Source organism: Streptomyces sp. NPDC002156 (assembly GCF_053593675.1).
On sequence record NZ_JBSFDA010000030.1, the window covers coordinates 1 to 56765 of the forward strand.

The following is a 56765-nucleotide window of genomic DNA, read 5'->3' on the forward strand; positions in this document are numbered from 1 at the left end:
GCCACGGTGTTGGCCAATCTGGGGTTCGCGGCGACGATCGTCCCGGCCGGGTGGGCAGACCCCTGTGCGAGTTCGTCCGGCGGACGTCCGGGGTCAGCGGCTCTCGGCCACGACCGGATTGCGCAGAACGCCGATGCCCTCGATCTCCACCTCGACCTCGTCCCCGGGACGGATCGGTCCGACGCCGGCGGGCGTGCCGGTCATGATCGCGTCGCCGGGCAGCAGCGTCAGATACCGGCTGAGATAGCTGACGATGTCGGGAACGGCGAGCAGCAGGTCGGCGGTGCTCGCCGACTGCATGACGGTGCCGTTCACACGGGTCGTCAACGACAGTCCCGAGGGGTCGAGTCCGGTCACGACGACCGGCCCGAGGGGAGCGAAGGTGTCCTGCCCCTTTCCGATGAGAAGCGTTCCGAACGCGCTCTCCTTGCGCTGGACGATGCGGTCGCTCACGTCATTGCCGCACGTATAGCCGAGGATGTACTCATGGGCCTCGGAGGGTTTCACATGACGGGCTTCCTTTCCGATGACGACGACCAACTCGCCCTCGAAATGGATCAGTTCGCCGTCTGCCGGATAGACGATGGCGTCACCCGGTCCAATCACCGCGGTACTCGGCTTCATGAAACACACGGGAACTTCCGGAACCTCACGGTCGGTCTCGTCGATGTGTGAGGCGTAGTTGTAGGCGAAACCGAATACGCGGGGCCTATCCAGCGGCGCGAGAACGACAACGTCGCCGATTTCGTCGACATGCCCCGTGGGGGACAGTCCAGTGAAGGGGTCACCCTCGAATCTCGCGATCCTGGTCCCACCGGCTTCGAGTTCTCCGTAGTGACGTACCCCGCCGACGGCATACCTGACGATCCGCACGGACACCTCCGCAACTAGGCAGCCACGGGCGGCTGCACGGCCCATCCAGCAGTGCTAACGTTAGCATAAAGGTGATGATCGACCCGTCGCCCCGCTTCGCCGACCACTGAGCGCAACGAGAGCGCTATCGTTGGCACACAGAAAGTGACCGCAGCGGGATCAGTCAGCTCAAGGGGGCCTTACGTGATCACGACCAGGGACATCGCCGAACGCCTCGGAATCTCCGTCTCGACGGTCGGCCGGGCACTCTCCGACGATGCCCGCATCAGCGAGGAGACCAAGTTCCGGGTCCGCCAGGCCGCTTCCGAGATGGGCTACGTCGGCAACCGCGCCGCCCGGATGATGCGCGGCGCGTCCAGCAACGTGGTCGCGCTGGTCATCCCGGACATCCGCAACAGCTTCTACTCGACGATCGCGCACGAGCTCTCCAAGAACATGGAGGCCGAGGGCTTCCAGCTGATGCTCTCGGAGACCGACGACGACCGACTGGTGGAGCTGAGCCACCTGCGCGAACTGTCCGCCAACCGCGTCGCCGGCGTCATCATCGTGCCGACCGCTCGCCCGCACAGCGAGTCGGTCAAACTGCTCAAGGCCGTACCGCACCTTCAGTTGCTGCGCCGCCACCCGTCGCTCGGTGCCCAGTGGTTCGGCGTGGACGACCACGAGGCGCTGCGCCGGGCCACGGCCCATCTGGTGGCGCTGGGCCACACCCGGATCGCATACCTGGGCGGGCCCGAGGAACTGCCCACGGGCGCGGAGCGTCTGCGCGGTTTCCGCAGCGCCCTGAGCGAAGGCGGTCTGCCGGACGACGCCGGGCGTGCGGAGCTGGGGCCGCCGTCGTCCGTGGACCACGGGCGCGAGGTGGTGCGCCGACTGCTGAGAGGTCCGGACACGCCGACCGGTCTGGTGCTGGGATCGATCCAGCTCACTCTGGGAGTGCTGGAGGAGTTGTCCGCGCAGGGTGTGAAGGTGCCCGGGGAACTGTCCGTGGTCGGCTTCGGGGACGAGCCGGGGTTCTCCTGGTGGGGTCCCGGACTCACCACGACCGGTCTGCCGATCCAGGAGATGGCCACCGGCTGCGCGCTGTGGCTGATGCGCCGGCTCAAGACCAAGCCGGGCGACGACGGCCCGTACACATCGGTCTCCCCCGGATCACTGGTCCTGCGCGGCAGCACGGCACCGCCTGGCGGAAAGGCCCCGTCCAGGTCCGTCTGAACCAGGAGCGGCCTCACCCACACACACCGAGGGCGCCCGGAGCACATCACTCCGGGCGCCCTCGAACACCTGCACCGCCGGGTCAGTACGTCCCGCCGCGCAGTCGTTGCATGACGCGGGCGGTGCGTGCGAGTTCGTCGAGGACCTGCTCGGCGGCGGCCTCGTGCACCTTGCCGGGCCTGAAGTCGCCGTCCTCGACGAGTTGACCGACGAACGGGATGCTCACGGTCGGACCGATCGGCAGCATCCTGAGGTTCGCCACGACCTGCTTGCCCATCTGCACGGCCCGGGTTCCCGCCGAGACGCCTCCGTAGCTGACGAACCCGGCCGGCTTGTGGTGCCACTCCACGGCGAGGTAGTCCCACGCGTTCTTCAACGGGGCGGGGAAGCCACCGTTGTACTCCGGAGTGACGAAGACGAACGCGTCCGACGCCTCGACGATCCGGCTCCATTCGCGGGTGTGGCTCTTCGTGTACTGCCGCAGGGCGGGTGGATGCGGCTCGTCGAAGAAGGGGAGAGCGAGTTCGTGCAGGTCGACGATGTGCGACTCGAACTGGTCGCACTCCGCGGCCCGGCCGGTGAACCAGTCCGCGACGGATCTGCCCACCCGTCCGGGGCGAGTACTGGCCACAACGGTGGTGAGGGTCATGGGCACCGGGGAGGGCTGGGCGGTCATGGCGGGTCGCTTTCCTGTCGGCCGGGATCAGGCCCGGCGAACCCACGCCTCCTGTGCTGTCCGTCCGTCCAGGAGAGCGTGGGTCCGCCGGAGTCTCTGCCGGAGCAGTCCGGATTGTGCGAACGATAGCACTCGTACCCCGACGGGCCAAGAGACGTCAGCGATCACGCGGGGCCAGCAGATCGGAGGGCCGCACACCTCTTGACAGAGACGCCACCGCTTTGCACGATTGCGCTATCGATAGCACTCCGGAGCCGCAGCGGACGAGCCGAACGAGCAACCCTCGTCACCTCCCTTTCGCTTTCTCCCTCTCGTTCGCGCCCGTACGCCTCCGGCTGCGGGGGCACCCGTCCGAACTCCGAAAGGTCGCACCGCAATGACAGACGCGCGGATCGCCAAGCTTCACGGCCGCAGGGTGTGGGACTCACGCGGTCGTCCGACCGTCGAGGTCGAGGTACGCCTCGCGGACGGCGCGATCGGGCGGTCCATCGCCCCGGCGGGAGCCTCGACGGGCCAGGGCGAGGCACTCGACCTGCGCGACGGCGGCAGCCGCTTCGGCGGCCTCGACGTCCGGCGGGCGGTGGGCTCGGTGAACCACGAGATCGCGCCCGCCCTCCTGGAGCGCGACGCGGCCGACCAGGAGGCCGTCGACCGGCTCCTGGTGGACCTCGACGGAACCCCCGACCGCAGCCGGCTCGGCGGCAACGCGCTCGTGGCCACGTCGATGGCGGTCCTGCACGCCGGCGCCGCGTCGGCGGGCGTACCCCTGTGGCAGCACCTGGCGGGCGGACGCCCGGTCCGCATCCCCCTCCCCGAGATCCAGATCTTCGGCGGCGGCGCCCACGCGGACCGCCGCGTCGACGTCCAGGACTTCATGGTGGTCTGCCCCGCAGCGCGGAGCTTCTCCGAAGCCCTGGACTGGACGGCCGAGATCTACCGGGCCGCCGGCGGTCTGATGCGGCAGGCAGGCAAAGCACAGGGGGTCGCCGACGAAGGCGGCTTCTGGCCGGCGTTCGACTCCAACGAGGAGGCCCTGGAGACGCTGACCCGGGCGATCGACAGCGCGGGCTTCGCTCCCTCGACGCAGGTCGGCATCTCGCTGGACGTCGCGGCCTCGCAGTTCGGCAGCGGCGGGCGGTACACGCTGGCCCTGGACGACCGCACACTGGACACCACCGCGCTGATCGACATGCTCGGCAGTTGGATCGAGCAGTATCCGATCCTGTCCGTCGAGGATCCGGTGGGCGAGGACGACCACGAGGGCATGCTGGAGTTCACCCGGCGCTACGGCCACCGCTGTCAGGTCATCGGCGACGACTACCTGGTCACGAACGCCAAGCGGGTCGAAGCCGCGGCCACCAACGGGGCGACGAACGCCGTGCTCGTCAAGCCGAACCAGGCCGGCACGGTCACCGAGGCGTTCCAGGCGCTGCGGGCCGGGAAGGAAGCCGGCTTCGGCACGATCGTCTCGGCGCGTTCCGGGGAGACCGAGGACGTCACGATCGCCCACCTCAGCGTCGGCTGGGACGCGGGCCAGCTCAAGGTGGGCTCGTTCACCCGCTCCGAGCGCATGGCCAAGTGGAACGAGGTTCTGCGGATCGAGGAATCCCTCGGTGAATCCGCGGAATTCAGCGGCTGGTCCGCCTTCACATTCGCCGGATCCGGGGCCTCCACGACCAATCCGTAGAACGGCCGCACGGCATTACAGTCATCGAAGTCGCAGTCATCGAATTCCAGAGCCGATCCGAGCACGGAGACCAGCATGCTGCCACCCGTCAATCTGCGCCCGAGTTTCAATATCACCCGCTCCAGTCACGTGCGTCTCACGGTCGCCGATCTGGCCGAGAGCCGGAACTTCTACGTGAACGTGCTGGGGCTGGTCGTCAGCGACGAGGACGAGCGCACCTGCTATCTGCGCGGCCTGGCCGAAGCCTGCCACCACAGCCTCGTCCTGGAGCTGGACGAGGAGGGTGCGGGCCGGTGCGGGAGGATCGGCTTCCGGGTGTTCTTCGACGAGGACCTCGACCTCGCGTACGCCTGGTTCCGCGAGCGGGGACTGCCCGCCGAGTGGGTCGACGTCCCGTACCAGGGCCGTACCCTGCACGTCAGCGACCCCATCGGCACGCCGCTCGAACTGTGCGCGCACATGGAGACCCGGCCGCGGCTGCACATCGACTTCGAGCGGTACAAGGGTGCCCACGCGCAGCGGTTGGACCACTTCCAGACCTTCGCGCCCGACACCTACGAGCTGTGCGCGTTCTACGGCGAACTCGGCTTCCGCAACTCGGAGTACCTGGAACACGGCGACAAGCTGCTGGGCGCGTTCATGTACCGCAAGGGCACCTGTCTGGACCTCGCGATCGTCGAGAACACCGGGCCCGCCCTGCACCACTTCGCCTACACCGTCTCCGAGAGCCACGACATCTTCGCCGCCTGCGACTGGGCGGGCATCCAGGGCTACGGCGACGGCGTGGAGCGGGGCCCCGGGCGGCACGGTCCGGGCGGGATGCTCTTCGCCTACCTCCGCGACCCCGACGGACACCGGGTGGAGGTCTTCAACAGCCACTACCAGACGATCGACACCGAGATCGAGCCGGTGCGCTGGGACGCGGCATCGCTGAGCACCAACGCCCGCTGGGGCCTCCCGGCCCTGGAGAAGTGGTACTTCGAGGCGTCACCCTTCGTCGGCGTGCCCCAGATCCCGCCGGCCGAGCCGCCGAAGCCCATGTCGCTCGAACGGTTCCTGCTCGAACAGTCCGCGCACTGACCTTCCGTACTCCCAGGAGTGACCATGGCACGAGTTCCCTATCTGCAGCGCGAGGACGCGGATCCCTCGCAGAAGCCCCTGTACGACCGGCTGGAAGCCGAGCGCAAGGTGCCGACGGCGAACATCTTCCTCGCCCTGACCAACGCGCCGACCCAGCTGGACGCCTTTCTGACCTACGCCAACTCGCTGCGGGCCGCCGACCTCAGCCCCAGGCTGCGCGAACTGGCGATCCTGACCGTGGGGTACGCGACCCGGTCGGCGTACGAGGTGGCGCACCACCAGTCGCACGGGCTGAAGGCCGGGCTCACCGGGCAACAGCTCGCGGCGGTGGCCGACTTCGAGTCGTCCGAGCTGTTCGACGCCACGGAGAAGGCGGTGATGCGGCTCGCGAAGGAGTCCACGCTCCACGTCGACGTCTCGGAGGAGACATGGCGTGCCGCCGCCGACCGGCTGACGGACAAGCAGATGGTCGAACTGTCGTTGTCCATTGCCTGGTACAACTCCGGCGTCCGCATCATGGGGCTGCTGGACATCGACCTCGAAGACAATTACCCGCATCCTTTCCCGAATTCGTAGGGAATTTTTGACATCTCCGCCCGGGCCGCTGGGACGGAGCGGTTTCAAGGAGTATTTCAATGGCGAAAATGCTCGCTGCACGACTGCACGCACTCGGTGAGCCGATGTCCGTGGACACGATCGACAGACCCAGCCCACGACCGACCGATGTGCTGGTGCGGGTCAAGGCGTGCGGGATCGTGCCGAACATGGCCAACGTGATCAACAACTGGCCGACCTGGTTCCCGCACCAGCCGTTGCCGAAGTTCCCCGCCGTCTTCGGTCTGGACGCCGCGGGCGTGGTCGAGCAGGTCGGCGAGGCGGTGCTGAACACCAAGCCGGGCGACCGGGTGTACGTCAACCCCCTGCGTGGGTGCGGGAGTTGCCAGGTGTGCCGGGGCGGTGAACTGAGCCGGTGCCGCTACTTCACCCTGAACGGCTACTTCAGCACTTCCCGTGACGGCCAGCGGATCTTCGACCTGTACCCCTACGGCGGCTTCGCGGAGTACATGACCGCCCCGCAGTACTCGATCGTCAACATCCCGGACAACATGACGTTCGAGCAGGCCGGCAAACTGGGCTACATCGGCACCTCCTACGGCGCCCTCAAGAACGCCGCGGCAAGCCCCGGCCAGGTCGCCCTCATCGACGGGATCACGGGAACCCTCGGTGTCGCCTCCACCGTGCTCGCGCTGGCCTCCGGTGCCTCCCGGATCCTCGGGACCGGCCGCAACGAGGAACTCCTCAAGCGCGTCAAGGAACTCGCCCCGGATCGCATCGAGGTCTTCCGGCTGGGCGACGGCTCCACCGGTGGGTGGGCGAAGTCCCGCACCGGCGGCGAAGGCGCGGACTACGTGATCAGCGCCCTGGGCGCCAAGGCGCCCGTGGAGACAATGCTCGACTCCATGCAGGGCGTCCGGCGGGGCGGCAGGGTGGTCAACGTCGGCGGTGTGGCCGACCGGCTGCCCGTGGACGTCAAGTGGCTCATGGACGAGCAGGTCCAGCTGATCGGCTCCAACTGGTTCAGCACCGCGCAGGGGCAGGAACTCGCCGACATGGTGGCCACGGGCGCCCTGGACCTGTCCTATCTGCAGGCCAAGCCGTTCCCTCTGTCCAGGGTCAACGAAGCGATCTCCGGACTCACGGACCGCGACGGCGGATTCAGCAACTACGTCGTCATCCCCTGAGGACATTCCCTCAAGACCCGTACTCACCCCGCGGCGGACCTGTCCTGCCCCGACACCGCCGCGGGGTGTCCATCCCACCGGCCGTGCACGCGGCCGGTGCACCCGGCAGGACGGAGGAGCCGGTGGAACTGCGCTGGCTGGAAACGTACGTCACCGTCGCGGAGGAACTGCACTTCGCCCGCGCGGCGGACCGGCTGCACCTGGCTCCCTCGGCGCTCAGCGCCCAGGTCAGGGCACTGGAGTCGCACCTGGGGGTCCGTCTGATCGACCGCGGACGACGCACCCGCCCGGCTCTCACCGGCGCCGGTCAGCTGTTCCTCGAAGAGGCACGGCTGACCCTCGCGCAGGCCGCCCGGGCGGAGGCGGTGGGCCGGCGTGCCGGTCGCGGGGAACTGGGGCACGCCGAGATCGCCTACGTGGCCTCCGCCGCCTTCTCCGGTGTGCTGACCGACGTCCTCACCCGGTGCGCGGCCCTCGACACCCATCTCACCGTGCAGGTGCGCGAGTTGGAGACACCGGCCCAGTTGGAGGCCCTGTCCTGCGGGGACGTCGACGTCGGCTTCCTGCGCTGGCGGCCGGAGTACCCGGCCGGGATCACGGCCACCTGTCTGCTCACCGAGGATGTCGTCCTGGCGCTGCCGGACGGCGCACCGCTGGCGGCGTACGAGACGGTGCCGGCGGCGGAGCTGCGCCACGAGCGGTTCGTGGCGCCGCACTTCGACGAGGAGTACGGCTGCCGCGACCAGATCCTGGAGGTGGCGGAGCGGGGCGGCTTCAGCCCTCAGTACGCGCCTCCGGTACGGGACTTCATCGCCGCGCTCACTCTGGTGGGTGGCGGTCTCGCCGTGGCGCTGGTGCCGGACTCGCTGCGCCGCGTACGGATACCGGGCGTCGCCTACCGCCCGCTGGCCGACGTACCGCTGACCACCCGGCTGGTGGGCGCGTACCGCAGGGGCGAGACCTCGCCTGCGGTACGCGGTGTGATCCGGCGTCTGCGGGCGACGTCCACGACCGCCGTCGCCTGACACAGCCGTGCCCCAGCAACGACGAACAGACGCATGGTGGAGGAACACATGACATCGATCAAGCACGTGGGAGTCGTCGGCGCCGGGCAGATGGGCCGGGGCATCACGGAGGTCTGCGCCCGGGCCGGGCTGCACGTCACGTTGTGCGACGTGACCGAGGACCGGGCCCGTGCGGGACTGGCGGGCGTGGCGGACTCCCTGCTCAAGGCGGAGAAGCGCGAAACCATCACCTCGCAGGACCGCGCCCATGCCCTGGCCGGGGTGTCGGTCACCGCCGACCTCTCCCGCCTGTCCGGGGCGGACCTGGTCATCGAGGCGGCCGTGGAGGACGAGCGGGCCAAGACCGCGCTGTTCCGGCAGCTGGACGACGTGGTCGCCGACCCGGCAGCCGTACTGGCCAGCAACACCTCCTCGATCCCCATCGCCCGGCTCGCGGCCGCGACCCGGAGGCCGGAAGCGGTGGTCGGGCTGCACTTCTTCAACCCGGTCCCCGTCATGCCGCTGGTCGAGGTGATCCCGTCGCTGCGGACCTCGAAGGCCACGGAGCTGCGCGTGCGTGACTTCGTGGGCGAGGTCCTGGGCAAGAAGACGGTCCTGGCGCAGGACCGCGCCGGCTTCGTCGTCAACTCCCTCCTGGTTCCCTACCTGTTGGCAGCGGTGCGGATGGTGGGCTCCGGCACGGCGACGGCGGAGGACATCGACACGGGGATGACGGCGGGCTGCGCCCACCCGATGGGCCCGCTGCGCCTCGCCGATCTGATCGGCCTGGACACCGTGGCCGCGATAGGCGAGGCGTTGTACGAGGAGTACAAGGAACCGCTGTACGCCCCTCCCCCGCTGCTGCGCCGCATGGTCGAGTCGGGGCTGCTGGGCCGCAAGTCGGGACAGGGGTTCTTCAGTTACCGGGCGGCCTGAGAACCCCAAGGCCGTCGTGGAACGACGAGCGACCTCCAGTTAGGCTCAGAAGATCGTTGTTCACAGACCGCTATGAGGGGGCCATGGCCGTCACCTACTTGATGCTCGCGCGGCTACCTGAAGGGGGCTTGGGTGCCTTCGACGCTTATGAAAGCGCTGTTCTGCCGCTCCTTGCCGAGTACGGCGGGCGTCTTGAGCGCCGACTTCGCACTCTGGACGATCGGGTCGAGGCCCACCTCATAACTTTTCCCGGCAGCGAGGATCTCGCTGCCTACCGGGCGGATCCCCGGCGCTCTGCCGCTGCACCGCTGCTGGAGTCGTCCGGGGCAGCGGTCGAACTGCTCGCGGTGCGCGACGTTTAGACGGCCTCTTCCGCGGCGCGCTCGTCGGTCTCGTCCGCCTGGGTGGTCAGCGGAACGCCGGGTGTCCGGTGATCGCCTGACCGACGACGAGCGTGTGCATCTCGCTGGTGCCTTCGTAGGTCATGACGGACTCCAGGTTGTTGGCGTGGCGCAGCGGTGAGTACTCCAGGGAGATGCCGCCCGCGCCGAGGACGGTGCGGCACTCCCGTGCGATGGCGATCGCTTCGCGGACGTTGTTCAGCTTGCCGACGCTGATCTGCTCGGGCCGGATGCGGTGCTGGTCCTTGAGCCGGCCCAGGTGGACGGCGAGCAGTGCGGAGTTGCCCAGGGCCACGGTCATGTCGGTGAGCTTCTTCTGGGTGAGCTGGAAGGCGCTGATCGGTTTGTCGAACTGGACGCGGGAGTCGGCGTACTCGATGGCCGCCTGGAGCGAGTCGCGGGCGGCGCCGACCGCGCCGAACAGGATGCCGAAGCGGGCCTCGTTCAGACAGGACAGCGGTCCGCGCAGGCCCTCCGCGTGCGGGAGCCGTGCCGAGTCGGGCAGCCGTACGTTGTCGAAGTACAGCTCCGAGGTGACGGACGCGCGCAGCGACATCTTCTGCTTGATGTCCTGCGTGGTGAAGCCGGGCGTGCCGCGTGGGACGAGGAAGCCGCGGATGCCGTCCTCGGTCTGTGCCCAGACGGTGGCCACGTCGGCGATACCGCCGTTGGTGATCCACATCTTGGAGCCGCTCAGGATCCAGTCGTCGCCGTCGCGGACGGCCCTGGTGCGCATCCCCGAGGGGTTGCTGCCGAAGTCGGGCTCGGTCAGGCCGAAGCAGCCGATCGCCTCACCGGCGGCGAGCCGGGGCAGCCACTCCTGCTTCTGCTCCTCCGAGCCCCACTTCCAGATGGAGAACATCGACAGCGAGCCCTGCACCGAGACGAAGCTGCGGAAGCCCGAGTCCGCCGCCTCCAGCTCCATGCACGCGAGGCCATAGCTGACCGCGTTCGTCCCGGCACAGCCGTAGCCCTCCAGGTGCATGCCCAGCACGCCCAACTTGCCGAGTTCAGGGGCGAGTTCGCGGGCGAAGTGCGCGTTCTCGAACCACTCGCCGATGTGCGGGCGCACCCGGTCGGCGAGGAACTTGGCCACGGTGGCCTGGATCTCGCGTTCCTCGTCGGTGAGGGTGGAGGAGAAGTCGAGCAGGTCGAGGGGGTCCTTCATCGGCTTGGCGCCGCTCATCGTGAGCTCCTGGGGGTTGTGGTGATCGGTTCGGTTGTGGCAGCTGCACGGGGAACGGCCGGGTGACCGTTCTTCCCGGCGCTCAGGTGTGGTCGGAAACGCGGTGGAGGATCTCCGTGGTGTGCTGGCCCAGGCGCGGCGGCGGCAGACGGTACTGCGCCGGCGTGCCGCTCAGTGCGATGGGGTTCGCGATCTGGCGGGCGTGCTTGCCGACACCTCCGTCGACGGCTGCGGCGGGGATGTCGACGATGCCGGGGAGACCGAGCTTGTGGGCGAAGGCGAATGCCTCGTCGAGGGTGTTGACCGGTCCGGCGGGCACCCCCGCGGCCAGCAGGACGGCCGACCAGTGGTCGGCTCCGGCCGCTCCCAGCCGTTCGCTGAGGATGTCCCGGAGGGCGGCGCGGTGGACGACCCGGTCGGCGTTGGTGCGGAAGCGGTCGTCGGCCGCGAGACCGGGGTCCCCGACGGCCTCGGCGAGCGCCACGAACTGCCGGTCGTTGCCCACCGCGAGCGCGATCGGACGATCGGCGGCCGGGAAGGTCTCGTACGGGGCGATGCTCGGGTGCGCGTTGCCCATACGGCCCGGAACCACACCGGCGACGGCGAACGCCGACGCCTGGTTGACCATGGCCGACAGCAGCGAACCGAGCAGGTTCACCTCCACGTGCTGTCCCTCGCCGGTGGCGTCCCGGTGCCGGAGGGCCGCGAGGACGCCGAGCGAGGCGTGCAGGCCGGTGATCACGTCGACCAGGGCCACGCCCGCCTTCACCGGCTCCCCGCCCGTGTCCCCGGTGACGCTCATCAGCCCGCCGACGGCCTGGACGAGCAGGTCGTATCCGGGGATCGCCGCGCCCGCGCCGCTGCCGAAGCCGCTGATCGAGCAGTAGACCAATCCCGGTTGCCGGGCCCGGAGTTCGCGAGGGCCGAGCCCGAGCCGTTCCATCGTGCCGGGACGGAAGTTCTCGACCAGCACGTCGCACTCGGCGACCAGGGCGCGGGCCTGTTCGAGGCCGGCGTCGGTCGTGAGGTCCAGGACGACGGACTTCTTGTTCCGGTTGACGCTCAGGAAGTACGTCGACGTGCCGTCGTCGTCGGTCGGCGGGTACCAGGCCCGGGTGTCGTCCCCGATGCCCGGCCGTTCCACCTTCACCACATCGGCGCCGAGATCGGCGAGGAGCATGGTGGCGTAGGGCCCCGCGAGAACCCGGGAGAAGTCGGCGATACGCAGCCCCTCCAGCGCGCCATGCCCGGCTCCGTCGGGAACGGCGGTCCATCCGTCCGACGCGTCGTGCTGGGTGTCCACGCCCCGTCCTCTCTGATCGTCCTGCGTGCGCGAGGTGGCTGCGTCTCGGCCGGTTCCCGTCACCACCGGCGCCCCAGAGGCCGTGTCGGGCGGGCGAGCTCAACAAGGGGCAGGCCCTGGCCGGTGGGGGCGACGGACCGTACGACACTCACCCTCGCCCCCACCGCGACCACGACCGGCGCCGTCCCGGTGACCTGGCAGAGCAGGTTGAAGCCCTCGTCCATCGCGACGAACCAGGTGTTGTGCGGGGCATGGCCGTTGCGGCGCACGACGACACCGGAGCCCTCGCTTCGCTCCCGTTTGAAGGCCATGGAGCCGCAGGAACGGCAGTACGGGCGGCGATAGGCCGGAGTGCCGCACCACAGGCAGCGCTGGAAGAGGAGTTCCCGGCCGGCCGCGGGTGTGTCGGGCGCGGCTGCGGCAGCCGTGTCGCGGTCTTCTCCCGCCTCGGTGTGTTCGCGGGTGTCCGTCTGAAGCATCACGGCCTCCTGTACGCAGTCCGGTGACCGGAAACGAGTGGTCGGGATCCGATGTGGCTCCATCACCCTGGCCCTGTTGCGGAGCGCCGGTCAACGACGTGCTGACGCATCTTTGTGCGCGGAAAACGCTCTGTTCGCTGAGGTCGGAGCGGGTTTCCCGGCGCTACTCTCCCTGTGCGGCGCCGAGACGAGGCCGTGCTCGCAGGCGTAACCCTGCAGCAGTGAGCGCAGTCGGCCGCGTCCCCGGTGCAGTCGGGACAGCACCGTGCCGAGGGGGGTCCGCATGATGTCGGCGATCTCCCGAACGGTGAAGCCCTCGACGTCGAAGAGGTATACGACGATGCGGAAGTTCTCGGGGATGGCCCGCAGCGCCGCTTCGACGTCCGCGTCGGGCAGGTGGTCGAGCACCTCGGATTCGGCCGAACGCAGCCCCGTGGACGTGTGCGACTCGGCGCGGGCCAGCTGTCGGTCCGTCGGCTCCACCGTGTCGTCGTACTGCGGCCGACGCCGTTGGCTGCGGCGGGAGTTGAGGAAGGTGGTCGTGAGGATGCGGTACAGCCATGCCTTGAGATTCGTCCCCTCGCGGAACTGGTGGAACGAGGTGTAGGCCTTGGCGTACGTCTCCTGGACGAGGTCCTCGGCGTCGGCCGGACGGCCGGTCATGCGCAGGGCGGCCGAATAGAGTCCGTCGAGGAACGCGAGGGCCGGTTCGAAGCGGGCCTGGTGCTCCGCATCGGACCGCGTCGGGACCTGTGCCTCTCGGACAGTGTTCTGGGCGGCTCCGGAGAGGGCTCGGGTTGTGGTCATGACGCCTCCTGGGAGGTGTGGTCGAGCGACAGCCGGGTCAGGTGTCCGGCCGGCTCAAGGCAGGCCGGTACGTCGTGCAGGGCGAGGACGACGGTGGTGTCGGGCAGGTTCGTGAGGATCCCGAGTACATGGCGGGCGGTCCGGTCGTCCAGGCCCGTGGTGGGTTCGTCGACGATCAGTACGTGCGGGTGGCGGGCCAGGGCCCGGCCCAGGTAGACCCGGCGCAGCTCCCCGCCGGAGAGCTGTCTCCCGCCGGGGCCGACAGGGGTTGTGGCGGTCAGTCCGCTGTCGTTCAGGCGTAGTTGGGCTAGGCGTTCGTCGACCTCGTCGTCGGTCAGGGCGGCGTCGGAGAGGCGCCAGTTGGATCCGAGGGTGCCGGTGAAGAGGTGGTCGTCGGCGGCGACGGACACGACGGCGGGCCGGCCGTCGCGGTCTTCGGCCGCTTGCCTCAGCGACGAGGCGAGGGCTCGGAGCAGAGTGCTCTTGCCGCTGCCGGAGCGGCCGGTGACGACGAGCATCGCGCCCCGGGTGACGGTGGCCCCGAGGACACGCCCGGGCCGGAGAGCCATCGGCGGAAGGGGGTGGTCGGCGAAGCCGATGCCCTGCTCGGTGGACCATGACCGTAGCCCCGGAACGGCGGTGTCGCCCACGGTGATCGGCGCGCCGGCCGTGAGCCTGTGGTGTGCGGCCTTCGCAGCGGCTCGGGCTTCAGCGGCGGCCGCCAGTTGCTCGGCCTGGGCCAGTACGCCGAGGGACAGCAGAGCGACCAGCACGAACGTGGGGGCGTCCGGTGCGCTGTCGACGGCGGCCGTGACGGTCAGCGTGACCGTGCCGATCAGGCCGGTGGCCAGCGTGGTCCGGTGCCTTCGCCGGCCGGAGGATTCCCGCACGACGTCGAGTCGGGTGAACCTCGCCGTCGTACGCGCCGCCAGCTGCTCGGCGGCGCCGAGCGATGCCAGCTCCGTCCAGGCGTCGACGGCGGTGACGACTTCGGCGCGCAGCGCCTTCCGAGTGTGCTGCTCGGTTTCGCGCGCGGTGCCGGGCGTACGGTGGGCGATCGCCGCCATGACGACGACACCGGCCGCGAGTACGGCGGCCGGTACGAGGGACGTGGACACCGCGACGGCGAGGACGGTGCCGACGGTCAACGCGGCGGTGACGGTGACGGGGGTTGTGAACTCGATCAGTGCCATCCCGGCGCTGTCGGCGTCGGCCATGCTGCGGTCGAGCAGTTCTCCCGACCACAGGCCGTCCGCCTGTGCCCGGTCGGCGCCTGCGGCACGGTCGAACAGGCCGGCCCGAGCGGTGGCGACCCGGCGCAGAGCGGCGGCGTGCAGGACCAGGCGCTTGCTGTAGTTGCCGGCGACGCGGGCCAGGGCGAACGCGCGCACACCGCCGCTGGGAGCGATGTAGGAGAAGGAGCTGACGGTGGCCGCCCCGGCGACGGCACAGGCGCTGATGAACCAGCCCGAGAGCCCGAGCAGTCCGACGGTGGACAGTTCGGCGACGACCGCGAGCACCAACCCGCCCGCCGCGAGGGAACGCGCCCTCCCACCACGGTTGTCCGGGCTACGGCTGCTGCTCATCGCGCGTTCACCGGCCTCGCGTCGTGCAGGAGGCCGTCGTCGATCGCGAGCACGGTGTCGGCGGCCGCGGCCAGCGGGAAGGAGTGGGTGGCGATGACGACGGTGCAGCCGTCGGTGGCCCGTCGCAGGGCGTCGACGACCTCGAGTTCGCTGTCCGCGTCGAGGTGGGCGGTCGGCTCGTCGAGCAGCCAGAGCCGGGCTCCGCGCAGAAAGGCACGGGCGATGGCGATCCGGCGGGCCTCACCGGTCGACACACCCCAACCGCCCTCACCGAGACGGGTGTTGAGTCCCTCGGGGAGGCCCTCGATCACGGCGCTCAGCCCGGCGGCATCGACGGCCCTGCGGATCTGTTGCTCGGTGGCCTCCGGGCGGCCGAGGCGGATGTTGTCGCGGACGGTCGCGTCGAGCAGCACGGTCTGCTGTCCGACCCAGGCGCATCCGCCGAGCGCCGGCACCTGCCGTACGGACGAGGTCTGCCACCGGACCGAGCCGGCCGACGGCCGACGCAGGCCGGCCATCAACGACAGCAGCGTGCTCTTTCCGGAGCCGGAGGCACCGGTGATCACGGTCCAGGTGCCCGGTGCGAACTCGGCGTCGGCACTGACGGTGTCGTGGTCGGCGTCGCCATAGCGGAACCGGACGTCTGTCAGCGACACGCCGACCGGCTCGGTCAGCGGCGGACAGGCCGCCGGAATCACCTCGGCGGGGGTGTCCTCGACGATGCCGCGAATGACGCCGGCCGCGACCGTCGCGCGTTCCCGCTGGTGGAAGGCGGCGGCCCTGGCACGCATCGGGGCGAAGTACATCGGGCACACCAGCAGCACCAGCAGACCGGTGAACAGGTCGAGGTGTGGCGCGTACGGCACCTGCACATAGCCGAGCAGCGACAGGCCGATGTAGGTGGCGTTCACCGCGATGGAGAACGTGATGACGATGTCCATGATCATTCCGGACAGGAAGGCGCGGCGCAGCACGCTCATCGTCGCCTTGTTCAGCTGCTCGGCGGCCGTGGTCAGGGTTCGGCCGCGTCGGCCGACCGCGCCCAGTTCGCGCAGCGTCCGCATGCCGCGGAAGCTGTCGAGGACGACGGCGTTCAGGTGCCGGGTCGCGGCCGCCTGCCGGTCCGCGCCGTGCTGCGCGAACAGGCCCGCCAGGCGCATGTTGAGGGGCAGCAGCGCGGTGGTCAGGACCAGCACGATCGCGGCCGGCCAGTGCACCGCGGCCGTGACCGCCAGTGCGGCGAGCATGGACAGCGGTGCCGACCGACGCACGGGTGTGGTCTGCGCGTGGAAGTCCGCGACGTCGTCGGCGAGATCGACCATCGCCCACGCGGCCTCCGCCGGACCGGTTTCGCTGGTCCGCCCGGCGGTCGGCAGCAGAGCACCCGTCAACTGCCGCCGCAGTCCGGCCGCGACGGCACGTGCGCCCCGCGCCGCGAGCGTGTCGGCCGTCCAGCCCGCGGCCACCGCCGGCACGCTCGTGACGGCGAAGGCCACGAGGCCCCATGTCTCGTGCGCCGCGGCCCGGTCCATCACTGCCTGGGCCGTCCATGCCAGGGCGCCCCAGCGGGTGATCGTGAACAGCGTCTCCAGTGTCCGGAGAGTGCCCGACAGGCGGAACCAATGCCGTCCCGGCGCGGCGCACACGGCGAGCCAGGCGCTGTCGTTCTTCTCGTTCATCTCATTCGTCGTCATGGGGGCGCCGCTCGTCGACGATCCACACGATGCCACCGGTCAGAGCGATGGCGATCATGCCCAGGGTGGTCAGCAGCTGCGAGTGGATCTGCGCGTAGCCACCGAACATCCCCTGGCAGACGAAGTAGGCGAGCAGGCCCAGCACGGTCCAGACGACCGCGGCGAGCAGTCGCAGCACGGCACGAACCGGCGTGGGAAGCGAGCTTCGGGTGGTCATGAGTGCGCTCCCGCGGTGTCGGGCTTTCCGGCGAAGGCCCGGTGGGCGAACACGTTGTAGGCCAGCACCAGCGGCATGTTCAGGCCGATGCCCACAAGGATGAAGACCATCGTGGAGTGCGGGCCGGCCGCGCTGTCGACCGTGAGGCCCGGTGGTAGGAGCACCGGGTAGCGGGCGACGCCCAGGGCGAGGAACACGGACACCGTCGCGATCACGAGCCCGCCGAGCGGCAGGGTGTCCGCCGCCCCGGACTGCCGCTTCCACGGAAACGTGACGAGTGAGGCGGCCGCTCCCCCGGCGGCGAACAACAACAGGACGGCGAACGCGAAGGCGCGCCCCGGGCTGTCGAGGTTCAGCGGCGCCCCGGTGGTGTCGACAGTGACGAGGACGAGAACCAGCAGCACTCCCCCGGCCACCGTGGCGACCGCACCCCGTCGTCCCGCCGACTCCCGCAGCGGCCCCGACGACTTGTGCTTGGTGTAGGCGTAGCCGAGAGCGGTGTACGCGGCCGTGACCGCGAGCCCCGACAGCACACAGAACCAGCTGAAGGCCCCGAAGGCCGACCCGGTGTACACGTCACCCCGCAGATGTACCGCCGAGGTCAGGGTCCCCAGGACGAAGCCCTGCGCGAACGCGGCCAGCAACGACGCCACGCCGAAGGCGGTCGTCCAGCGGGGCGCCGGTGGCGCCTGGGACGCCATCTCGACACTGACACCGCGCACGATCAGGGAGAACAGCATCACGGTCATCGGCAGGTAGGCGTGCGGCAGGAGTGTGCCGAAGGCCAGGGGGAAGCCCGCCCAGAGCGCGACGCCGAGCAGGATGAGCCAGGTCTCGTTGCCGTCCCAGCCCACCGCGACGGACTCCAGCATGTGCCGCCGGTGTGCGGGGTCGCGTTCGAAGAGGGTGGCGACGCCGACTCCGAGGTCGTAACCGTCCAGCACGACGTACATCAGGAGACAGGCGAGGACGGTCGCCGCCCAGAGGGTGGTGGTCATCGCGCCGCCACCTCCCGGGAGCCGATCTGTACGGGAAGCTCAAGCGGTACGCCGTCCTTGGCGAGGCCGGTGTCCGGCAGGTTCTCCGGTGGAGTCTCCCGCCCGGGGTCGTCGCGTTCCGGGCCGATGCGCATGGTGCGGACGATGTAGACGACGTAGGCCACCAGCATGATCAGGTAGAGCGCGGAGAAGCCGATCACCGAGAACAGGACTTCGCCGGGCGCCAGCCGGGACACCGCGGCCGAGGTGCGGAGCTGCCCGAACACGATCCACGGCTGACGTCCCGCTTCCGCGGTGACCCAGCCCCCGAGGATGGCGAGGATCCCCACCGGAGTCGTCCAGAGGACGAACCGGTGGAAGCGACGCGCGGTCCACAGGCGGTTGCGCATACGCAGGACCGTGGCGGCGAACGCCGTGCCGAACATCAGCACCGCCGCCAGGAACATGACGCGGAAGCCCCAGAAGGTCGCGGCCATGTCGGGCCGGTCGACGGCCGGGGTGAGCTTCAGGCCGGGCATGGCCGTCTTGCAGCTGAGGTCTTTGGCTATGTAGCTGCCGAGGCACGGAATGTCGAGCTCGGCGATGTTCCGCGCGGCCTGCTGGTCCGGGACGGAGAACAGGACGAAGCCGGTGTTCCCGTTGCCCCAGTTCCCCTCGATCGCCTCCAACTTCGAGAGCTGATACGGCAGTTCATGCCCGGCCACACCGTCACCCAGGTACAGCTGAACGGGCATCAGCAGCGCGGCGATCCCGAGCGCGATGGACATCGAGCGGCGGGCGAAGCCCTTCGCGCGGCCCTTGACGAGGTACCAGGCCGAGATCCCGGCGACGAAGAAGCTCGCCGAGATCAGCACGGCGGCCAGCATGTGCGGCCAGCGCCAGATGAACGACGGGTTGAAGATGACACGCATCCAGTCCGTGGGCTCGAACTGGCCGTGGACGACCTTGAATCCTGCGGGTGTCTGCATCCACGAGTTCGCCGCGATGATCCAGGTGGACGACAGGACGGTGCCGACCGACACCATCACGGTGGACAGGAACATGGTGCCCTTGCGGACGCGGCCGTCGCCGTAGAGCAGGACGCCGATGAAGCCGGCCTCGACGAAGAAGGCCGTCACGACCTCCATGCCGATGATCGGCCCGATGATCGGGCCCGTCCTCGCGCCGTACACGCCCCAGTTGAGACCCATCTGGAAGGTGATGACGGCGCCGGCGACCACGCCGATCGCGAAGCCGACGGCGAAGATGCGCCGCCAGAACCGGAACATCTGCAGATAGACCGCCCTGCCGGTACGCCAGTACAGGCCGTAGACGACCGCCAGGAAGATCGACAGGCCGACGGTGATCGCCGGGAAGGTCATGTGGAACATGACGGTGATGGCGAACTGCCATCGCGACAAGTCGAGAAGACTCATCACTGCTCCCTTACGAGAGGTTCGAGAGGGGCGGGTTCAGGCGTCGACGACTGGAGTGGCGACCGACGTGGACTTGCCGAAGCGCGGCAGGGCGGCGGCGCCGACCGCGAGGAGGGCGACGATGCCCATCTGCACGTACTCGACTCCGGCGAAGGCGTGGGCGACGTTGTGCGGTGCCAGGGCCAGATAGAGGGTGCCGAGGGTGGCCACCCCGAGGGCGAGTCCGCTCTGCTGCAGGGTGATCAGTACGCCGCTGCCGATACCGGCCAGGTGCGTGGGGACGTCGGCGAGCACGCTGCGGAAGAGGCCGGCGAACAGCATCGACTGTCCGGCACCGACCAGGGCCAGCGGCACGGCCATCGCCCACAGGCTGACGTGCGGCCAGTTCCCCAGCAGGACCGCCACCAGTGAGACCAGTCCGGTGAGTTGCACGACGGCGCCGGCGGACAGCGCCGCCCGGCCGAAACGTGTGATCAGGCGGGGTGCGACCAGTGAACCGGCGAAGAAGAGCAGGGCCATCGGCAGGATCGCCAGCCCGCTGTGCAGGGCATCGGCGTGCAGGCCGTTCTGGACCGTGAGGGCGAAAACGAACATGAAGGCGCCGAAGCCGATACTGAAGGCGAACACCATGGTCAGTCCGCGGGACATCGACGGCAGGCGCAGCAGGGACGGCGGCAGCAGGGGGACCTCGCCGCGCCGCTCGGTGCGCTTCTCCACGAGGTAGGTGGCGGCGCCCAGGACGATCGCGGCGGCGAACATCACCCAGGTCCACCACGGCCAGCCCAGGGAGTGCCCCTCGGTGAGCGGCACCAGCAGGGCGGTCAGCGTGGCGGCGAACAGGACGGTGCCGGGCAGGTCGATGCCGACCGGGTGGTGCGAGCGGGTGTCGGGCACGATCCGGGCCGCCACGAACAGCACCACCACGCCGATGGGCACGTTGACCAGGAAGATCGGCCGCCAGGAGGTACCGGCGATGTCCGCACTGACCAGCAGACCGCCGACGAGTTGTCCGACCACGGCGGCGATACCGGAGGTGGCCCCGTACAGGGCCACGGCACGGGATTTGCGCTCCCCTTCGAGGACATGGTGGAAGGTCGCCAGCACCTGCGGGATGAGCAGGGCGGCGGTGGCGCCCTGGACGATGCGGGCCGCGATCAGCGCACCCACGCTCGGAGCGACGCCGCAGGCCAAGGAGGCCAGCACGAAGCCCACGAGCGCCCCGAGGAAGATGCGCCGACGGCCGAAGCGGTCACCAAGGCGGCCCCCTAGGACCAGCAGAGTCGCGTACGCGACGCCGTACCCGGCGATCACCAGTTCCAGCGACGACGCGGAGGCGTGCAGTGAGGCGTCGATGCTGGGCAGGGCCACGTTGGTGATGAAGAAGTCCATGATCGGCAGGAACGCCCCGGCCAGCAGGATGAACACCCCGACCGGGTGCAGGCCGCCGGCACGGGCCACGGCATGGGGCGAGAGCGTCGTCGCTCCGGCGTGCCGGGAGGAGGAAGTGGTTGTCGTCATGACAGCCCCCAGGGAAAGGAAGTCACACAGGGAAGTTATGTACTCATAACTATGAGCACATAACGAGTATGCCCCCATAACTACATGGCGGCAACCCCGTACCCTGGAGCCGTGATGGAGGACCAAGCGCAACAGACGGGCCCGACAGCAGGGCCGGACCACGAGCAGCGGTGGGCGGAACTGGCCGACCTCGTACTGATCATCAGCCGGGAGATCCAGTTCCGTCGCTACACGGACGAGCGGGCTGTCCACCTGTCACAGTCCGAGGGCATGGTGATGCGCTACCTGAAGAGCGACCCCGCCGCCACACCCAGCCGCATCGCCACCGCGACCGGGCTCCAGCGCACCAACCTCTCCACCGTCCTGCGCGGACTGGAGGAGAAGGGCTTCATCGAGCGGCGCGCCCACTCGGACGACGGTCGTGGGGTGACGGTCCACTCCACCGAGCGCGGCCGCGGCAACACCGTCCTCGTCCGCCAGGAATGGGCCACGACCGTCTCCGAGGCCGCGGGCCACGACACCGAACACCTCGACGCCGCCCTCGCCCTGCTCAGCGCCGTGGAGACCGGACTGGCCAGGACACGGCCACGGAACCGCGCCACACCCCCGACAACGGAGACCTGACCTTCCGAGGCCCGCGCCGGTGGGCCGCCGCCTGCAGGCCAGGGCCCTCCAGCGGGAGCGGAGCGACCCTCGGGTCCGAGTCGTCGACGGCCGCACACTGCCGATCGCCCTCTACCGCAACGGCCGACCAAGCCGGATGGCGAACCACCGCCGGAGCACTAGTCGACCGGGTCGTACCACCGATACATTCCGGCCCGGCTGGCGTCGGGGTCGAGCCTGTCCAGGATGGCCTGGCTGATATCGGTGAGCTGGGTGATCTGCTCGGGCGTGAGTGCGTCGATGACAGCGTCCCGGACGAAGGACACATGGCCCGGAGCGGCCTCCCGCACCTTTTGCCAACCGGCCTCCGTGAGGCGGGCATTGGTGGCACGCCGGTCCGTCGGGCAGGGGAAGCGCTCCAGCAGGCCGCGGGCCTCCAGGCGCTGCACCACGTGGGAGAGCCGGGCGAGGGTGGCGATGGTTCCCGCAGCGAGCTTCGTCATCCGCATGGTCCGGTCGGGCGCCTCGGAGAGCATGGCGAGCACTTGGTAGTCGAAGTGGGTCAGCTGGGCGTCGCGCCGCAACTGGCTGTCCAGGGCTGTCGGCAGCAGCTCCAGTACGGCGGCCATCCGCAGCCATGCCGACAGTTGCTCCCGGGTGAGCCATCGCGTTTCCACGTCCGCATTATGTCAGCACCGAAATAGTTGTTGCTACAACCTGGCTCGCCATGCCATGGTTGTAGCTACAACCAATGGAGGTCGTCATGGCGCACATCAGCATCATCGGCAGCGGGAACATGGGGCAGGCCATCGCCGGCCTCGTCGGCAAGAGCGGCGACACCGTGGAAGTCCTCGGCAGCTCCGACGCGGAGCGGGAGATCACGGGCGACATCGTGGTGCTTGCCGTGCCGTATCCGGCCGTCGGGCAGGTCATCGCCCAGCGGGGTGCGCAGTTGACCGGCAAGGTCGTCGTCGACATCACGAACCCGCTGGACTTCCAGACCTTCGACTCGCTGGTCGTCCCGGCCGACGGCTCCGCCACCGCCGAGATCGCCGCCGCACTGCCCGAGTCGCGTGTCATCAAGGCGTTCAACACCAACTTCGCCGCCACGCTGGCCACCGGCACGCTGAACGGGCGACCGGCCACCGTGCTGCTCGCCGGTGACGACGCGAACGCCAAGACGGCGCTCGCCCTCGTGATCAGCGCCGCCGGACTGCGAGCCGTGGACGCGGGCGGTCTCAGGCGGGCCCGGGAGCTGGAGGCGGTCGGCTTCCTGCAGCTCACCCTCGCCGTCGGCGAGAAGACCTCCTGGACCGGCGGATTCGCCCTCGCCGACTGACACCACCGTTTCCGAACCAGCGGTCACAACAAAGGAGAACTCCGATGGGAATCGGTCCGGTGCGGCTGAACCACGCCGTCCTGTTCGTCGCCGATCTGGCACGCTCCGAGCGGTTCTACACCGAGGTCTTCAGCATGGACGTCGTCCTGCGCGAACCCCGAGCCAACGTGGCGTTTCTGCGGTTGCCGCGTTCCGTCCACGATCACGATCTCGGCCTCATGGGCGTCGGCCGGTCCGCACCGCCCAGGCGCCACGGCGGGATCGGGCTCTATCACCTGGCCTGGCAGGTCGACACCATCGACGAACTCCAGCACCTCCGCAAGGTATTGGCGAAGGCCGGCGCGTACACCGGGGAGTCCAGCCACAGCGGCACGACCAAGAGCATCTACGGCTCCGACCCCGACGGCAACGAGTTCGAGGTCATGTGGATGCTCCCTCGCGACCAGTGGAGCGCGTACGCGACCACCGTGCCCGTCGAACGCCTGGACCTGGCGGCCGAGGTCAGCCGCTGGAGCGGCATACGCACCGCCGGCGAGATCCGCTGAACCGGACTCGCTCGCCGGCACCTACGCAAAACCCAGAGCCGCTACACCATCGTGAATTCGAAAGGTATGTGATGGAACGCAACGTGCAGAAGCCGAACCAGAAGTCACGACGCACGCTGCTGCGTGGTGCCGTGCTCGGCGGGACCGGTATTGCCGCGGCCTCCCTGCTTTCCCCCGGAAGTGCGGCGGCCGCCGACTCCGGCGACGGGCTCGTGTTCCCCGGGGTCGATGTCGTCACCGACGCCTCGCACGCCAGCAGAGAGGTGGCCGTGCTGCTCCAGCGCTATTTCGCCCGCAAGAGCGCGCACGACCTCGACGGGTGGATGTCCTTCTTCTCGCGCGATCCGATCACCTACATCGATGCGGTCGTGAGCGCGGGCTACTTCACCTGGGACGCCCTGCGCGACGGGCTGGCCCAATTCGTTCCCACCTGGCCCAGCGACGGCAAGTCGTACCCCACGCGGATTCTGGGCGACGCGACCAGCGCCCTCGTGTTCTTCACCGACACCGCCGGTCTGTTCGGGCCTTCCGAGATCCGCGCGGCCGGCGTCGTCAACTTCCGCCGCCATAAAATCACCCGGCAGATCGACTACTGGGACGGTCGGCATTTCGGCATGGCCAACACGGCGGCCCTCGCGGCATACGGGTCCGGGTCCCTGCCGGACTACGGAGAATCCACCGTCGGCGAAACCGCCGCGCCCGCCATGAAACACCTCGTGAGCAGGCTCGCACAGGCCCTGCGTCATGGCGACGGCGCCGCCGCCGCTGAACTCTTCGCACCCGCCGCCGTCTTCGAGGACATGACGGCCCACCTGCACATCGTCGGTCCCCGAAGCATCGGCACCTATCTGACCGACGCCGCCGCCCTGCTGCCCTACGCCGGTGGCGGTACGGCGGTTCGCCACATCGTCGGCAGCGCGGTGGGCGGGGGGTACGAGTGGACGGCGTCCGACAGTGCGGTCACCCGTGGCATCGTCGGCCTTGAGGTGGACCGCTGGGGCAGGATCACCCGCTTCACCGCACTGTGGGACGGCTCACTCGTGGACGACACCACCTTGGTCTCACTGGGCCGCACGGCGATCGAAAGGTAGAAAAGCCACCTCTCCGGAGTGGGAAGACCGGCGATTCGTCCCCTGCGGAGAACGCACCGCCCGTATCGCCCGTACCCTTCGTGGTGTCTACGGCGTCAGATAGAGGGCGCCAAACCACTGGAGGCAACACCCCGTGCTGATTGCTCAGCGTCCGTCCCTTACCGAAGAAGTTGTCGACGAGTTCCGCTCCCGGTTCGTCATCGAGCCGCTGGAGCCGGGCTTCGGCTACACCCTCGGCAACTCTCTGCGTCGTACGCTCCTCTCCTCGATCCCGGGTGCGGCGGTCACGTCCATCCGCGTCGACGGTGTCCTGCACGAGTTCACCACCGTGCCGGGTGTCAAGGAGGACGTCACCGACCTCATCCTCAACATCAAGCAGCTCGTCGTCAGCAGCGAGCAGGACGAGCCCGTCGTGATGTACCTGCGCAAGCAGGGCCCGGGTCTCGTCACCGCCGCCGACATCGCGCCCCCGGCCGGTGTCGAGGTGCACAACCCCGACCTCCTCCTCGCCACGCTCAACGGCAAGGGCAAGCTGGAGATGGAGCTGACCGTCGAGCGCGGTCGCGGCTATGTCTCCGCCGTGCAGAACAAGCAGGTCGGGCAGGAGATCGGCCGTATCCCGGTCGACTCCATCTACTCGCCGGTTCTCAAGGTCACGTACAAGGTCGAGGCGACGCGTGTCGAGCAACGCACCGACTTCGACAAGCTGATCGTCGACATCGAGACCAAGCAGGCCATGCGTCCGCGTGACGCCATGGCTTCGGCCGGCAAGACGCTCGTCGAGCTGTTCGGGCTCGCCCGCGAGCTCAACATCGACGCCGAGGGCATCGACATGGGCCCGTCCCCCACGGACGCCGCCCTCGCCGCCGACCTGGTGCTGCCGATCGAGGATCTCGACCTCACCGTCCGGTCGTACAACTGCCTCAAGCGTGAGGGCGTCCACTCCGTGGGCGAACTCGTCGCCCGCTCCGAGGCCGACCTGCTCGACATCCGCAACTTCGGTGCGAAGTCGATCGACGAGGTCAAGGCGAAGCTGGCCGACATGGGCCTGGCCCTGAAGGACAGCCCGCCCGGATTCAACCCGACCGCCGCCGCGGACACCTTCGGCGCGGACAACGACGCGGACGGGAGCTTCGTGGAGACCGAGCAGTACTGACCACTGCGGCAACCGGCCGGGGTGCGGTGACACTTCGCGTACGGGGCAGGAGAACCTCGACACGGTTCCCTGCCCTCGGCCCCCCGGCCGGGGCCACGCCGCGCGCGAACACTGGCCGCGCGGCGGTCGGCGACAGAGCGGCGCTCCGGTGCCTGACGTACGACCCGCTGGCCCGCTCAGCCGGCGGCGTCAGGCGCTCAGCGCCGCCAGTACGACGGACCTGGCCTCCTCCTGGACCTGGCTCAGATGGTCCGGGCCGAGGAACGACTCCCCGTAGATCTTGTAGACGTCCTCGGTGCCCGAGGGGCGGGCCGCGAACCAGGCGTTGGCGGTGGCGACCTTGATGCCGCCGAGGGCGGCGCCGTTGCCGGGAGCCTCGGTGAGGACCGTGGTGACCGGCTCGCCCGCGAGGGTGTCGGCGGTGACCTGGCGCGGGGACAACTTGGCGAGCAGGGCCTTCTCCTCGCGGGAAGCGGGAGCGTCGACGCGCGCGTAGGCGGGGGCGCCGAAGCGGTCGGTGAGCTGCGCGTAGTGCTGTGACGGGGTCTTTCCGGTGACGGCCGTGATCTCGGAGGCGAGCAGCGCCAGGGTGATGCCGTCCTTGTCGGTGGTCCACACCGAGCCGTCGCGCCGCAGGAAGGACGCGCCGGCCGACTCCTCGCCGCCGAAGCCGAGGGTGCCGTCGGACAGGCCGTCCACGAACCACTTGAAGCCGACGGGAACCTCGACGAGCGGCCGCCCGACGTCCGCCGCGACCCGGTCGATCATGCTGGACGACACCAGCGTCTTGCCGATCCCGGCGCCCGCGGGCCACTGCTCCCGGTGCGAGAACAGGTACGAGATCGCCACCGCCAGATAGTGGTTGGGGTTCATCAGGCCCCCGTCCGGCGTGACGATGCCGTGCCGGTCGGCGTCGGCGTCGTTGCCGGTGGCGATGTCGAACCGGTCCCGCTGCGCGATGAGCGAGGCCATGGCGTACGGCGAGGAGCAGTCCATGCGGATCTTGCCGTCCCAGTCCAGCGTCATGAAACGCCAGGTGGGATCGGTGAGCGGGTTCACCACCGTGAGGTCGAGTCGGTGCTGTTCGGCGATCCGGCCCCAGTACGCGACCGAGGCGCCACCCAGCGGATCGGCGCCGATGCGCACACCGGCGGACCGGATCGCCTCCAGGTCCAGCACGTTCGGCAGGTCGGCCACATAGGCGCCGAGGAAGTCGTGGCGGCCGGTGCCGGGTGCGGCCAGGGCGCGGGTGTATGGGATGCGGCGTACGTCCTTCAGGCCGCCGGTGATGATCTCGTTGGCGCGGTCCTGGATCCAGGAGGTCGCCTCGGAACCGGCGGGGCCGCCGTTCGGCGGGTTGTACTTGAAGCCGCCGTCGGCGGGCGGGTTGTGCGACGGGGTGACCACCACGCCGTCGGCGAGGCCCGACGCGATGTTCCGGTTGTGGGCGAGGATGGCGTGCGAGACCGCCGGGGTGGGCGTGTAGCCGTCCGTCTGGTCGATCAGGACGGTCACGTCGTTGGCGGCGAACACCTCCAGTGCCGTGATCCTCGCGGGCTCCGACAGGGCGTGGGTGTCGGCGCCGAGGAAGAGGGGGCCGTCGGTGCCCTGGGCGGCGCGGTACTCGCAGATGGCCTGGCTGGTGGCCGCGATGTGGTCCTCGTTGAAGGCCGTCGCCAGGGACGAGCCGCGGTGCCCCGAGGTGCCGAACGCCACCCGCTGCCCCGGTTCCGCCGGGTCGGGGTGCAACGCGTAGTACGCCGTGACCAGGCGGGCCACATCGATGAGGTCCTCGGGCCCGGCGACCTGCCCTGCTCGCGCGTCCTGCATTTCCGGCTCCTCCGCAAGGGTCGACCGTCGAGTACGGCCCCCATTCTTCCCTGCCCGGCCCACCGGGACGCACACCGGGCGGATGTTGTGCCTCGCGTCAGGACAGGGCGAGGACGCAGAACTCGTGGCCCTCCGGGTCGGCCAGGCACGTCCACGGGACGTCGCCCTGACCGATGTCGAGGTCGGTGGCGCCGAGGGCGCGCAGCCGGGCCACCTCCGCCGCCTTGTCGTCACCGGGGTACGGCAGCAGGTCGAGATGGACGCGGTCCGGCACGGTCTTCCCACCGGGTTTGCGGAGGAACTCCAGATACGGGCCGCCGCCCTCGGCGGAGCGCAGCACCGCCTGATCGGCGGTCACCTCGCGCACGGTCCAGTCCGTCGCCTCGCCCCAGAACCGGGCCATGGCCCGGGGATCCTCGCAGTCGACCACCACCGCCGCGATCGGTCCGGTGTCCCGGTAGACCTGCCTGGGTTCCAGCACGCAGAACTCGTTGCCCTCCGGGTCGGCGAGGACCGTCCACGGCACGTCGTCGCCCTGACCCACATCGGCGGGCGTCGCACCGAGGGACCGGAGGCGCGCGACCAACTCCGCCTGATGGGCCGGGGAGTTGGTGGCGAGATCGAGGTGCAGACGGTTCTTCGTCGCCGTCTTGGGTCCCGGGACGGGAACGACGTCGATGCCGACGACGACCGGGTCCGGCCAGACGGGGCCGCCCGCGGGTCCGACGTAGGTGGTCACACCGGGGCTGTAGGCGCTCCAGCCGAGTGCCTCCGCCCAGAACCGGCCGACCGCCGAGTGGTCAAGAGCCTTGATGTTCACCTGAACAGGTCGCAGCGCCATGCGGGCGATCCTAGGCGCCGCCCGCTCCGCGCCCCTTACGGAACCTCCTCTGCCACAGCCGTGTAACAGAGACCACACAGGTACAACTCCCGCCCCACCTCGCAGGTCGAACCTGCTGTGTCGCACATCTGTGCCGCGGCGGAACCGGTGCCGCCCGGCGCAACACCTCCAGTCCCGACCAAACTTGGAGTTGACCGTGCCCAGTAAGTCCCTGCCGACGCGCCTCGCTGCCACAGTCGCGTTCCTGCTCGCCGCGGGTGCCCTGTCCGTGCCCGCCGCCTCGGCGAAGCCCTTGGCCGACGAACCCGTCCGCGACTACGTGCTGACCGTGAGCACCAACCCGACCAGCACCGACTACGACAACCGCCGTGTCGACGTCACCGGCACCGTCACCAAGGCCGACGGGACCCCGGCGGCCGACATCCCCGTCACCGTCCAGGAAGTCGTCCGCTTCACCACCTGGAACCCGTGGGGCGACCCGATCGACCCCACGTACTACGACCCGCGCGACCTGGGCACGCCGGTCACCGACTCCACCGGGAAGTTCAGCATCCCGGACGTCAACATCGACAGCATGTCCGGCAACAGCCTGCTCAACGTCCAGCGCGACGTGCAGATCACGGCCTCCTACGACGTGGACGGCGACCTCAACACCCCGCAGGACGGCTACTTCACGGACACGACCGTGGCCACCAAGGCCAAGTCCAGTTCCATCAGCTACAAGGTCAACAAGAAGAGGGTGAAGGCGGGCGACATCCTCACCGTCCAGGGCAAGGTCACCCTCCCCAAGGGCGTCGAGGAGACGGGCACCGAGGTCTTCCTGCAGACCTACTGGGAGAGCGAGTACGACGTGAAGACGAGGGCCGAGGAGGACGGCTTCTTCGTGATGTCCGTGCGCGTCTCGGGCTACGACGACACGTTCGCGCTGCGCACGGCCCCGACGGACCTCTACGTGGCGGGCACGCACGTGACGCTCCCGATCACCAACACCTCACTCCCCCGCACGTAACCCTCCAGACGGCCGGGCTTCGGCCTTGGGGGGTCGCAGCCCCGGCAGGGGGCCCGGCGGGCCCCGCGGCACCAGGGTCACCCTCGCGTGAGCGGGGGTGACCCTGGTGCCTTCTCACGTGTGGCCAACCCCGCTCAGACGTCCTTCGCCATGGCGAAGGGTGCGGTCGAGACGATGAGCATGACCTTGGCCAAGAAGCACCTGCCCGGCCGTCACATCCACAGCACGCCGTCGTCCTCGTGTTCGCGCACGCGGAACGCGATCATCCGGCGCAGCAGGTCGACCGCCACGGGCCGACCGTACGGGAGCTTGACCGAGCCCTTGCCCGTGGTGAAGTCGGCGAGGTCGGTGTCGAACGCCTCGCGGGTGCTGGGGGTGAACACGACGTTCGCGTGCTTCGCGTGGCCGCTGGCCATGAACAGGATCGTCCCGGACGGGTGAACCCAAGCGGGATGGCCCCACTTGATCGCCTCGCTCGCCTCGGGGACCGCGTCGAGGGCCAGCGCCCGTACCTGCTCCAGCACCTCGCGGCTCTCCCCCGCGAAGCCCTCGATGTACTCGTCGATCGTCTGCGGCTTTCCCATGACGTCAGTGTGGCACCGCCTACCGCGGCCTCTAGGGCTTCCAGCCGGGATCGCGGCCGCTCAGGCCGACCGCGCGGTCGAGCAGGGGCGCGTCCTCGGGGAGCGGGACCACGGGGCCGAAGATCTCGTCGCGGGACGGATCCTCGGCCGAGGCTTCGAGGAAGTCGTACGACATCTGCAGCGCGGCCCGGTCCGGTTCGTACTCTTGGCCGGTGGCCCGCGCCAGGTCCCAGGCGTGGATGACCAGCTCGTCCACCGCCACCAGGCCGGCGATCGCACCCGGCAGCGTGATGCCGCCCGCCCGGGTCTCGCCGGTCCAGGCCGCCGGGTCGCGCCAGGCCTCGGCGAGTTCGTCGAGCACCTTCGGCAGGGTCTCGCGCCAGTCGGGCCCGATGTCTGGCACCGCGGTGTCCGGAGCCGTGTCGGTCGTGGCGCCGAGATCCTTGCGTCCCGCGTCGCGGAAGGCGGCGGCCAGCCCGAACAGATGTCCGAGCATGTGGTGTACCGCGTACTCCGGACAGGGGGTCGCGCCGTCGAGCTGCTCGTCCTTCACCCCGGCCGCGAGGCTGGCCACGATCAGGGCCTGCGGCCCGAGGTCGAGAGTCGTCTCAGGCATCGGCTTCTCCTCAGCTTCTCGGAAACTCACACCTGGGTGGACCGGGAACGCACCCGAAACTCATCGCTTCCGCAGGAGATATCAGCGGGCACCGTCGCCCACGGCGCGCGACCCGTCCGGACGTCCCGCTCCGCCGTATGCAGCAGCGGCACAGGCAGCCGGGCGTCGTGCGGCCGATGCTGGGCGTGCCCCGGCCTCCCAGCCCGTCCAAGGAGATCCCATGCCGTTGCCCCGTCCCTCCCGTCGCCTGCGTCTACCGGTCGGTGCCGTGCTGGCCGGCGCCTGTCTGGCCGCCCTGGTGTCCGCACCGGCCGAAGCCGACCCGCCCGGCTCCGCCACGGACCGCGCACTGCGGAGTCAGCTCGAACAGCTGGTCCGCGCCCCGGGCGGCCCGCCCGGCATCATCGCCGTGCTCCAGCGAGGGGACTCGCGCCGGATCCTGCGGGCCGGAACCGCCGACCTCGCCACCGGCAGGCCGGTCGAACCGACCGACCACATGCGGATCGCGAGTACGGCGAAGGCGTTCAGCGGAGCCGTGGCACTGCGGCTCGTGGACCGGGGCGTACTCGGGCTCGACGACACCATCGGCCGACGACTGCCCGCGCTCCCCCGGGCCTGGCACGCGGTGACCCTGCGCCAGCTCCTGACCCACACCAGCGGCCTCCCGGACTACAGCCGGAGTCCGGAGTTCCTCGCGCTCCTCCAGGCCGATCCGCATCATCGGTTCGACTCCCGGCGGCTGCTCGACTTCGTGGCCGGCCAGCGGCTGCTGTTCCGCCCGGGCTCGCGCTACCAGTACTCCAACTCGGACAACATCGCCGTGGCCCTGATGACCGAGGCGGTGACCGGGGTGCGCTACGAGGAGCTGCTGCGGCGGCTGGTCTACCGTCCGCTCGGCCTGCACGACACGAGCCTGCCGCAGGGCTTCGAGATGCCGGAACCGTACATGCGCGGCTACGACGTCCCGGTCCAGCCGCCGGCCGCGCCGGAGGACATCAGTGAGCTGATCGGGGCCTCGGGGGTGTGGGCGTCGGGCGGAATCATCTCCACTCCGCGGGACATGACCAGGTTCATCCGCGGTTACGCGGGGGGCGCGCTGATCTCCCGGGCGACCCTGCGCGAGCAGCGCCGCTGGGTCGACGGAGCCTCGGAACCGGCCGGCCCGGGCGCGAACAAGGCCGGGGCGGCGATCTTCCGCTACACCACCCGATGTGGGGTCGTCCTCGGCCACACCGGAAACACCCCCGGCTACACCCAGCTGATCGCCGCGACCCCGGACGGCGAGCGGTCGCTGACGTTCTCACTCACCACGCAGGTGAACGAGGCGACGAAGCCGCAGCTGTTGAAGCAACTGCGCGAGGTCGAGGAGAACTTCGTGTGCGCGCTGCTCCGCGACTGACCGGTGCCGCTCCACGACTCGGAGTCCGTCCGCCGTCACACGCGGGCCAGCGCGCCCCGGAGCTTGTTGCGTGACTTCACATCGAGCTTCGTGAACACCTTGTGCAGATGCCATTCGACCGTGCGAGGGCTGATGAACAACTCGGCGCCGATCTCCGAATTCGTCTTGCCATCAGCTGCCAGCCAGGCGATCTGAGACTCCTGCGCGGTGAGGGACTCGTGGGTGTCGACCGTCTGCTGCCGAATCGATTCGCCGGTGGCCAGGAGTTCGCGGCGGGCGCGCTCGGCGAAGGCGCCCGCCCCGAAGCCGTGCAGCATCTCGTAGGCGGTGCGCAGTTGCTCGCGCGCGTCGACGCGCCGGTTCTCGCGGCGCAGCCACTCGCCGTACACCAGGTGGGTGCGCGCGAGGTGGACGGCGACCCGGCTCCGCTCAAGGTGCTCGATGGCCTCGCGGTACAGCAGATCGGCGGCCGGGCCGTCGCAGAGCAGCGCTCTCGACCGGGCCAGAACGCCGAGGGCCCAGTCCGTGCCGGCGGCGCCGGCCTGTTCCTCGAGCCGGCGCAGGGCCGCCTCTGCCGCCTCGGGGGCGCCAGTGCGAGCGCCCGCCTCGACGAGCTCGACGAGGGAGAACCCGGCGCCGGCGAAATCCTCGTACTCCCCGGCCTGTTCGGCGTTGGCCAGAGCGTCCTGGTACCGGCCGAGGCCGTTGTACAGGACCGCGAACAGGTATGAGGCCAGACCGATCGCCCGCCCCTCGCCCCAGGCGGTCGCGTCGCGGGTGCCGGCCTGGATCGCCTCCACCACCCGGGGATCGCCGCGCCAGACCATGAGCAGAGCCGGGGCGTACCCGAGGGGCGAGTTGCCGGTCACCTCCGTGATGGTGCTGGACTCGTCGATCAGCGCCGAGGCGAGGTCGAACTCCCCGGCGTGCACATGCACGGCGGCGCGGTAGGAGAGGGCCAGGGGAAGGAAGTTGAGCGCGCCGGTCTCGCGAGCCGCCCGGACCGCGTGTGTGGTCAGTTCGTGCCAGGTCTCGTCGTCCCACAAGTCGCCGGCGGCCAGCCACGTCAGCCAGAGCCAGCGCATGACGTCGTCCTTGTCGCGTCCGGCGGCTCGCCGGAGCGCCCGCAGCGTGGGCTTCAACAGGGACGCGCCTTCGACGTAGCCTTCGGCGAACCGCGTCGCCAGGCCGTCGAGCAGTTCGTCGGCCAGCCGGGGAGGTCGCGGACCGCGCGGTGCGGCGCGGGCGGCCTCGGCCACCGCCCGCACTCCGCCATGTCCACACAGGCGGCCCGCGACGACCGCTGTGCCGAGTGCTTCGAGGTACGCCTCCCGCGCCTGTCCGTCGTCGACCCCCTCCAGCCGGCCGGCCGCGTCGAGGAGCAGCGGGAGAGCCTCACCGCCGCGTCTGCGCGCGAAGACGATCTGGGCGCGCAGGCGGGCCAGCCGCGCGCGCTGGGCCTCGTCCAACGGGCCCATCTCCGCGGCGGCGACGAGTTCGAGCGCGGTGTCGGCGGCTCCGGACTCGAAGGCGGCCTGCGCCGCGCCCACCGCCCTTGTTCCGCGTCTGCCCGGGTCGGGCGTCAGTTCGGTCGCGCGTCTCAGGAACGCGGCTGCCGCCGCGATACCACCGCGGGCCTGGGCCCGGCCTGCCGAGCGCTCCAGCTCGCCCGCCAGGGCCTCGTCGGGTTCGACCGCCGCGTGGGCGCGGTGCCAGGCCCGGCGATCCGAGTCGAACTCGGGGTCGGTCGCCTCGGCCAGTGCCCGATGCACGTCACGACGTTCCCCGGGGTCGGCCGCGCGATAGGCCGCCGAGCGCACCAGCGGATGCCGGAACCGCACCCGTGCGCCGAACTCGATCAGTCCCGCCGCCTCGGCCGCGCCCGCGGCGTCCGCCCCGATGTCGAGCCGCTCGGCCACCCGCCTCAACAGCGGTACGTCCCCCACGGGTTCGGCGGCCGCGGCCAGCAGCAGTCGTTGTGCCGCGTCCGGGAGCGACCCGATGCGCCGCAGGAAGCTCTGCTCGATCTGGCTCGCCAGCGGTCGTGCGTCCGGGCGCCCGAAGCCGCCGGCCAGCTCCGCCGCGGTCAGTCCGCGCGTCAGTTCCAGCAGAGCGAGCGGGTTGCCGCGGGTCTCGGCGACGATCCGGTCCCGGACGCGCTCGTCCAGGCGGCCGGGGACGACCGAGTCGAGCAGCGCACGAGCGTCGTCGTCGCGCAGCCCCCGGACCGTGAGTTCCCGTAGCGCCAGCAACGGGTCGTCGCCCGAGGCCACCGCCGACGTACGCACCGCGAACACCAGCGCCACCTGCTCCGCGAGGAGTCGGCGGGCGACGAAGGCCAGCGTCTGCGCGGAGACCCGGTCGAGCCACTGGGCGTCGTCCACGACGCACACGACCGGTTGCTCCTCCGCCGCCTCGGCCAGCAGGCTGAGTACCGCGAGACCGACCATGAAGCGGTCCGGCGCGCTCCCCGCACGCAGACCGAACGCGATGGCCAGGGCGTCACGTTGTGGGACGGGGAGGCGGTCGAGCCGCGCCATCATCGGCATGCACAGCTGGTGCAGACCGGCGAACGCCAGCTCCATCTCGGACTCGACGCCGGTGGCCCGCAGGATCCGACAGCCGGTGGCGCTGCCGACCAGGTACTCGACCAACGCGGACTTGCCGACTCCGGGCTCGCCGCGCAGCACCAGAACCTGGCTCTGTCCCGCCCTGGCGTCGGTCACCAGCTGATCCAGCACCCCGCACTCGCCACGTCGGCCACGCAGCCCGCGCCGAGGAGCGCTGCTCGACATCCACCACCACCGTGCAGGTCAAGGGAGCAAGACCCTGATCTTCAACTCGGGTCGTCCCCATCATGCACCACGGGCGCGCCGGCCCGGACCGTCAGCAGGACGGTCACCCTCGGAGCGAGGCCGAGGCCTCGTCAACCGCCGGTAGCGGCACGGTCACCGAGAGGGATCATCGTGGTCGCGAGGTGTTGCGAAGGCCCTGGAACAGGTCGATGAGGCGTGCCATGTCCCCGGCTCGCGCCGCGTCGCGGAAGGCTTCGAGCAGTGCGTCGCGCTCTGCCGTGTCCACCCGGTTGTGCCGTTGCCCGGTGAGGTGCCGACGGGCCCGGAGCGCCTGTTGCCGCGCGTTGGCCTCGCTGATCCCCAGCATTTCGGCGATCTCACGGAACGGGTATTCGAACGCCTCGCGTAGTACGTACACGGCTCGTTCGACGGGCAACAGGCGTTCCAACAGGAGCCGGACCGCGCATTCGAGCGCCTCCCCGCGTTCGGCCTCCCCCGCCGGATCGACGGATGCGACTTCGCGTTCCGGAATCCACGCGCCGACGCTGATCTCGCGACGGGCGCGGGCCGAGGTCGCCGCGTTGAGGGCGACCCGGGTCGTGACGGCCGCGAGGAACGCGACCCTGTCCCGCACCTGGGCCCGGTCCGTGCCCTGCCAGCGGACCCACACGTCCTGGACGACGTCCTCGGCGTCGGCGGCGCGGCCCAGCGTCTGGTAGGCGATCCCGAACAGCAGGGAGCGGACCCGCTCGAAGTCCGCCGCCGCCTCGGACCCGGAGCGAACGACGGTCGTCATGGTGTTCCCGGGCGTACCCACCCTCGACGAAACCGGCTCCGCCACGACATCGATGCTGGACAAGCTCATGACGGTCTTCCCCGATCCCAGTGCTCTGATCCACCGGGACCGGCTCGTCGTGCGCCAGGCTCCGGCTCAGTGACCCAGCCACCCTCGTCCGAAGCGGGCACCGGGCGCGCCCGTGGAAACCCGGGTGTACCCCCGGGGGATCCGTGGCCCCCTTGTCCCCACCCCGGTGCTAAAGCGGTGTCTCCGGCCGTACCCGGACGGGTATGTTTCGCCGACTCGGCAATGAGGAACCAGGGAGGACGCTGTGGAGCCGTCGGAACTTCGCCGCGCGGTCGAGGCAGGACGGGCCACCGCTTCGGAGCTGGGCCTTCGGGTCGACGAGGTGGTCGTCGTCCACAACTCGGACCGCGTCGCGCTGCGCCTTCTCCCCTGCGATGTGCTGGCTCGGGTCGCGCCTCCGGGGCAGCTGGCCGGTTCCGAGTTCGAGGTGGAGGTTGCTCGCCGTCTCACCGAGGTCGACGCTCCGGTGGCCGAGCTCGACCCCCGGGTCGAACCCCGGGTCTACGTGCGTGATGCCTTCGCCGTCTCGCTCTGGACGTACTGCGAACCGGTGGGATCAGAGATCGCGCCGGCCGACTACGCGGACGCGTTCCTGCGGCACCATGCCGCTCTGCGCCGGATCGATCTGGACGCACCGCATTTCACCGACCGAGTCGCCGCCGCGCTCAGAGAGGTGAACGACCGGGAGCGGTCCCCCGAGTTGCCCGACTCCGACCGGGCCCTTCTCAGCGACACACTCGGTGGACTGAGCACTGTCGCGAAAACCGGCGAACAGCTGTTGCACGGCGAACCCCATCCGGGCAACCTCCTCAACACGCGGAGAGGACCGCTCTTCGTGGACCTCGCCACGTGCTGCCGCGGACCGATCGAGTTCGACCTCGCGCATGCGCCCGAAGAGGTGGGGAAGCACTACCCAGGGGCCGACCACGCCCTGATCCACCGGTGCCGCGCCCTGAACTGGGCGATGTTCTCGGCCTGGCGCTGGCGCCGGGAGGACCAGATGCCCGACCGGGACCACTGGAGGGCGGCGGGGCTGGATCACGTTCGTGCCGCCCTCGATCGCTGCGGGCCGGGCTGAACCCGAGAGACACCGCCCACCACCGTCAGGCGACTCCCCCGTCGTCGACCAGCATCCGGGCGATGCCCCGCTCGCTGAAGACGTCCCGCAGGGCGAGGGCGACGCCGCCGTGGATCGCGGAGTTCTCGCCGGGCTGAGTCGTGGTGATGGTCAACTTGCGGGTGGCCAGGGGCAAGGCGCGCTGGTAGACCACGGCGCGGACCCCGGAGAGCATGTCGTCGCGCAGTTCGCTCAACGGGCCGCCGAGGACCAGCGTGCGCGGGTTGAACATGTAGACCAGCATCGCCGCCAACTCGCCGATCTCGGTGGCCGCCTGGCGCAGGGCACGGACGGCGGACGGGTCGTTGTTCGCGACGCGCTCGGCCAGGGTGTGGGTGCCGTACAGCGGGTCGTCCTCGGTCGACTCGGGGATGCCCAGGCCGCGCAGGACGGCCCGGTGGGAGGCGAGCGCGCCCACACAGCCGACGTTGCCGCAGGCGCACAGGACGTCCCCGCCGCCGACGGACCTGATGTGGCCGACATCGCCCTCGGCTCCGTCCGCCCCCCGGAACACCTCGCCGTCGACGGTGACGATCCCGGCCCCGATGCCGGTGCCGATCTTGATGCCGAGCAGCGGGGTGTCGACCTCGTCCCGGGCGGCCTCGCCGAGTGCCATGAGGTTGGCATCGTTGTCCACCAGGGCGGGGGCGCGGAAAGCGGTGCGCAGTCGCTCGGCCACCGGATAGCCGTCCCAGCCGGGCATCCCTGTCGGCCGTACGGCCCAGCCGCGTTGGGAGTCGACCGGTCCGGGCAGGCCCATCACCACCTTGCGGACCCGGTCCGGCTCGCGCCCGCACCGCTCCAGCAGATCGAACAGCCGCTCGGTCACCGCCTTCAGCACGACTTCCGGCCCCGCGCCGACCGGGACACCCACGGTCTCCTGCGCGAGCACCCGTCCCCCGAGGTCGGCGACCGCGACCTGCGTCGCGAGGGTGTCGACGTCCGCCACGACGACGGTTCCCGCCCGCGGGCTGAGCGTCAGTACGCGCGGCGGCCGGCCGCGTACCGACTCGCCGGCCTCGTTCTCCTGGAGGATGCCGTGCCCGACGAGGTGGTCGATCTGCTGGCCGACCGTCGACCGGGCCAGACCGCTGCGCCGCGCGATCTCGGCACGGCTGGTCGCCTCGCCGGACACCACGAGGCCCAGCACCTTGGGCAGTCCTACGGGCACGGCGGGGAGCAACGCCATGTCGATCGGGTGTCCATCGTCTTTGCGCACTTTCAGGACCCTAATTTCGTCGCGGCACGACCGTCAACGGGCGCCACCCTCAGAGCAGTCGGCCGCTTTCAGCCGAATTTAGTCCGAGCAGAAAATTAAAAGCGGCATCTTGCTCTGACAGCGCGAACTAAACGAAAGTGATGCGACACATGGCGTTCAGGTGGACATCGCACACCGCGACAGTCGGCCGCCCTCCAAAAAGCGCGGGATTATCTCAATGACGTAGCGCTGAAGTCAATGACTTGTGATCTTCTCCCGAGGCGGGTCCGCGCCGCACAGGCCACTTCAGCGCGCCTGAGACCCCCTCCACACGGAGACTCCCACACGCCTTCAGGTCGCCCTCACCCAGCACGCCAAGGCCGTCGACCAGCTCCCAGAGGAGTCTCGAATGGGGCTCTGACGTGCCCTTTTCGCCATACCCACCCCAAGGACCGCACGCCTGGCACAGCGCCCGCCCGGTCGGCCGACGGGGCGACGCGCAGCCGACCCGATGCCCCACCGCACCCGTTCATCACGATTCGATAACCAGGCTGCGAATGTTCTGCTCAGCGGACCGAGCGCCTCGTCCGGGACCTCCGCGCCGCCCTTGAATACGCGGCACCGCACATCGCCCACAGCGGCGTCACCCCCCCCTGTCATCAGGTTGGAGATGGACCATCACCATGGCCAAACAGACGCATCGGATCGGCATCCTCGGCAGCGGCAACATCTTTGGCCGGTACGTCGCCGGTCTGGCCGCCCACTTCCCGGAGCTGGAGATCGTCCGTGTCGGCGACATCGACACGGCCCGGGCCAAGCAGGCCGCCGCCGATCACGCCATCCCGGCCTGGGGTGACGCCGCGGAGCTGTACGCCGACGAGTCGGTGGACATCGTCGTGAACCTCACGCCGCCGGTGCACCACGCCCGTACCGTCATCGAGGCTCTGGCAGCCGGCAAGCACGTGTACGTCGAAAAGCCCCTGGCCACGACGGTCGAGGAAGGCCGGTCCGTGCTCGCGGCGGCCGACCGGAGCGGGCGTCTGCTCGGTTCGGCACCGGACACCTTCCTGGGCAGCGCGAGCCAGACGGCCCGGAAGGCACTCGACGCCGGCCGGATCGGCGCGCCGGTCGGTGCCTCGGCATTCATCGGCCACAGCAAGGCCGAGACGTGGCACCCGGATCCGCGCTTCCTGTTCCAGCCGGGCGGCGGTCCGGTCATGGACATGGGCCCGTACTACTTCGCGATCCTCGTGAACCTGCTGGGCCCGGTCCGGTCCGTCGCCGCGTCGAGCAGGATCGGCGCGCCGACCAGGACGGTGACCGCGCCGGAGCGTGCCGTCGACTCGATCGAGGTCACGGTCCCCACCCATGCCGGCGCGGTGCTGACCTTCGGCTCGGGGGTCATCGGCACGACGCAGATGAGCTTCGACGTGTGGGACACGGACCTGCCCTTCATGGAGGTCTACGGCACCGAGGGCACGCTGTCCCTGGGGAACCCGAACCACTTCGACGGCGACGTACGCATCCGGCGGCACGGCGAGACCGAGTGGACGGTGCTGGAGCCGGCCGTCGGCCTGTTCGGCGCCGTCGGCACCCGCGAGCAGGCCCGGCGCGGACTCGGCGTACGTGACCTCGCGGACGCGGTCGAGGGCGGCCCGCACCGCGCGAACGCCTCTTTCGCCTTCCACGTACTCGAAGCGCTGTGCGCCGTCGACAAGGCCTCCGAGGAGGGCCGTGCCGTGGAGCTGGAGAGCACCTGCGACCGCCCTCAACCCCGCTTCTCCGTCTGACACATGACACCTGACGCCTGCAAGACCCACCTGACGCTTCCGAGCCCCAAGGGAAGGACGCCCATGACCATCAGCCCCGAGAAGATCGCCATCAACCCCCTGCAGTGGATAGCCACCGAGGACGGCTGGATCGACCCCGCACTGGCGCCCTCCCTCACCCAGCGGCTCAAGGTCATCCAGGAGGCTGGCATCCGCTCGGTGCACGCCGAGGTGCCCGCCGACATGACGGCCGCCGAGTACGGCCAACTTCTCGCGGACCACGGCCTGTCCCCCGCTCCGGGCTATATCTCGGGCCCGCTGCCCGAGGACGAGGAGAGTCTGCGGGCGCACCTCGACAAGACGGCGCGGATGAGCGCGCAGATGGCCGAACTGGGCCTGCCCACGGTCTTCGTGGCCACAGGGATGTCCAAGGAGGCACCCCGGGTGCACCGCCCGGCGGTGGGGGCGGAATCCACCCCCGAACGGCTGGAGCGGGTGCGTGACGTGTTCGCGCGGATGGGCGAGACCACCAAGGCCAACGGGGTCACCGCGGCCTTCCACCCGCACATCGGGACCTGGGCGGAGACCGAGGAGGAGACCCGTTTCATCCTCGACACCGTCCCGGCGGACGTCCTCTCCTTCGGACCGGACATCGGCCATCTCGGCTGGGCCGGAGCCGATGTCATCGGTCTGATCCGCGACTACGGCGACCGGGTGGCGAGCATGCACGTCAAGGACTTCCACACCGAGGTGGCCGAGCGGGGCAGGGCCGAGGGCTGGAGCTACCAGAAGACGGTCCTCGCCGGTCTGTGGGCCGAGCCGGGCCATGCGTCGGTGGACATCCCCGCGACCCTGGCGGCGCTGCCCGACAGTTTCAGCGGCTGGCTGGTCATCGAGGTCGACCGGGGCGCGCAGGCGACCCCCGAGGAAAGCATTCGGCTCTGCGGGCAGTGGGCCCAGCAGTCGCACTGAGTCAGGGAGGCTCGCCATGCCCGAAGCGTACGGATTCACCGGATACGGCGGTCCTGAGATGCAGCGGTTCCTCGATCTGCCCAAGCCTGTGCCCGGGCGGGGTGAGCTTCTTGTCGAGGTGTGTGCGGCGGGCGTCAATCCGGTGGACTGGGGTGTCCGGGCAGGTCTGCACCGGGCTTTCCTCCACCTCGACCTGCCGGCCGTGCTCGGGCGTGAGGTCTCGGGCGTGGTCGAGCGACTCGGCGCCGGGGTCGAGGGGTTCGCCGTGGGCGACCCGGTGTTCGGCACCAGCGCTCGGGGCTGCGGCGGCTATGCACGGTTCGCGCTGCTGACCGCGAGCCAGACGGCGGTGAAGCCTGTCGCGGTCTCGTTCACCGACGCCGCCGTCCTGCCGGTGGCGGCCGTGACCGCGTACGACGGGGTGGACCGGCTCGGTCCGGCGGCCGGCGAAACCCTGCTGATCCTGGGGATCGGCGGCGGCGTGGGCGTCATGGCGGCGCAGCTCGCACGCGCTGCCGGAGCCCGGGTCGTCGGCACCGCTTCCGCGGCCAAACGGAGGTTCGTCGAATCGCTGGGAGCCGTGGCCGTCGACTACGAGTGCGACGACCTCGGCAAACAGCTGGATGCAGTCCTGCCGAACGGAGTCGACGCGGTCCTCGACCTCGTGGGTGGGGACGCGCTGGACAGCGTCTCGGCGGTGATCTCCCCCGCCTGCCGGATCCTCTCGGTCGCCGCCTCAGGGACAGCTGCCCGGTTCGGTGCCAGGCCCCTGTCCCGCAACAGCTCGACCACCACACTCACCGAACTGGCCCGGCGCGTGGCGGACGGCCGGCTCGATCCCCAGGTCCGCGGTGTCTTCCGCTTCGAGGACGCCGAAGCCGCCCTGCGCGAAGTCGAATCCGGTCACCCGTGGGGCAAGGTGGTGCTCGACATGCGCGACGCCTGACCTTCCCGTACGCAGAAGGCCGAACCGCCTCGTCCCCCGCCAGGACGACAGAACTGCCACAGCTTCAGCCGCTCCCTCCCGCAAGCGGCACCAACCGGCCCGCACACACGCCGAGTTCATGCCCGAACAACCCCATCTGACGGGGCTGTTCACGCAGGGTTCCCCCGAGCACTTCAAGGAGCACCGATGTCACTCACCAAGCCAGTCCGGCCGCGCCGGCTGTTGGCAGGCGCCGCCGCAGGCGCGGCACTGCTCACCTCCACCGCTTGCAGCGCCGCCACCCAGCCCGCCGGCGCCAACTCCGGGACCACCGGCCCGGTAAGCGACGGAGGCACCCTCGTCGTCGCGCAGACCAGCGACGTCGACCCCGGCTCGTTCCTCAAGACCTCGTTCGGCAACCTGCTGTCCGAGTACCAGGTCCTGGAGACCCTGACCGCCATCAGCACCAAGACCGGCCAACCCAGCGGTGTCCTGGCGAAGTCGTGGAAGCTGGCACCCGACGCCAGAAGCATCGACATCACGCTCCGCGACGACGTGACGTTCCACAGCGGCCGCCAACTGACGGCGAGCGACGTCGAGTTCACCCTGAAGAAGGTGCAGGACCCGGCGACGGGCGCCGCGAACCAGCCGATCGCGAGCCAGGTCAAGTCCATACGCGTCGAGGGCGACCACGAGCTGGCCCTCACCTTCTCGAAGCCGACGCCGAACATCTTCGACCTGTTCGAGACGATGCCGATCCTCAACCCCGCGACCTACGGCGACTACGCGGCGGGCAAGGTCGTCGACGGCACCGGCCGCTTCGTCTGGAAGTCGTGGACGCCCGGCGGCAAGGTCGAACTCGCCAAGTACGCCAAGTACCGCGACGCCAAGAACACCCATCTCGACGGGATCCAGATCAACGTCATCAACGACCCGACCGCCATCGTGTCGGCGATCCGCAGCGGCCGGGTCCAGTACGGCGTCGGCATGCCGGCCCTCGACGCGCGCAGCCTGAGCCAGCAGGACGGCTACGCCCTGGTGACGTCGGGCGGGTCGGCGATCCCGCTCGCCCTCGACGTGACGAAGGCGCCGTTCGACAACAAGACCGTGCGACAGGCGGTCCAGTACGCCATCGACCGCGACCGCATCGTCTCGCAGGTCGAGGGCGGTCAGGCGGAGGCGACGGACCTGCCGTGGCGGACGTCCACCGTCGGCTATGACGCCACGCAGGCGAAGCACTACACCTATCAGCCGGACAAGGCCAAGCAGCTGCTCGCCCAGGCGGGCGTGAGCGGCGCCTCGTTCGACGTCGTCACGCTCAACACCCCCGAGGCCACCGGCATCTTCCAGATCGTCAAGAACAACCTCGCCGCCGTCGGCCTGACCGCCAAGCCCGTCCTGCTGACCGCGACCGAGTACGACGAGCGGATCGCCAAGCGGAACATGGGCACGCCCGCGGTGCTGATGATGAACAGCAACGCCCTGTCGCCGGCCACCCAGGTCGTCAGCCGGCCGGAGTTCGTCGCGGACGACAACCTCCTGAAGCTCAAGGACCCGACGTACACGAAGCTCGTCGAGCAGGTCGCCACCGCGACCTCGACCGACGCCCAGAAGACGGCGGTGCTCGCCTACAACGAGTACGTCCTCGACCAGGCGTTCGCGGTTCCCCTGATCACACGCCCGACGATGACGGTCCGGTCGACGGCCGTCGGCGGTATCAAGGCGACCCGGACGGGCTTCCTGGACCTCGGCACGGCCTGGCTGTCGAAATGATCCGGTTCCTGATCCGCAAGGTGCCGTCGGTGGGGTTCGTGCTCTTCGCCAGCTCGATCGTCGCGTTCGCCCTGCCCCGGCTCGCACCCGGAGACGTCGCCGTCACCCTCGCCGGTGCGGACCCGACCGCGGCCAACATCGCCGCCATCAGGCGGGAGTTGGGGCTGGACCGACCGCTCGTCGTGCAGTACTGGGAGTGGATCGCCGGCCTGTTCCACGGCGACCTCGGCCAGTCCTACCTCCTCCACCGCAGCGTCACGAGCCTCATCGGCGACCGGTTGGGGAGCACGGTCGAGCTGGCCGTGTTCGCGACGCTGCTCGTCGTCCTCATCGGGACCACGCTGGGGGTGCTCGCCGGGTCGACCAGGCGCTGGTGGGCACGGGCGACCCTCGATCTCGGCACCAGCGTCCTGGTCGCCGTGCCGTCGTTCCTCACGGCGCTGGCGCTGATCCTCGTCTTCGGTGTGTACCACCGCTGGCTTCCCGTCAGCGGAGAGGTGAGCGTGCTGCACGACCCCGCGATCGGGATCCAGTACCTGGTCCTTCCCGCGGTCGCGCTGGCGCTGTCGCCTGCCGGAGGGCTGGCCCGGCTGCTCCAGACGGAGATGGCCCGGATCCGCAACGAGGACTACGTCGATCTGGCGCTGGCCAAGGGGGTCTCGCCCCGGCGGATCACCCTGCGGCACGTGCTGCGCAACAGTTTCGGCACCGCGGTCGTCGCCATCGGCCTGGAGATCGGCACCCTGCTCGCCGGTGCCGTGGTCATCGAGGCGGTCTTCAACCGCAACGGGCTCGGCCAGCTCGCCGTGTCCAGCGTGCAGACCCGCGACTTCACCGTCCTCCAGGTGCTGATCCTCGGTGTGGTCTGCGTGGCGGTGGTCTGCCAGATCGCCACCGAGATGGTCCTCGCGGCACTCGACCCGAAGATCAGGTTGGGAGACCGGCCATGACAGACGTCCCCCTGTCCGCATCCGCCCCGACGGCGGCGCGCAGACGACTCAATCCGACACTGGCCCGCTATCTGTCGGCCTTCCGCACGCCCAAGGGCATCATCGGGGTGTCGATCCTCGGGCTCATGCTGCTCGCCGCCCTGCTCGCTCCGCTTCTGTTCTCGTCCGGCTACGACCAGCAGGGCTCGGACAGCTTCGCCGGACCGTCGGGCGCGCATCTCTTCGGCACGGACGAGTTCGGCCGCGACATCTTCGTCCGCAGCGTCTACGGGCTGCGCGTCGACCTGAGCCTGATCCTCACCGCGGTGCCGCTCAGCATGGCGATCGGCACCCTGCTCGGCCTGTGCGGCGCCATCTCCGAATGGCTCGGCGCGGGGGTGCAGCGCCTGCTCGACGTCGTCATCGGCTTCCCCGGGCTGATCCTCGGGGTGTGCCTGGTGGCGATCCTCGGCCCCGGCTGGTTCGCGCTGTTCCTGACCATCCTGATCGGCGGTCTGCCCAGCGCAGGGCGCCTGGCCCGCGGCGCCTGGCTCACCCAGCAGGGCAGGGAGTACGTCCTTGCCGCCCAGGTTCTCGGCGTCTCGCGCCGCCAGCTGCTCGTACGGCATGTGCTGCCCAACGCGATGGATGCCATCGTCGTGAACGGCGCCGTCTGGATGGTCATCGGCGTCTACATCGAGGCCGGTCTGTCCATCGTCGGCCTCGGGGTGCAGCCGCCGACGCCGTCGCTCGGCGTGCTGCTCAACAACGGCCTGCGGTTCGTATCCCAGTCCCCCACCTACATCATCGGGCCCGCCTCGCTGCTTCTGCTGCTCGCGGTGGGCGTCGGCCTGATGTCGGACGCGCTCAACGAGGCGGTGAATCGCCGATGAATCCGACGACCGACCCCACCACGACCGAACCACCGGCACCGGTCACGGGCAAAGGGGTGCCCCTGCTGCGCGTCGAAGGGCTGCGTACGGAGTTCAAGCTCAGGAACGGTGTCGTCAAGGCCGTCAATGACGTCAGCTTCGACATCCACGCGGGTGACGTCCTCGGCATCGTCGGCGAGTCCGGCTCGGGCAAGTCGATCACCGCACGCTCGATCATGCGGATGGTCCGGCCGCCCGGCGAGATCGTCACCGGTTCCGTGCGGTTCGACGGCGAGGACCTGCTCGCGCTGCCCGAGAGCGAGATGCGGCGCAGGCGCGGCAGCAAGGTCGCGATGGTCTTCCAGGACCCGCAGTCCGCGCTGAACCCCGTCATGAAGGTCGGCGACCAGATCGTCGAGGCCATGACGGTGCACGGCGTGGACCGGAGGACCGCACGCTCACGCGCGGTCGAACTCCTCGAACAGGTCGGCATTCCCGACGTACGGACGAAGATCGACCAGTATCCGCACCAGTTCTCCGGCGGTATGCGTCAGCGTGTGGTGATCGCGATCGCCCTGGCGAACGATCCCGCACTGCTCATCGCCGACGAGCCGACGACGGCGCTAGACGTCACGGTCCAGGCCCAGATCCTGCGGTTGCTGTCCAGGCTGCGCACCGAACTCGGCATCGCCGTCGCGATCATCACGCACGACATGGGGGTGGTCGCCGAACTGTGCACGGACGTCGTGGTGATGTACAGCGGCCGTACGGTCGAGAAGGGAACCGTCCAGCAGGTCTTCGAGCATCCACGCCACCCCTACACGGCGGCGCTGCTGGCGGCCATGCCCCGCCTCGACGACGAGCGGACGGGCAAGCCGCTCCCGGCGATTCCCGGCACGCCTCCCGACCCGGCCGCGCTCCCGACGGGCTGCGCGTTCCATCCGCGCTGCGCGTTCGCCGAGGAGACCTGCACGCGGGAGGCGCCGGCTCTGCTGCAGATCGGTGCGGAGGGGCAGACCGCGGCCTGCTTCGTCGCCCAGGCCGGCGTGGACGTCTCCTCGGCCGGTGTACGCGAGACAGCGCACGCCGTCGAAGCGGCACCCGTGCGGCAGACGGCTCCCGCGACCGCCGAACCCGTACTGGAGATCCGCGATGTCACCGTCGACGTGGGTTCACGGCGGCGGGGTCTGTTCCGTCGTGAACCCCCGGTGTACGCCGTCGACTCGGTGAGCCTGACGGTGGAGGCGGGCCGCACGCTCGGGCTGGTGGGCGAGAGCGGCTGCGGCAAATCGACGCTGTCGCGCAGTGTCGTCGGCATCAGCCCGATCGCCGGCGGCTCGATCCTCGTCGAGGGGACCGACGTGAGCGCGATGCGCGAGGAGGACCTCAAACGGGTCCGGGCCTCGGTGCAGTACGTGTTCCAGGACCCGTACGCGTCACTGAACCCCCGGCGCACGATCCGGCAGTCCCTCACCGAGGCGCTCGCGTTCCGGGGCATCGGCGGACCCGAACTCGAGGCGGCGGCGCGCTCGTTGGTGGAGCAGGTGGGGCTGCGCCCGGAGCACCTCGACCGCTATCCGCACGCGTTCTCCGGCGGGCAGCGTCAACGGATCGGCATCGCGCGGGCGTTGGCCCGTGAACCGCGCACACTCGTCCTCGACGAGCCGGTGTCCGCGCTGGACATGTCGGTCCAGGCCCAGATCATCAACCTGCTGGAGAAGCTGCAGAACGAACTCGGCCTGGGCTACCTGTTCATCGCCCACGACCTGTCGGTCGTACGTCACCTAAGCGACACGGTGGCCGTCATGTATCTCGGCAGGATCGTGGAGTACGGCGATGTCGCCGACGTCTACGGAAACCCCCAACACCCGTACACGACCGCACTGTTGTCGTCCTCACCGGCGGTGAGCGTCGCGGAGCGCGCTCGGGAGGGCATCGTGCTGCGGGGCGAGCTGCCGAGCCCGTCGAACCCGCCCTCCGGCTGCCGGTTCCGCACCCGGTGCCCGATCGGCCCCCTCGTGCATCCGGAGCGGACGATCTGCGCGGAGGCCGATCCGCAACTCACCCTCACCCCCAGCGGTCAGCGTGCCGCCTGCCACTTCGCCGGTGAACTCGCGGGGCGCCCCTGAACAGTGGCCGGACAGCACGCCCTCGTACGCGGCAGGGCCTCCCCTTGGCCGGGAAGCCCTGCCGCCATTGGTGCGCGAGCCGGATGGTTCAACAAGTACATGAACACATGGGCAGGAGGAGGTGCTGGTGGGTGGAGTCGGCAGCGAGGGGACGTCCTGAAGGGCTGTTCGTCGGGCTGTGCACGCTCGATGTCATCCAGCTTGTGGAGCACACACCCGCCTCCAACCAGAAGCTGACCGCCCGTCAACAGACGGTGGCCGCAGGTGGTCCGGCGGCGAACGCGGCCGCGGCCTTCGCCCACCTGGGCGGTGCGGCCAGGCTGCTCACCGCGATCGGCTCCCATCCGCTGGGACTCGCCGTCGCGGCGGACCTGCACCGTCTGGGCGTGACCGTGTCGGACCTCGCGGCCGACTCGGTCGAGCCGCCTGCCGTGTCCTCCGTCCTCGTGACCGAGTCCAGCGGGGACCGCGCCGTCGTCTCGACCAACGCGACGGGCCATCGGCTCGCCCCACCCGACGACCTTGACGCGTTGGTGGGTGCCTGCGACATCGTCGAGTTCGACGGCCATCACGGGGAGCTGGCCCTGGCCGCCGCCCACGCCGCGCGTGCCGTCGGGCGCCGGACCGTCCTCGACGGGGGCAGCTGGAAGGCCGGCACACAGGACCTGCTGCCGTTGATCGACGTGGCCGTCTGCTCGGACGACTTCCGCCCGCCCGGCACGCACACACCGGAGGACACGCTGCGGTTCCTGCGGGAGCGGGGGGTCCGCTGGGCGGCGGTCAGCCGGGGAGGGCGGCCCATCGTGTGGGCAGGCTCCGACAGCGGCGGCACGGTGGACGTGCCTGCCGTCCGGGTCGCCGACACCCTGGGCGCGGGCGACGTCCTGCACGGGGCCCTCACCTATGACCTCGCCCTTCACGGCCACTTGACTCCGCAGGACTTCGCCGAGGCGCTGCGGAGTGCGGCCACGGTGGCCTCTCGGGCGTGCGCCTCGTTCGGCACCCGGGCGTGGATGCGGGGAGGGTGACGCGTCCGCGCCGTCGGCTCGGCAGCACACATCAGAGCAAGCACCCTCCAGCCCCCATCGATCACCCATACATCGGATGTATTGCCCGGGTGCGCCATGGAAGCACGGGGTGCCTGCGTGTACCGTCTTCCGCCAAGAGCAGCCCAGGACCACGTTCCTGATGGGTGGTACATCGTGAGTTTGTCGATCGGACTTGTCGTTCACGCAAGCCGCCGTGGAGTCTTCGAAGAAGCCGTCGAGCCGTTGTCCGGAATCTCGCTGAAGTGGGTCACGTACGGGCACGAGCACGAGATCCGGCCCCGTGTGCAGAGCCTCGCCGACGGACACGCGCTGGACGGACTGCTGGTGGGTGCCGTTCCGTATCGCGCGTGCCGTGACGTCCTCTCCCCCGGACTCCCCGTCGCGGTCACCCGCAGTTCGGCCCTCGACCTGGCGCTGGCGTTGTCCCAGGCGCAGGCCCGTGGGTGGCAGCCGGTTCCGGTCAGCATTGACACCTTCGACCAGGAGGTGGTCTCCGAGGTCACGGAGGCGTTGCACATCGACCGCACCCGGGTCGCGTGCCTGCCGTACGCCGACGACCAGACCGTCGAGGAGATCTGCGCGTTCCACCAGCGGTCCCTCCGGGAGGGCGGCGGTTACGTCATCACCGCGCGGACCGCTGTTCTGCGGCAGTTGCGCGGCACTCTGCGCGTGCTGAACGGCTCGCCCGTGCCGTCCAGCATCCGCGCCGAACTGCACGAACTGGTGCTGCGCATCCGGTCCGAGCAGGCGGGCGCCGCCGGGTTCGCCGCGGGCGTGTTCTGTGTCAACAGGCGTGGTGGTCCGGGCGACTTGGAGCGCGGCCGGATGGGTCTGCTGCAGCTGCTGCGGGCCACGCCCGAACTCAGCGACGCCTGGATCGAGAACCGTGGCCGGCGCGGTGTGGTGGTCCTGGGGCGCCGGACGGTGTTCGAGCGGCTCAGCCGCAACTGGCTCATCGTTCCGGTGCTGGAGCAGGCCCAGGAGTCGCTCGGGGTGGGGGTGGCCGCCGGGTTCGGCGTGGGGCCCTCGGCGCGTTCCTCGGTGATGCTCGCCGAACGGGCCGCCGCCCGCGCGGAGTCGGAGAACCGGCCGTGCGGCTATCTGATGGAGGACAGCGGGCTGGTGATCGGGCCGTTGGGTCCGGGTGGGCCGGCGCGGCCCCGGTCCGCCCAGGAGCAGGGCGACCGGATGCGGTCCCTCGCGCGGACCGTCGGGCTCAGTCCGGCAACGTTGTCACGGCTCGCCGCGATCGAACGCGACCTGGCCGGACGGACCGTCACGCCCAGCGAGTTGGCCGACGCCATGGCCGTCACCGACCCCAGCGGCCGGCGCCTGGTACGCAAACTCCACGCGCACGGCCTGGTCACCGCCGAGGGGCTGGCCCAGACCCACCGCAAGGGCCGGCCGACCGGGCTGTACCGCCTGGCGATAGCCGCGGCCCTGACCGGCGGCCCCGCCGACACTCCCCCTCTCCCCACCGACGCTCGCCCGCTCTCCGCCCCCACCGACGCCCGCCCTCTCTCCACCGTCCCGGCCACGACCTAGAGCAGCGCCTCGGCCACGGCACGCAGGTTCGCCCGGCCCCGCCCGTACGCGCACAACCCGTCCGCCGCCTCCGTCTCCGCGTCCGGCATGCCGGTGGCGACGAGGAGGGCGTCGGGGCGGGCTGTGAAGAGGGCGGTGCGGGCCTCGGCCTGCCAGGGGTGCAGGTCCGCGTCCTCGGTGGCGATCAGCAGCGGTCGCCCCTGGGCGTGCCGCAGAATGCCGGGGACGTCGACGGGGCCTTCGCTCGTCACGACGCCGTCGGTGGCGGGCATGACCTCGCGCAGGAGGGTCAGGAGGTCCGTACGGTCCCATTCCAGCGCGGGGTTGGGGCGGCGGTGCAGGTCGACGACGTACGGATCGACGACGGGGCCGGGCAGGGGCTTCCAGCGGATGGCGCGGCGGGCGGCGAGCAGCCCCACGTCCTCCGGGACGGGGCCGCCGTTCGTGGTTGGTGGTGGCTGGGCGAAGCGGTCTGCCAGGGCGTCGATGCGGCGGGCGGCGTCGAGGACCCGGGCGGGGTCGAGCGTGCCGCCGGCCATGGCGTCGAGCAGGGCGTCCCGGCAGCGCCGCCACAGCTTCGGGTCGGGGCGGGCGATGATCAGCTGGTCGGCTCCTGCGGCGATCGCCGCGACGGCCGCCGCCGGTTCGCCGACCGTGTCGGCGATCGCCTTCATCTCCAGGGCGTCGGTCACGACGACGCCCTCGAAGCCGAGTTCGGTGCGCAGGAGGTCGGTGAGGATACGGCGGCTGAGGGTGGCGGGGGCGGTGGCGTCCAGGGCCGGGTAGACAACGTGGGCCGTCATGACGAGCGGGACGCCCGCGGCGATGGCGGCCAGGAAGGGCGGCAGGTCGTTCTCGCGGAGGGCTTGCTCGTCCCTCGTGTCGACGGCGGTGCCCAGGTGGCTGTCGACGGTCGTCGAGCCGTGGCCCGGGAAGTGCTTGGCGCACGGGGCGATACCGGCGGCCAGCGTGGCCTTCGTCCAGGCCGTGACGTGCCGGGCGGCCTGACCGGGGTCGGCGCCGAAGGAGCGGGTGCGCACGATGGGGTTGGCGGCGTCCCGGTGTACGTCGGCCACGGGGGCGTAGCTGACGGCCACCCCACACTCGGCCAGATGCCGGGCGAGCGCGTCGGCGACGGCGGAGGTCAGCTCGGTGTCGTCGGCGACGCCGAGCGCCCACGCGCCCGGGGTCTCGGGCGCCCCGGCCCTGGCCAGATGGCTGATGCTTCCGCCCTCCTGGTCGACGGTGACCAGCAGTCCGGGGCGCAGGGAGCGCAACTCGTCGGTGAGGGCGCGCAGTTGGGCTCGTCCGGCGACGTTGCGGGTGTGCAGGATGACGCCGCCGAGTCCGGTGTCCGCCAGCCGTCTCAGGTCGTCGGGGACGGTCGTACCGTCGAAGCCGAGGACGAGGCAGCGGTGGGCGGCCTCGATCAGGTCGTCCGGGAGGGGGGTCACGGGGTCAGCTCCGCGGTGGTCGTGTCGCGGGCGGCGTCCGGCTGCACCAGCAGGACACAGCGGGCCCAGTGACGGTCGGTCAGCTCGACGTGCGGGGGCTGCTCGGTGCGGCAGGCGGCGCGGGCCAGGGGGCAGCGGGGGTGGAAGCGACAGCCGGACGGGGGATGGACCAGGTCCGGGGGTTCGCCGTAGTCGTCCCCGGTGACATCCCGTTCGCCGTCCTCGCGGTCCGTGCGGCCCGCCAGGAACTCCATCCGGTCCGGGTCCGGGGTCGAGTCCAGGAGCAGCCGGGTGTAGGGGTGGGCGGGGGTCTGGGTGACGTCCTCCGCCGTGCCGTACTCGACGATCTCCCCCGCGTACATCACCGCGATCTCGTCGGCGAAGTAGCGGGCCCCTGCGATGTCGTGGGTGATGTAGAGCATGGCCAGGTGTTCCTCGTCGCGCAGGGCGGCGAGGAGGTTGAGGATCTCCAGGCGGATGGAGACGTCCAGCATGCTCACCAGTTCGTCGCCCAGGAGCACTTCGGGTTCGACGGCGAGGGCGCGGGCGATCGCGACGCGCTGGCGCTGGCCACCGGACAGTTCGTGCGGGAAGGCGTCCAGGAAGCGCTCGGGCGGGGTGAGCCGTACGCGTTCCAGCAGGGCCCGCAGGCGCCGTTCCATGTCCTCGCCGCCGGTGACGGAGCCGTGCAGCCGCAGCGGCCGTTCGAGCAGGTAGCGCACGCGGTGCAGGGGGTTGAGGGAGGCGAAGGGGTCCTGGAGCACCATCTGGACGCGGCGGGCGTAGGCGCGGCGGGCCCGGCGGCCGCGTGCCGAGGCGGGTTTCCCGTACAGCAGGATGTCGCCGCTGGTGGGGGTCTGGGCGAGGGCGAGGGTCCGGGCGAAGGTGGACTTGCCGCTGCCGCTCTCGCCGACCAGGGCCACCGTACGGCCCGGGATCAGGCGCAGGGAGGCGTTCTCCAGCGCGTGCACGGTCTCCCCACGCGCGCGGTGCACCGGGTAGTGGACGGTGACGTCCACCGCTTCGAGTACGGGGGCCGGCAGGGGCGCCGGGGCCTGCTCGTCGGTCATGCTCGCCCTCCGGCGGTCAGCGGGGGCAGGTTGTCGGCGTGGATGCAGGCCACGGCTCTCTCCGTGCCGTACGTGGTGAGCTCGGGAGGTGCCGCCTCACACTCGGGCGTCGCGTGCGGGCAGCGCGGTTGGAAGGGGCAGCCCGGTGGGAGGCCGCGCAGGTCGGGCGGGTTGCCGGGGATGCCGTTCAGGCGGCGCATCGGTCCGCGCAGCGGCGGGAAGGAGTCGCGCAGGCCGCGCGTGTACGGATGTTTGGGGTCCCGGTACAGATCGCCGGCCGGGCCGCTCTCCACGATCCGTCCGCCGTACATGACGGCGATGCGGTCGGCGATCTCCAGGAGCAGTGACAGGTCGTGCGTGATGAAGACGACGGAGAAGCCCAACTCCCTCTGAAGTCGGATGACTTGGCGCAGGATCTGGCGTTGCATGACGACGTCGACGGCCGTGGTCGGCTCGTCCATCACCAGCAGGTCGGGGTCGCAGACCAGGGCGAGCGCGATGGTGGCCCGTTGGCGCATTCCGCCGGAGAGTTCGTGCGGAAAGCTGTCCAGACGGGTCGCGGGGATGCCGACGAGTCCGAGCATGTGCGCGGCGCGTTCGCGCGCCTCTGATCTGGTCATACGGCGGTGGGCGTGCAGGGTGTCGGTGAACTGGGCGCCGAGTCTGGAGACGGGGTTGAGGGCGTTCATGGCGCTCTGGAAGACGACGGCCGTGTGTTCCCAGCGGGTCCTGCGCAGTTCGCGTGCGTCGGCGTGGAGCAGGTCGACGGGGTCGCCCGAGCGCGGGTGGAGAGTGGCGCTGCCCGTGCGGACGACTGCGGGTGGGCGCAGCAGTCGTAGCAGGGCGTTGATCAGGGTGGTCTTGCCGCTGCCGCTCTCACCGGCGATGCCGAGGATCTCGCCGCGCCGCAGTTCCAGGCACACCTCGGAGACCGCGGGCAGGGGTTCGGCGGCCGTGCCGTAGTCGACGCTGAGGTTCTTGACGTCCAGCAGCAGGCTCACTGTGCCCCTTTCCTGCGGCGGGCGCCGCGCAGTCGCGGGTTGGTCAGTTCGTCGATGCCGAAGTTGACGAGCCCGGCGGCGGCGCCGAGCACGGTGATGGCGACTCCGGGCGGTACGAACCACCACCACGCGCCGGAGACCATCGCCTGGCGCTGCTGGGCGAAGTAGAGCATCGTGCCCCAGCTGACGGTGTTGATGTCGCCGATGCCGAGGAAGTCCAGGCCGGAGACGGCGAGGATGGAGGTGACGAGGGAGAGCATCAGCGTCGCCGAGATCACCGGCAGCAGGTTGGGCAGCACCTCGACGAGCATGATCCGCGGATTGCTCTCGCCGAGCAGCCGGGCGCCCAGGACGAAGTCCCTGTTGCGCAGGGACAGTGTCTGTACACGCTTGGAGCGTGCGCCCCAGGCCCAGCCGGTCAGCCCGATGACCAGCGCGACCGCGAACGGGCCGCCCCTCCCCCGCAGATACCCGGCGAGGATGATGACCAGCGGCAGCCCGGGCAGGACGAGGAAGACGTTGGTGAGGGCGCCGAGCACCGAGTCGACCGTGCCGCCGTAGTAGCCGCCGATCAGCCCGACGGCCACGGACAGCGTGGTGGAGACGACGGCCGCGACGGCGCCGACGAGCAGCGATGTGCGGGTGCCGACGACGAGTTGGGCGAGGACGTCGGTGCCGTCCTGGGTGGTGCCCAACGGGTGGTCCATGGACGGGGGTTGGAGGACGGCCCCGGTGAGTTCCGTGGGTGACAGGCCCATCAGCGACTGCACGATCCAGGGGCCCGCGGCGGCCACGAGGACGTACACGGCGATGATCGCGAGTCCGACGCGGGCCTTGCGGTTGGCGGGGATCAGCCGACGCGGTGCGGTACGCCAGGTGAGCCGGGCGGCCGGTGCCGCCGCGAGCGTCATGCGTCCTCCCGGGTGCGCGGGTCGAGCAGGACGTAGACGGAGTCGGCGATGAAGTTGGCCACCAGCACGGACAGCGAGATGATCAGGAACAGCGCCTGCATCAGCGGGTAGTCGAGGTTCACCACGGCCTGGTAGAAGAGGTAGCCGATGCCGGGGTAGGCGAAGACCGCCTCGGCGAGCAGCGAGCCGCCGACCACCGTGCCGATGGAGATGGCCAGGCCCGCCACCTGCGGCAGCATGGCGTTGCGGGCGGCGTACGCCAGCAGGATCCGCCAGCGGCTGAGCCCCTTGGCCTCGGCGAGGCTGACGTAGTCCTCGGCCACGGTGGTAATCATCATGTTGCGCATACCGAGCAGCCAGCCGCCGATCGAGGAGACGACGATCGTCAGCGCGGGCAGGAAGCCGTGCGCGATCACGCTGCTGACGAAGGTGAAGTTCAGGCCCGGTTCGAGGTTGAGGTCGTAGCCGTTCTGGGAGGGGAAGACCGGCAGGCTCACCGACAGCAGCAGAAGGAGCATGGTGGCGACCCAGAAGTACGGCATCGAGCCGAGAAAGGTCGCGAGCGGTGCCAGCACACTGTCGAGGCGACTGCCGGGCCTGGCGCCGGAGACGATGCCGAGTGCGGTGCCGAGGAGGAACGCCAGGACGGTGGTCAGGCTGACCAGGCCCAGCGTCCAGGGCAGGCCCTGCGAGATCATCTCGCCGACGGGCTGCGGGAAGTAGGCGGTGGAGATCCCGAAGTCGAGGTGGGCGAGCTGGGAGAGGTAGTGCAGGTACTGCTCCCCCAGGTTCTGGTCGGGGACCCCGAACAACGCCCGGATGGACTTCTCTGTGGCCGCGTTGACCTGCGACCTCTGAGCCAGCTTGTTCAGGATGACGGAGGCCGGGTCGCCCGGCATGAGGCGCGGGATGACGAAGTTCAGGGTGACGGCGACGGCGGCGGTCGCGAGGTAGAAGCCGAGGCGGCGCAGCAGGACCCGGGCCCGGCCGCCGCGCCGGCGACGGCGTGCGGGGCCGTCCGCCGTCGGCGGTCCGGCGGGCGGCGCCGGAAGTGTCGTCGCCGTCATCGGGCGAACTCCCTGTGCACGGCCATCACTTCACCGGCTTCAGCTGCGCGAGCACGTTCTCGAACGCCGGGCCGCCGTTCCAGGGGGCGCAGATGGCGTACGGATTGCTCTTGTCGGGGAATCCGGTCCAGTTGCGGGCGCTCCACGCGCAGCCGGCGGTGATGTTCGACAGCGTCACGAACGGCACCTGGTCGACGATGATCTTCTCCAGCTTCCGGGTGAGCTGGATCTGCGTCTGTTCGTCGCCGGAGTTCGCCAACTGGTTCAGCAGGTCGTCGGTGGACTTGTCGCGCCAGCGCAGGTAGTTGTTGGTCTGCGCCACGCCGCCCTTCGCGGTGCCGGCGAACTGGCTGTTCAGCAGCGGGTTGTAGACCTGCCAGGGCACGGCGCCGTACGCCAGTCCGTACGAGGCGAGGTCGAAGTCGCCCTTGGCCCGGGTGTCGGTGTAGGTGCCGCTGGCCAGCGGCTGCACATTCACCTTGATGCCGACCTTGCCGAGCTGGTCGGCGATGATCCGGGCCCGCTGCACGGAGTCCGCGAACTCGGAGACCTCGATGTAGTCGAGCGTGAGCTGCTTGCCGTCCTTGACCGCCTTGCCGCCGCTGAAGGTGTAACCGGCCTGCTGGAGCTGGGACTTGGCGGCCGCGAGGTCGGTCTTGACGGCGTCCTGGTAGGCGGGGTCGAGCCATTTGCCCTGCGTCGCCGCGTCCAGGCCGGTCTGGCTGATGGGGGTGGCGCCGAGCTGGGTGACGAGCTGGATGAGCTGCTGCCGGTCGATCGCCAGCTCGACCGCCTTGCGCAGATGGACGTCCTTCAGGACACCCCGGTCGTGGTTGAAGACCAGGACCAGCGACCCGTACGTCGGATAGAAGTAGCCGTTCTTCGCCGGGTCCTTGTCGACGTACTGCTTCTCCAGGTTGGGTATCGCGCCGCCGCTCAGGTCCTCTTGACCGCTGGTCAGCTGGGAGATCTCGGTGGCGGAGTTCACCACGGGCAGCCGGATCTGCTTGACCTGGATCTTGCTGCGCCAGTAGTCGTCCCGGAGGGTGAGGCTGACCTGCTGCGGGTCGAACCGCTTGAGGGTGTACGGGCCGCTGCCGACCGGGTCGGGGTTGGTGAACGTGACCGGGTTCTTCTGGTTCGCCCAGTATTTCTCCGGGACGATGTACTGCTGGAGAATCGAGGCGACCTGGGTGAATGCGGGCTTGTCGAATTGGAAGACGACCGTCTTCTGCCCCTGCGCGGTCACCGAGGAGAACGAGACACCGGACGAGTTGAGTGCGGGTGTTTTCTTCACCAGCTCGAAGGTGAACACAACGTCGGCGGCGGTGACCGGTTGCCCGTCGCTCCAGGTGGCCTTCTTCTCGATGTCCACTGTCAGCGTACGGCCGTCCGCCGACAGTTTCTGCGCGGAGGCGAGCCACGGTTCGAATTCGCCGCCCTTGAGGACATTCACCCCCATGAGCGACTGATACATGTAGATCCTGGTCCCCG

The 56765-nt window shown here is 70.1% G+C and carries 52 protein-coding genes (1 of these 52 running past the window's edge); 26 read left to right on the forward strand and 26 right to left on the reverse strand.

Translation table 11 applies throughout. The annotated features are described in order from the left end of the window. Positions 1-93: 93 nt before the first annotated feature. Positions 94-918 carry a fumarylacetoacetate hydrolase family protein gene (locus ACWCRB_RS15270; RefSeq protein WP_450996495.1) on the reverse strand — a complete coding sequence of 275 codons (825 nt, stop codon included), beginning with the start codon at positions 916-918 and terminating at the stop codon, positions 94-96. Positions 919-1056: 138 nt separating this feature from the next. Between ACWCRB_RS15270 and ACWCRB_RS15275 the strand changes: the two genes are divergently transcribed. Continuing rightward, a complete protein-coding gene (locus tag ACWCRB_RS15275; RefSeq protein ID WP_450996496.1) occupies positions 1057-2088 on the forward strand; it encodes a LacI family DNA-binding transcriptional regulator in 1032 nt (343 codons plus the stop codon). 82 nt (positions 2089-2170) lie between these two features. On the opposite strand, the gene ACWCRB_RS15280 is transcribed toward ACWCRB_RS15275, so the two are convergent. Then, a complete protein-coding gene (locus tag ACWCRB_RS15280) occupies positions 2171-2764 on the reverse strand; it encodes an NADPH-dependent FMN reductase (RefSeq protein WP_450996497.1) in 594 nt (197 codons plus the stop codon). Between the two features lie 376 nt (positions 2765-3140). Here ACWCRB_RS15280 and eno point away from each other — a divergent pair, with 376 nt between their 5' ends. The 7 genes from eno to ACWCRB_RS15315 all read left to right on the forward strand — a co-directional run bounded on the left by eno (position 3141) and on the right by ACWCRB_RS15315 (position 9575). After that, on the forward strand, positions 3141-4451 hold the full coding sequence (gene eno, locus ACWCRB_RS15285; protein WP_450996498.1) for a phosphopyruvate hydratase: 1311 nt from the start codon (positions 3141-3143) through the stop codon (positions 4449-4451). A 75-nt stretch (positions 4452-4526) separates the two neighbouring features. Then, positions 4527-5531 (forward strand): VOC family protein, encoded by a 1005-nt coding sequence (locus ACWCRB_RS15290; protein ID WP_450996499.1) that lies wholly within the window; start codon positions 4527-4529, stop codon positions 5529-5531. Between the two features lie 24 nt (positions 5532-5555). After that, positions 5556-6107, forward strand: a complete 552-nt coding sequence (locus tag ACWCRB_RS15295; RefSeq protein ID WP_450996500.1) for a carboxymuconolactone decarboxylase family protein — start codon at positions 5556-5558, stop codon at positions 6105-6107. Positions 6108-6166: 59 nt separating this feature from the next. Further along, positions 6167-7273, forward strand: coding sequence for an alcohol dehydrogenase catalytic domain-containing protein (locus ACWCRB_RS15300; protein ID WP_450996501.1), 1107 nt, complete (start codon positions 6167-6169; stop codon positions 7271-7273). Between the two features lie 65 nt (positions 7274-7338). Next, positions 7339-8298: a LysR substrate-binding domain-containing protein gene (locus tag ACWCRB_RS15305; protein WP_450996502.1), complete on the forward strand. Its 960-nt coding sequence runs from the start codon at positions 7339-7341 to the stop codon at positions 8296-8298. A gap of 48 nt (positions 8299-8346) precedes the next feature. Then, positions 8347-9213 (forward strand): 3-hydroxybutyryl-CoA dehydrogenase, encoded by an 867-nt coding sequence (locus ACWCRB_RS15310; RefSeq protein WP_450996503.1) that lies wholly within the window; start codon positions 8347-8349, stop codon positions 9211-9213. A gap of 83 nt (positions 9214-9296) precedes the next feature. Then, entirely contained in the window at positions 9297-9575 is a 279-nt protein-coding gene (locus ACWCRB_RS15315; RefSeq protein WP_450996504.1) for a hypothetical protein, read from the forward strand. 46 nt (positions 9576-9621) lie between these two features. Here the strand turns inward: ACWCRB_RS15315 and ACWCRB_RS15320 are convergent, their stop codons facing one another. From ACWCRB_RS15320 to ACWCRB_RS15365, 10 genes are all read right to left on the reverse strand, one after another. Continuing rightward, positions 9622-10800 (reverse strand): acyl-CoA dehydrogenase family protein, encoded by a 1179-nt coding sequence (locus tag ACWCRB_RS15320; protein WP_450996505.1) that lies wholly within the window; start codon positions 10798-10800, stop codon positions 9622-9624. An 82-nt stretch (positions 10801-10882) separates the two neighbouring features. After that, positions 10883-12103 (reverse strand): CaiB/BaiF CoA transferase family protein, encoded by a 1221-nt coding sequence (locus tag ACWCRB_RS15325; protein ID WP_450996506.1) that lies wholly within the window; start codon positions 12101-12103, stop codon positions 10883-10885. A gap of 59 nt (positions 12104-12162) precedes the next feature. Beyond that, entirely contained in the window at positions 12163-12582 is a 420-nt protein-coding gene (locus tag ACWCRB_RS15330) for a Zn-ribbon domain-containing OB-fold protein (RefSeq protein WP_450996507.1), read from the reverse strand. A 90-nt stretch (positions 12583-12672) separates the two neighbouring features. Continuing rightward, on the reverse strand, positions 12673-13389 hold the full coding sequence (locus tag ACWCRB_RS15335; RefSeq protein WP_450996508.1) for a sigma-70 family RNA polymerase sigma factor: 717 nt from the start codon (positions 13387-13389) through the stop codon (positions 12673-12675). Continuing rightward, positions 13386-14975, reverse strand: a complete 1590-nt coding sequence (locus ACWCRB_RS15340) for an ATP-binding cassette domain-containing protein (RefSeq protein ID WP_450996509.1) — start codon at positions 14973-14975, stop codon at positions 13386-13388. Before ACWCRB_RS15340 ends, ACWCRB_RS15335 begins: the two co-directional genes overlap by 4 nt. Then, a complete protein-coding gene (locus ACWCRB_RS15345; RefSeq protein ID WP_450996510.1) occupies positions 14972-16669 on the reverse strand; it encodes an ABC transporter ATP-binding protein/permease in 1698 nt (565 codons plus the stop codon). The genes ACWCRB_RS15340 and ACWCRB_RS15345 overlap by 4 nt, the downstream gene beginning before the upstream one ends. After that, positions 16656-16886 carry a hypothetical protein gene (locus ACWCRB_RS15350; protein WP_450996511.1) on the reverse strand — a complete coding sequence of 77 codons (231 nt, stop codon included), beginning with the start codon at positions 16884-16886 and terminating at the stop codon, positions 16656-16658. The genes ACWCRB_RS15345 and ACWCRB_RS15350 overlap by 14 nt, the downstream gene beginning before the upstream one ends. After that, the gene (locus ACWCRB_RS15355; RefSeq protein WP_450996512.1) at positions 16883-17884 is read right to left on the reverse strand and encodes a cytochrome d ubiquinol oxidase subunit II; all 1002 of its coding nucleotides are present in this window, start codon (positions 17882-17884) and stop codon (positions 16883-16885) included. The genes ACWCRB_RS15350 and ACWCRB_RS15355 overlap by 4 nt, the downstream gene beginning before the upstream one ends. After that, positions 17881-19299, reverse strand: coding sequence for a cytochrome ubiquinol oxidase subunit I (locus ACWCRB_RS15360; RefSeq protein ID WP_450996513.1), 1419 nt, complete (start codon positions 19297-19299; stop codon positions 17881-17883). The genes ACWCRB_RS15355 and ACWCRB_RS15360 overlap by 4 nt, the downstream gene beginning before the upstream one ends. Positions 19300-19335: 36 nt before the next feature. Next, the gene (locus ACWCRB_RS15365; RefSeq protein ID WP_450996514.1) at positions 19336-20817 is read right to left on the reverse strand and encodes an MFS transporter; all 1482 of its coding nucleotides are present in this window, start codon (positions 20815-20817) and stop codon (positions 19336-19338) included. 114 nt (positions 20818-20931) lie between these two features. Here ACWCRB_RS15365 and ACWCRB_RS15370 point away from each other — a divergent pair, with 114 nt between their 5' ends. Then, positions 20932-21441 carry a MarR family winged helix-turn-helix transcriptional regulator gene (locus ACWCRB_RS15370; protein ID WP_450996559.1) on the forward strand — a complete coding sequence of 170 codons (510 nt, stop codon included), beginning with the start codon at positions 20932-20934 and terminating at the stop codon, positions 21439-21441. A gap of 158 nt (positions 21442-21599) precedes the next feature. Here the strand turns inward: ACWCRB_RS15370 and ACWCRB_RS15375 are convergent, their stop codons facing one another. Beyond that, positions 21600-22097: a MarR family winged helix-turn-helix transcriptional regulator gene (locus ACWCRB_RS15375; RefSeq protein ID WP_450996515.1), complete on the reverse strand. Its 498-nt coding sequence runs from the start codon at positions 22095-22097 to the stop codon at positions 21600-21602. Between the two features lie 86 nt (positions 22098-22183). On the opposite strand from ACWCRB_RS15375, the gene ACWCRB_RS15380 reads away from it, so the two are divergent. The 4 genes from ACWCRB_RS15380 to ACWCRB_RS15395 all read left to right on the forward strand — a co-directional run bounded on the left by ACWCRB_RS15380 (position 22184) and on the right by ACWCRB_RS15395 (position 25551). Continuing rightward, entirely contained in the window at positions 22184-22759 is a 576-nt protein-coding gene (locus tag ACWCRB_RS15380; protein WP_450996516.1) for an NADPH-dependent F420 reductase, read from the forward strand. Positions 22760-22803: 44 nt separating this feature from the next. Beyond that, on the forward strand, positions 22804-23304 hold the full coding sequence (locus ACWCRB_RS15385; protein ID WP_450996517.1) for a VOC family protein: 501 nt from the start codon (positions 22804-22806) through the stop codon (positions 23302-23304). Positions 23305-23375: 71 nt separating this feature from the next. Further along, positions 23376-24395 carry a nuclear transport factor 2 family protein gene (locus ACWCRB_RS15390; RefSeq protein ID WP_450996518.1) on the forward strand — a complete coding sequence of 340 codons (1020 nt, stop codon included), beginning with the start codon at positions 23376-23378 and terminating at the stop codon, positions 24393-24395. 133 nt (positions 24396-24528) lie between these two features. Beyond that, positions 24529-25551 (forward strand): DNA-directed RNA polymerase subunit alpha, encoded by a 1023-nt coding sequence (locus ACWCRB_RS15395; protein WP_369031533.1) that lies wholly within the window; start codon positions 24529-24531, stop codon positions 25549-25551. A 189-nt stretch (positions 25552-25740) separates the two neighbouring features. On the opposite strand, the gene pgm is transcribed toward ACWCRB_RS15395, so the two are convergent. Together pgm and ACWCRB_RS15405 are read right to left on the reverse strand one after the other, a co-directional pair. After that, on the reverse strand, positions 25741-27381 hold the full coding sequence (gene pgm, locus ACWCRB_RS15400) for a phosphoglucomutase (alpha-D-glucose-1,6-bisphosphate-dependent) (protein ID WP_450996519.1): 1641 nt from the start codon (positions 27379-27381) through the stop codon (positions 25741-25743). 97 nt (positions 27382-27478) lie between these two features. Further along, complete coding sequence (locus tag ACWCRB_RS15405; RefSeq protein WP_450996520.1) at positions 27479-28222, reverse strand: VOC family protein; 744 nt, start codon at positions 28220-28222, stop codon at positions 27479-27481. Between the two features lie 196 nt (positions 28223-28418). On the opposite strand from ACWCRB_RS15405, the gene ACWCRB_RS15410 reads away from it, so the two are divergent. Continuing rightward, positions 28419-29231: an acyl carrier protein gene (locus tag ACWCRB_RS15410; RefSeq protein ID WP_450996521.1), complete on the forward strand. Its 813-nt coding sequence runs from the start codon at positions 28419-28421 to the stop codon at positions 29229-29231. A gap of 212 nt (positions 29232-29443) precedes the next feature. Here the strand turns inward: ACWCRB_RS15410 and ACWCRB_RS15415 are convergent, their stop codons facing one another. Both ACWCRB_RS15415 and ACWCRB_RS15420 read right to left on the reverse strand, forming a co-directional pair. Continuing rightward, on the reverse strand, positions 29444-29815 hold the full coding sequence (locus tag ACWCRB_RS15415) for an iron chaperone (RefSeq protein ID WP_450996522.1): 372 nt from the start codon (positions 29813-29815) through the stop codon (positions 29444-29446). Positions 29816-29846: 31 nt separating this feature from the next. After that, on the reverse strand, positions 29847-30431 hold the full coding sequence (locus ACWCRB_RS15420) for a TIGR03086 family metal-binding protein (protein WP_450996523.1): 585 nt from the start codon (positions 30429-30431) through the stop codon (positions 29847-29849). A gap of 220 nt (positions 30432-30651) precedes the next feature. Between ACWCRB_RS15420 and ACWCRB_RS15425 the strand changes: the two genes are divergently transcribed. Then, positions 30652-31830 carry a serine hydrolase domain-containing protein gene (locus tag ACWCRB_RS15425; RefSeq protein ID WP_450996524.1) on the forward strand — a complete coding sequence of 393 codons (1179 nt, stop codon included), beginning with the start codon at positions 30652-30654 and terminating at the stop codon, positions 31828-31830. Positions 31831-31865: 35 nt separating this feature from the next. Here the strand turns inward: ACWCRB_RS15425 and ACWCRB_RS15430 are convergent, their stop codons facing one another. Next, a complete protein-coding gene (locus tag ACWCRB_RS15430) occupies positions 31866-34625 on the reverse strand; it encodes a helix-turn-helix transcriptional regulator (RefSeq protein ID WP_450996525.1) in 2760 nt (919 codons plus the stop codon). Between the two features lie 166 nt (positions 34626-34791). Further along, positions 34792-35421 (reverse strand): sigma-70 family RNA polymerase sigma factor, encoded by a 630-nt coding sequence (locus tag ACWCRB_RS15435; RefSeq protein WP_450996526.1) that lies wholly within the window; start codon positions 35419-35421, stop codon positions 34792-34794. Here ACWCRB_RS15435 and ACWCRB_RS15440 point away from each other — a divergent pair. Continuing rightward, complete coding sequence (locus ACWCRB_RS15440; protein ID WP_450996527.1) at positions 35420-35563, forward strand: hypothetical protein; 144 nt, start codon at positions 35420-35422, stop codon at positions 35561-35563. The genes ACWCRB_RS15435 and ACWCRB_RS15440 overlap by 2 nt on opposite strands. Before the next feature lie 171 nt (positions 35564-35734). Next, positions 35735-36568, forward strand: coding sequence for a phosphotransferase (locus tag ACWCRB_RS15445; protein WP_450996528.1), 834 nt, complete (start codon positions 35735-35737; stop codon positions 36566-36568). Positions 36569-36593: 25 nt separating this feature from the next. Here the strand turns inward: ACWCRB_RS15445 and ACWCRB_RS15450 are convergent, their stop codons facing one another. Continuing rightward, positions 36594-37826 carry an ROK family protein gene (locus ACWCRB_RS15450; protein WP_450996529.1) on the reverse strand — a complete coding sequence of 411 codons (1233 nt, stop codon included), beginning with the start codon at positions 37824-37826 and terminating at the stop codon, positions 36594-36596. A gap of 662 nt (positions 37827-38488) precedes the next feature. Here ACWCRB_RS15450 and ACWCRB_RS15455 point away from each other — a divergent pair. The 9 genes from ACWCRB_RS15455 (at position 38489) to ACWCRB_RS15495 (ending at position 49768) form a co-directional block, all read left to right on the forward strand. Continuing rightward, on the forward strand, positions 38489-39595 hold the full coding sequence (locus tag ACWCRB_RS15455) for a Gfo/Idh/MocA family protein (protein WP_450996530.1): 1107 nt from the start codon (positions 38489-38491) through the stop codon (positions 39593-39595). A 63-nt stretch (positions 39596-39658) separates the two neighbouring features. Next, the gene (locus ACWCRB_RS15460) at positions 39659-40546 is read left to right on the forward strand and encodes a sugar phosphate isomerase/epimerase family protein (protein ID WP_450996531.1); all 888 of its coding nucleotides are present in this window, start codon (positions 39659-39661) and stop codon (positions 40544-40546) included. Positions 40547-40562: 16 nt separating this feature from the next. After that, complete coding sequence (locus tag ACWCRB_RS15465; RefSeq protein WP_450996532.1) at positions 40563-41492, forward strand: NADP-dependent oxidoreductase; 930 nt, start codon at positions 40563-40565, stop codon at positions 41490-41492. A gap of 186 nt (positions 41493-41678) precedes the next feature. Beyond that, complete coding sequence (locus ACWCRB_RS15470; RefSeq protein WP_450996533.1) at positions 41679-43244, forward strand: ABC transporter substrate-binding protein; 1566 nt, start codon at positions 41679-41681, stop codon at positions 43242-43244. Continuing rightward, positions 43241-44194 (forward strand): ABC transporter permease, encoded by a 954-nt coding sequence (locus tag ACWCRB_RS15475; protein WP_450996534.1) that lies wholly within the window; start codon positions 43241-43243, stop codon positions 44192-44194. The genes ACWCRB_RS15470 and ACWCRB_RS15475 overlap by 4 nt, the downstream gene beginning before the upstream one ends. Beyond that, positions 44191-45066 carry an ABC transporter permease gene (locus tag ACWCRB_RS15480; protein ID WP_450996535.1) on the forward strand — a complete coding sequence of 292 codons (876 nt, stop codon included), beginning with the start codon at positions 44191-44193 and terminating at the stop codon, positions 45064-45066. Before ACWCRB_RS15475 ends, ACWCRB_RS15480 begins: the two co-directional genes overlap by 4 nt. Then, on the forward strand, positions 45063-47174 hold the full coding sequence (locus tag ACWCRB_RS15485; RefSeq protein WP_450996536.1) for an ABC transporter ATP-binding protein: 2112 nt from the start codon (positions 45063-45065) through the stop codon (positions 47172-47174). The genes ACWCRB_RS15480 and ACWCRB_RS15485 overlap by 4 nt, the downstream gene beginning before the upstream one ends. A 107-nt stretch (positions 47175-47281) precedes the next feature. After that, positions 47282-48202, forward strand: a complete 921-nt coding sequence (locus ACWCRB_RS15490; RefSeq protein WP_450996537.1) for a PfkB family carbohydrate kinase — start codon at positions 47282-47284, stop codon at positions 48200-48202. Positions 48203-48445: 243 nt separating this feature from the next. After that, positions 48446-49768: a MarR family transcriptional regulator gene (locus tag ACWCRB_RS15495; RefSeq protein ID WP_450996538.1), complete on the forward strand. Its 1323-nt coding sequence runs from the start codon at positions 48446-48448 to the stop codon at positions 49766-49768. Here the strand turns inward: ACWCRB_RS15495 and nagZ are convergent. The 6 genes in view from nagZ to ACWCRB_RS15525 are tightly spaced (at most 25 nt apart) and all read right to left on the reverse strand, a layout consistent with a single transcriptional unit that may run on beyond the window. Next, positions 49765-51222: a beta-N-acetylhexosaminidase gene (gene nagZ / locus ACWCRB_RS15500; protein WP_450996539.1), complete on the reverse strand. Its 1458-nt coding sequence runs from the start codon at positions 51220-51222 to the stop codon at positions 49765-49767. The two genes, ACWCRB_RS15495 and nagZ, sit on opposite strands and share 4 nt — an antisense overlap. Then, positions 51219-52292, reverse strand: coding sequence for an ABC transporter ATP-binding protein (locus tag ACWCRB_RS15505; RefSeq protein ID WP_450996540.1), 1074 nt, complete (start codon positions 52290-52292; stop codon positions 51219-51221). Before ACWCRB_RS15505 ends, nagZ begins: the two co-directional genes overlap by 4 nt. Then, positions 52289-53293, reverse strand: coding sequence for an ABC transporter ATP-binding protein (locus tag ACWCRB_RS15510; RefSeq protein WP_450996541.1), 1005 nt, complete (start codon positions 53291-53293; stop codon positions 52289-52291). The genes ACWCRB_RS15505 and ACWCRB_RS15510 overlap by 4 nt, the downstream gene beginning before the upstream one ends. Beyond that, the gene (locus ACWCRB_RS15515; RefSeq protein ID WP_450996542.1) at positions 53290-54204 is read right to left on the reverse strand and encodes an ABC transporter permease; all 915 of its coding nucleotides are present in this window, start codon (positions 54202-54204) and stop codon (positions 53290-53292) included. The genes ACWCRB_RS15510 and ACWCRB_RS15515 overlap by 4 nt, the downstream gene beginning before the upstream one ends. Continuing rightward, positions 54201-55271 (reverse strand): ABC transporter permease, encoded by a 1071-nt coding sequence (locus ACWCRB_RS15520; protein WP_450996543.1) that lies wholly within the window; start codon positions 55269-55271, stop codon positions 54201-54203. Before ACWCRB_RS15520 ends, ACWCRB_RS15515 begins: the two co-directional genes overlap by 4 nt. A gap of 25 nt (positions 55272-55296) precedes the next feature. Beyond that, positions 55297-56765 carry the 3' portion of an ABC transporter substrate-binding protein gene (locus ACWCRB_RS15525; protein WP_450996544.1) on the reverse strand. Its footprint extends 79 nt past the window's final position, so 1469 of the gene's 1548 nt are visible here — the last part of the coding sequence; its start codon lies off the right edge, out of view; it ends in the stop codon at positions 55297-55299.

Coding starts and splice junctions, on each gene's coding strand:
- ACWCRB_RS15270 (WP_450996495.1), bottom strand. CDS start 918: ATGGGCCGTGCAGCCGCCCGTGGCTGCCTAGTTGCGGAGGTGTCCGTG.
- ACWCRB_RS15280 (WP_450996497.1), bottom strand. CDS start 2,764: ATGACCGCCCAGCCCTCCCCGGTGCCCATGACCCTCACCACCGTTGTG.
- eno (WP_450996498.1), top strand. CDS start 3,141: ATGACAGACGCGCGGATCGCCAAGCTTCACGGCCGCAGGGTGTGGGAC.
- ACWCRB_RS15290 (WP_450996499.1), top strand. CDS start 4,527: ATGCTGCCACCCGTCAATCTGCGCCCGAGTTTCAATATCACCCGCTCC.
- ACWCRB_RS15295 (WP_450996500.1), top strand. CDS start 5,556: ATGGCACGAGTTCCCTATCTGCAGCGCGAGGACGCGGATCCCTCGCAG.
- ACWCRB_RS15300 (WP_450996501.1), top strand. CDS start 6,167: ATGGCGAAAATGCTCGCTGCACGACTGCACGCACTCGGTGAGCCGATG.
- ACWCRB_RS15310 (WP_450996503.1), top strand. CDS start 8,347: ATGACATCGATCAAGCACGTGGGAGTCGTCGGCGCCGGGCAGATGGGC.
- ACWCRB_RS15315 (WP_450996504.1), top strand. CDS start 9,297: ATGGCCGTCACCTACTTGATGCTCGCGCGGCTACCTGAAGGGGGCTTG.
- ACWCRB_RS15320 (WP_450996505.1), bottom strand. CDS start 10,800: ATGAGCGGCGCCAAGCCGATGAAGGACCCCCTCGACCTGCTCGACTTC.
- ACWCRB_RS15330 (WP_450996507.1), bottom strand. CDS start 12,582: ATGCTTCAGACGGACACCCGCGAACACACCGAGGCGGGAGAAGACCGC.
- ACWCRB_RS15335 (WP_450996508.1), bottom strand. CDS start 13,389: ATGACCACAACCCGAGCCCTCTCCGGAGCCGCCCAGAACACTGTCCGA.
- ACWCRB_RS15340 (WP_450996509.1), bottom strand. CDS start 14,975: ATGAGCAGCAGCCGTAGCCCGGACAACCGTGGTGGGAGGGCGCGTTCC.
- ACWCRB_RS15345 (WP_450996510.1), bottom strand. CDS start 16,669: ATGACGACGAATGAGATGAACGAGAAGAACGACAGCGCCTGGCTCGCC.
- ACWCRB_RS15350 (WP_450996511.1), bottom strand. CDS start 16,886: ATGACCACCCGAAGCTCGCTTCCCACGCCGGTTCGTGCCGTGCTGCGA.
- ACWCRB_RS15355 (WP_450996512.1), bottom strand. CDS start 17,884: ATGACCACCACCCTCTGGGCGGCGACCGTCCTCGCCTGTCTCCTGATG.
- ACWCRB_RS15360 (WP_450996513.1), bottom strand. CDS start 19,299: ATGAGTCTTCTCGACTTGTCGCGATGGCAGTTCGCCATCACCGTCATG.
- ACWCRB_RS15365 (WP_450996514.1), bottom strand. CDS start 20,817: ATGACGACAACCACTTCCTCCTCCCGGCACGCCGGAGCGACGACGCTC.
- ACWCRB_RS15370 (WP_450996559.1), top strand. CDS start 20,932: ATGGAGGACCAAGCGCAACAGACGGGCCCGACAGCAGGGCCGGACCAC.
- ACWCRB_RS15380 (WP_450996516.1), top strand. CDS start 22,184: ATGGCGCACATCAGCATCATCGGCAGCGGGAACATGGGGCAGGCCATC.
- ACWCRB_RS15385 (WP_450996517.1), top strand. CDS start 22,804: ATGGGAATCGGTCCGGTGCGGCTGAACCACGCCGTCCTGTTCGTCGCC.
- ACWCRB_RS15390 (WP_450996518.1), top strand. CDS start 23,376: ATGGAACGCAACGTGCAGAAGCCGAACCAGAAGTCACGACGCACGCTG.
- pgm (WP_450996519.1), bottom strand. CDS start 27,381: ATGCAGGACGCGCGAGCAGGGCAGGTCGCCGGGCCCGAGGACCTCATC.
- ACWCRB_RS15405 (WP_450996520.1), bottom strand. CDS start 28,222: ATGGCGCTGCGACCTGTTCAGGTGAACATCAAGGCTCTTGACCACTCG.
- ACWCRB_RS15415 (WP_450996522.1), bottom strand. CDS start 29,815: ATGGGAAAGCCGCAGACGATCGACGAGTACATCGAGGGCTTCGCGGGG.
- ACWCRB_RS15420 (WP_450996523.1), bottom strand. CDS start 30,431: ATGCCTGAGACGACTCTCGACCTCGGGCCGCAGGCCCTGATCGTGGCC.
- ACWCRB_RS15425 (WP_450996524.1), top strand. CDS start 30,652: ATGCCGTTGCCCCGTCCCTCCCGTCGCCTGCGTCTACCGGTCGGTGCC.
- ACWCRB_RS15430 (WP_450996525.1), bottom strand. CDS start 34,625: ATGTCGAGCAGCGCTCCTCGGCGCGGGCTGCGTGGCCGACGTGGCGAG.
- ACWCRB_RS15440 (WP_450996527.1), top strand. CDS start 35,420: ATGGTGTTCCCGGGCGTACCCACCCTCGACGAAACCGGCTCCGCCACG.
- ACWCRB_RS15435 (WP_450996526.1), bottom strand. CDS start 35,421: ATGACGACCGTCGTTCGCTCCGGGTCCGAGGCGGCGGCGGACTTCGAG.
- ACWCRB_RS15455 (WP_450996530.1), top strand. CDS start 38,489: ATGGCCAAACAGACGCATCGGATCGGCATCCTCGGCAGCGGCAACATC.
- ACWCRB_RS15460 (WP_450996531.1), top strand. CDS start 39,659: ATGACCATCAGCCCCGAGAAGATCGCCATCAACCCCCTGCAGTGGATA.
- ACWCRB_RS15465 (WP_450996532.1), top strand. CDS start 40,563: ATGCCCGAAGCGTACGGATTCACCGGATACGGCGGTCCTGAGATGCAG.
- ACWCRB_RS15470 (WP_450996533.1), top strand. CDS start 41,679: ATGTCACTCACCAAGCCAGTCCGGCCGCGCCGGCTGTTGGCAGGCGCC.
- ACWCRB_RS15475 (WP_450996534.1), top strand. CDS start 43,241: ATGATCCGGTTCCTGATCCGCAAGGTGCCGTCGGTGGGGTTCGTGCTC.
- ACWCRB_RS15480 (WP_450996535.1), top strand. CDS start 44,191: ATGACAGACGTCCCCCTGTCCGCATCCGCCCCGACGGCGGCGCGCAGA.
- ACWCRB_RS15485 (WP_450996536.1), top strand. CDS start 45,063: ATGAATCCGACGACCGACCCCACCACGACCGAACCACCGGCACCGGTC.
- ACWCRB_RS15490 (WP_450996537.1), top strand. CDS start 47,282: ATGGGCAGGAGGAGGTGCTGGTGGGTGGAGTCGGCAGCGAGGGGACGT.
- ACWCRB_RS15505 (WP_450996540.1), bottom strand. CDS start 52,292: ATGACCGACGAGCAGGCCCCGGCGCCCCTGCCGGCCCCCGTACTCGAA.
- ACWCRB_RS15515 (WP_450996542.1), bottom strand. CDS start 54,204: ATGACGCTCGCGGCGGCACCGGCCGCCCGGCTCACCTGGCGTACCGCA.
- ACWCRB_RS15520 (WP_450996543.1), bottom strand. CDS start 55,271: ATGACGGCGACGACACTTCCGGCGCCGCCCGCCGGACCGCCGACGGCG.